The sequence below is a fragment of the Escherichia whittamii genome (genome assembly GCF_014836715.1).
GTDB lineage: Bacteria > Pseudomonadota > Gammaproteobacteria > Enterobacterales > Enterobacteriaceae > Escherichia > Escherichia whittamii.
On record NZ_JACSQI010000001.1, the window covers coordinates 1 to 57671 of the forward strand.

A 57671-nucleotide genomic window follows, 5' to 3' on the forward strand; every position below is an offset into this window, starting at 1 on the left:
TTTATCGTCTTGCGACGTTAAGAATCCGTATCTTCGAGTGCCCACACAGATTGTCTGATAAATTGTTAAAGAGCAGTTGCGACGCGCTTTAGCGCTCTGTCGCGAGGTGGCGTATATTACGCTTTCCTCTTTCAGAGTCAACCCTGAATTTCAGGATTTTTCTCTTCAACCGAACCAGCTAGTTGGTGTGAAGTGATTCACATCCGCCGTGTCGATGGAGGCGCATTATAGGGAGTCGATTCAGGAAGACAAGCGGAAAAATGCATTTTTGTTTCAACCGCTCACCTTTTAATCATTACGCCGGTTTTTGCTGCTTTTTTATCGCTTGCGGCAGGTCTGCCAGGCTATTTAGTACCCAATCCGCTGCGTTTTCTGCTTCAGGCGTAATAGATTTACCCGTACGTACCAATACTTTTGTTCCCACGTTCGCCGCAGCAGCTGCCTGCATATCTTCTAATTTATCGCCCACCATATAAGAAGCAGCCATATCAATATGCAAATAATCGCGTGCTGACAAAAGCATCCCCGGATGTGGTTTACGGCAATCGCAAACCTGCCGAAACTCTTCAACACTGCCCTGCGGATGATGCGGACAATAATAGATGCCATCCAGATCGACATCGCGGTCCGCCAGCGACCAGTCCATCCACTCGGTCAGCGTTTCAAACTGTGCTTCAGTAAATTTACCGCGTGCAATGCCAGACTGGTTGGTCACCACCACCAGCGCAAAGCCCATTTTTTTTAGCTCTCGCATGGCGTCAATGACGCCGTCGATAAATTCAAAGTTATCGATCTCATGAACATAGCCGTGATCGACATTAATAGTGCCGTCACGATCAAGAAAAATTGCGGGTACGCTCTTCGCCACCTTTTATAGCTCCTTAATAAGGCATGTGACGTTAGTATCGCATGTTTCGACCTGCAAGAAAGTGCTCTTCGCATAAACCTGATTGATTTAGACGTCTGGATGCCTTAACATCCATTTCATTGACGGCTTTGACCGTATCAGGCAGTCGAAATGCCACGACTAACTTAATGACGATAATAAATAATCAATGATAAAACTTTCCAATATCACCAAAGTGTTCCACCAGGGCACCCGCACCATCCAGGCGTTGAACAACGTCAGCCTGCATGTGCCAGCTGGACAAATTTATGGCGTTATCGGTGCCTCAGGCGCGGGTAAGAGTACGCTTATACGTTGTGTAAACCTGCTGGAGCGCCCAACCGAGGGTAGCGTGCTGGTCGATGGCCAGGAACTGACCACGCTGTCAGAATCTGAGCTGACCAAAGCACGCCGCCAGATTGGCATGATTTTCCAGCATTTTAACTTACTCTCTTCGCGTACTGTTTTTGGCAACGTGGCGCTGCCGCTGGAACTGGACAACACACCGAAAGATGAGATCAAACGTCGCGTAACAGAATTGCTGTCATTGGTTGGCCTTGGCGATAAGCATGATAGCTATCCGTCGAACCTTTCCGGTGGACAGAAACAGCGTGTGGCGATTGCCCGTGCCTTAGCCAGCAATCCTAAAGTGTTGCTGTGCGATGAAGCCACCAGTGCACTGGACCCGGCAACTACGCGTTCTATTCTCGAACTGTTGAAAGATATTAACCGCCGTCTGGGTTTGACTATTCTGTTGATCACCCACGAGATGGACGTTGTGAAGCGTATTTGTGATTGCGTGGCGGTCATCAGTAATGGTGAACTGATCGAGCAGGACAAGGTAAGTGAAGTGTTCTCGCATCCGAAAACACCGCTGGCGCAGAAATTTATTCAGTCGACTCTGCATCTGGATATCCCGGAAGATTATCAGGAACGTCTGCAAGCGGAGCCATTCGCAGACTGCGTGCCGATGCTGCGCCTGGAGTTTACCGGCCAGTCGGTCGATGCTCCGCTGCTTTCTGAAACCGCGCGTCGTTTCAACGTCAACAACAACATTATTAGCGCGCAGATGGATTACGCCGGTGGCGTTAAGTTCGGCATCATGCTGACCGAAATGCACGGTACACAACAAGATACGCAAGCCGCCATTACCTGGCTGCAAGAACACCATGTAAAAGTAGAGGTACTGGGTTATGTCTGAGCCGATGATGTGGCTGCTGGTTCGTGGCGTATGGGAAACGCTGGCAATGACCTTCGTATCCGGTTTTTTTGGGTTTGTGATTGGTCTGCCGGTTGGCGTCCTGCTTTATGTCACGCGTCCGGGGCAAATTATTGCTAACGCAAAGCTGTATCGTACCGTTTCTGCGATTGTGAACATTTTCCGTTCCATCCCGTTCATTATCTTGCTGGTATGGATGATTCCGTTTACTCGCGTTATTGTCGGTACATCAATTGGCTTGCAGGCAGCGATTGTTCCACTGACCGTTGGTGCAGCACCGTTTATTGCCCGTATGGTCGAGAACGCTCTGCTGGAGATCCCAACCGGGTTAATTGAAGCCTCCCGTGCAATGGGTGCCACGCCGATGCAAATCGTTCGTAAAGTGCTGTTGCCAGAAGCGCTGCCGGGTCTGGTGAATGCGGCAACAATCACCCTGATTACCCTGGTCGGTTATTCCGCGATGGGCGGCGCAGTCGGTGCCGGTGGGTTGGGTCAGATTGGCTATCAGTATGGCTACATCGGCTATAACGCGACGGTGATGAATACGGTACTGGTATTGCTGGTCATTCTGGTTTATTTAATTCAGTTCGCAGGCGACCGCATCGTCCGGGCTGTCACTCGCAAGTAACGTTCAACACAACATAAATAATTGAAGAAGGAATAAGCTATGGCGTTCAAATTCAAAACATTTGCGGCAGTGGGAGCCCTGATCGGATCACTGGCACTGGTAGGCTGCGGTCAGGATGAAAAAGATCCAAACCACATTAAAGTCGGCGTGATTGTTGGTGCCGAACAGCAGGTTGCAGAAGTCGCGCAGAAAGTTGCGAAAGACAAATATGGTCTGGACGTTGAGCTGGTTACCTTCAACGACTACGTTCTGCCGAACGAAGCATTAAGCAAAGGCGATATCGACGCCAACGCCTTCCAACACAAACCGTATCTTGATCAGCAACTGAAAGATCGTGGCTACAAGCTGGTAGCGATAGGCAATACTTTTGTTTATCCGATTGCTGGTTACTCCAAGAAGATCAAATCTCTGGATGAACTGCAGGATGGTTCGCAGGTTGCCGTTCCAAACGATCCAACTAACCTTGGCCGTTCGCTGCTGCTGCTGCAAAAAGTGGGCTTGATCAAACTGAAAGATGGTGTTGGTCTGTTACCAACCGTACTTGATGTTGTTGAAAACCCGAAGAATCTGAAAATTGTTGAGCTGGAAGCACCGCAGCTGCCGCGTTCTCTGGACGACGCGCAAATCGCTCTGGCAGTTATCAACACCACCTATGCCAGCCAGATTGGCCTGACTCCGGCGAAAGATGGCATCTTTGTAGAAGATAAAGATTCCCCGTACGTTAACCTGATCGTAACTCGTGAAGACAACAAAGACGCAGAGAACGTGAAGAAATTCGTCCAGGCTTATCAGTCTGATGAAGTCTACGAAGCGGCAAACAAAGTGTTTAACGGTGGCGCTGTTAAAGGCTGGTAATATTTAGGCTGTTTCCACAATTTGTAATATCATTCAGGACGGGCGCTTGCCCGTCTTGTCATTTTTACAAGCGCCTGATTCAATATTGACGTTTTGATCATACATTGAGGAAATACTATGCGTGCTTTACCGATCTGTTTAGTAGCACTCATGCTAAGCGGCTGTTCCATGTTAAGCAGATCCCCTGTCGAACCCGTTCAAAGCACTGCACCCCAGCCGAAAGCGGAGCCTGCAAAACCGAAAGCGCCGCGCGCCACGCCGGTCCGTATTTATACCAATGCAGAAGAATTAGTTGGCAAACCATTCCGCGATCTCGGTGAAGTCAGTGGCGACTCTTGCCAGGCCTCTAATCAGGACTCTCCGCCAAGTATCCCAACCGCACGTAAGCGGATGCAGATCAATGCCTCTAAAATGAAAGCCAATGCGGTATTACTGCATAGCTGCGAAGTCACCAGCGGTACGCCGGGCTGCTACCGTCAGGCTGTATGCATCGGTTCTGCGCTTAACATTACGGCGAAATGAGCAGTTTCCAGTTCGAGCAAATAGGCGTTATTCGCTCGCCCTATAAAGAAAAATTCGCCGTTCCACGCCAGCCAGGTCTGGTAAAAAGTGCTAACGGCGAACTGCATCTCATTGCTCCGTACAACCAGGCCGACGCCGTTCGCGGCCTGGAAGCATTCAGCCATTTATGGATACTTTTCGTCTTTCATCAAACGATGGAAGGCGGCTGGCGCCCAACTGTGCGTCCGCCTCGTCTTGGCGGTAATGCCAGAATGGGCGTTTTCGCCACACGCTCTACTTTCCGCCCTAACCCGATTGGTATGTCGCTGGTAGAGCTGAAAGAGGTTGTTTGCCATAAAGATAACGTGATTCTGAAGCTTGGCAGTCTGGATCTGGTAGATGGTACGCCGGTGGTGGATATCAAACCGTATCTCCCCTTTGCCGAATCGCTCCCCGATGCCAGCGCCAGCTATGCGCAAAGTGCGCCAGCAGCAGAGATGGCGGTGAGCTTTACCGCAGACGTCGAAAAGCAACTTTTGACGCTGGAGAAGCGTTATCCGCAGTTAACGCTGTTTATCCGCGAAGTACTGGCGCAGGATCCGCGTCCGGCCTATCGTAAAGGTGAGGAAACGGGCAAAACCTACGCCGTCTGGCTGCATGATTTTAATGTTCGCTGGCGAGTCACAGACGCTGGTTTTGAAGTCTTTGCGCTGGAACCGCGTTAAATTCGCGCCCTTCTCTTTTGACATTTCTTTTGCACTGGTAAACTAAATCACTTTTTTTGTCCCAGGCTCGCCTTGAGCCTGTTCTACCTTCCAACTGGAACCGTAACAACATGCGTACTAGCCAATACCTGCTCTCCACACTCAAGGAGACACCTGCCGACGCCGAGGTAATCAGCCATCAGCTGATGCTGCGCGCCGGGATGATCCGCAAGCTGGCCTCCGGGTTATACACCTGGCTGCCGACCGGCGTGCGCGTCCTGAAAAAAGTCGAAAACATCGTGCGTGAAGAGATGAACAACGCCGGTGCTATCGAGGTGTCGATGCCGGTGGTTCAGCCAGCCGATTTGTGGCAAGAGAGTGGTCGTTGGGAACAGTACGGTCCGGAACTGCTGCGTTTTGTTGACCGTGGCGAGCGTCCGTTCGTACTCGGCCCAACTCATGAAGAAGTGATTACCGACCTGATCCGTAACGAGCTGAGTTCTTACAAACAGCTACCGCTGAACTTCTATCAGATCCAGACCAAGTTCCGTGATGAAGTTCGTCCGCGTTTCGGCGTGATGCGTTCCCGCGAATTCCTGATGAAAGATGCTTACTCTTTCCACACTTCTCAGGAATCGCTGCAGGAAACCTACGATGCAATGTATGCGGCCTACAGCAAAATCTTCAGCCGTATGGGACTGGATTTCCGCGCCGTACAGGCCGACACCGGTTCTATCGGCGGCAGCGCCTCTCACGAATTCCAGGTGCTGGCACAGAGCGGTGAGGACGATGTGGTCTTCTCCGACACCTCAGACTACGCAGCAAACATTGAACTGGCAGAAGCTATAGCACCGAAAGAACCGCGCGCTGCTGCCACTCAGGAAATGACGCTGGTCGATACGCCGAACGCGAAAACCATCGCTGAACTGGTTGAACAGTTCAATCTGCCGATTGAGAAAACGGTTAAAACTCTGTTGGTTAAAGCCGTTGAAGGCAGCAGCTTCCCGCTGGTTGCGCTGCTGGTACGTGGCGACCACGAGCTGAACGAAGTTAAAGCAGAAAAACTGCCGCAGGTTGCAAGCCCGCTAACTTTCGCAACCGAAGAAGAAATTCGTGCTGTCGTTAAAGCAGGCCCTGGTTCGCTGGGTCCGGTAAACATGCCGATTCCGGTAGTGATTGACCGTACCGTTGCGGCGATGAGTGATTTTGCTGCTGGCGCTAACATCGACGGTAAACACTACTTCGGTATCAACTGGGACCGCGATGTCGCTACCCCGGAAGTTGCTGATATTCGTAACGTGGTCGCGGGCGATCCAAGCCCGGATGGTCAGGGTACGTTGCTTATCAAACGTGGTATCGAAGTCGGTCACATCTTCCAGTTGGGTACTAAATACTCCGAAGCACTGAAAGCCTCTGTTCAGGGTGAAGATGGCCGTAACCAAATCCTGACTATGGGTTGCTACGGTATCGGGGTAACGCGCGTAGTGGCTGCAGCGATTGAGCAGAACTACGACGAACGCGGCATTGTATGGCCTGACGCTATCGCACCGTTCCAGGTAGCGATTCTGCCAATGAATATGCACAAATCCTTCCGCGTACAGGAGCTGGCCGAGAAACTGTACAGCGAACTGCGTGCGCAGGGTATCGAAGTGCTGCTGGATGACCGTAAAGAGCGTCCGGGCGTGATGTTTGCTGATATGGAACTGATCGGTATTCCGCACACTATCGTGTTGGGCGACCGTAACCTCGACAACGACGATATCGAATACAAATACCGTCGTAACGGAGAGAAGCAGTTAATCAAGGTGGGTGACATCGTCGATTATCTGGTGAAACAGATTAAAGGCTGATGCCAAAAAGGGTCCTGATTTCAGGGCCCTTTTTTACATGGATTGTATAAAATGAATAAACCAAAGGCTCACTGCCGTCTGCTTCTCCCCTGCGTTCTTTTGCTTTCGGCCTGTACCGTTGATATCAGCCAGCCGGATTCATCAGCCACAGTGGTAGATGCCGAGGCGAAAACATGGGCTGTCAAATTCCAGCATCAAAGCTCTTTTACCGAACAAGCAATAATTGAAATAACCGAGCCTGACCTCAAACCAGGCGATTTGCTGTTCTCCTCAAGCCTTGGGGTAACCTCATTTGGTATCCGCGTCTTCAGCACTTCCTCTGTGAGCCACGTTGCAATCTATTTGGGTGATAATAACGTTACAGAAGCGACAGGAGATGGCGTCCAGATTGTTTCCCTTAAAAAAGCGATGAAGCATAGTGATAAGCTTTTCGCCTTACGAGTCCCGGACCTTACCCCTCAACAAGCCACAGATATCACCGCGTTCGCCAACAAAATCAAAGATAGCGGGTACAACTATCGCGGCATTGTCGAATTCATTCCATTTATGGTGACCCGCCAGATGTGCTCATTGAATCCGTTCTCCGCAGATTTTCGCCAACAGTGCGTCAGCGGCCTGGCGAAAGCGCAGTTAAGTAATGTTGGCGAAGGGGACAAAAAATCGTGGTTTTGTTCGGAATTTGTCACTGATGCATTTGCCAAAGCCGGGCATCCGCTTACGCTGGCGCAGTCAGGTTGGATTAGCCCTGCCGATCTGATGCATATGCGTACTGGTGATGTCTCTGCATTTAAGCCGGAAACACAGTTGCAGTATATTGGGCACCTGAAGCCAGGGATTTATATTAAAGCGAGCCGCTTAGTTGGGCTGACCCGGTGATAAAAGCCAGTCTCGAGCACAAAATGACAGATGCGGCGCGAACGCCTTATCCGACCTACAAAATCGTGCCAATTCAAAATGTTGCACTATATGCTGTAGGCCTGATAAGCGCAGCGCATCAGGAAATTTTTCGTTTATTTCTGTCTCATGACGAGTTACTGCCCCAGGCTACTGCAGTCCTGGTTCGGATAAAATTTACCCGCCGTATCGGGGACTAATACTTTGGTCGGCGTACCGGTGTCCGGGTTAGCCTCCAGCGTAAAGTGACCTTCTACTGACAATAACATGGGTTTTTCACTGCTGCCGCGAGCAGCCAGATAACCACGTTCCAGCTCTGCGTTATTTGCTACCACGAACCGCTTTCCTGTCGCGCAATCAGTAAAAGTCGCCGCATCAGCCATATAGAAATACATGCCACGCAGGGTCATCGGCGTCATTGGCATACTCGATTTTGCCGCTTCCAGCGTGTAATTGAACTGCGATTCAATCGGACTGCCTTCGCGATCGAGCATCTCCAGCGCATCCCCTTTCGCCCGATAATATGACTTTTCGCCTTTACTGTCGGTTAATACCAGCTTGTCGGCGGTTCGCGCCCATGTACCGTAGGATGCAAAGGATGAAGGTTCTTCACGAGCACCAAGATAGCGTTCGTTCATCACCCAGGTTCCGTCTTTTTCAAGAAACAGAGACGTTTCGATCCCTTCGCAATCGGCACACGGCAGTACGCCGCGCCAGCTTTGCGGCATCGGCTTCAGTTCAGCGGCCTGCGCCGGAGAAAGCGTATCGACTTCGGCCCGATTGTTACATCCCATCAGAGTAAAGAGGCTGATTACAGCCATCGCTGTCACTATCGCTTTTCTCACCATCCATTCCTTCTTTTTACTCCCGACCGCTGCGCACTTTTCCGCGCATCGCCTTCACGGTTGATTTTTGTGCCTTCGATGCCAGCCTGCGCTCTTTTGATGCGCGGGTGGGCCGCGTGGGTCGTCGGGCTTTTTGTTCTGTTGTTAATTCTTTAATCACTGCCACCAACCGGGCCAGCGCCGCTTCGCGGTTGAGCTCCTGGCTGCGGTATTCCTGCGCCTTAATGACAATCACTCCATCGCTGCTAATTAAATGATGGCTGGCGGCGAGCAGGCGCTCTTTGTAATAATCTGGCAGGCTGGACGCCCGAATGTCAAAACGCAGATGGATGGCCGTTGAGGTCTTATTGACATGCTGCCCGCCCGCGCCCTGCGCACGAATGGCGGTGATCTCAAGCTCGCCATCGGGGATAGCAACATGTCGGGAAATCACAATCATGAAGGTTGTTGCCAGCCGGTTAAGTTCACTTCCAGATTATTCTTATCATCCGATAACCAGATAACGCCATCCTGAATCGTTGCCTGCAGCGTCATGGTACGATCGGCAAAGGCGCTCACTTTTGCCAGTTGCTCGTCGTCCAGATACCAGACGGAAAGATTGGCAAACTGCGCACATTTACTCTGATTTTGCTGCCACCAGATTTGCGCCGCCCGACTATTATAGGTAAACAGAGCCACTTCTGCGGCCTGAGTGCAGGCTTTCTTAATCCGTCGCTCATCCGGCAGCCCCAGTTCAATCCACAAATCAATGCCCAGGTGATCGTTACGCAGCCACGCTTCCGGCTCATCATCGGCACACAAACCACGGGTAAATTGCAGACGTTCATCGGCATATTTCATCCACGCCAGCAAGCGCAGCATCATACGCTCCTGAGTTTCTGAAGGATGGCGAGCCAGCGTCAGAGATGCATCGAGAAACTGGTTACGGTCGAGATCGGCCACATTAACCGTCGCTTTATAAATTGTCGCTTTAAGCGCCATAAGAAAACTCCTTTCGAATCAGGAGGCCATTGTAACGGAATACGTGCAGTTGCGACGCTGATATTGCAGAAATGAGTGTGGTATAGTCACCTTGCGAAACAGGGTTTATCTTCGTAGGCTTAGACTTGCATCCACGGTTAAGTCAGAGTACTGACAGGAGGGCATGTGGAAAAATATTGTGAGTTAATACGCAAGCGGTACGCGGAAATCGCCAGCGGAGACTTAGGATACGTTCCGGACGCGCTGGGCTGCGTTTTGAAAGTGCTGAATGAAATGGCTGCCGACGACGCCCTTTCAGAAGCTGTCAGGGAAAAAGCGGCATACGCTGCTGCAAACTTACTGGTGAGCGATTATGTCAATGAATGAGACGTATCAACCAATCAATTGTGATGATTACGATAATCTTGAGCTCGCCTGCCAGCATCATTTATTGCTGACTCTTGAGCTGAAAGATGGCGAAAAATTGCAGGCGAAAGCCAGTGATTTAGTCTCTCGAAAAAATGTGGAATATCTGGTCGTCGAGGCCGCTGGCGAAACCCGCGAGCTACGTCTGGATAAAATTACCAGCTTTAGCCACCCGGAAATTGGTACGGTGGTGGTGAGCGAGTCCTGATTTACTTTTGCCGGATGCGACGTTTGATGCGTCTTATCCGGCTTTCACTTAACTAAACGTTTCTCTGCCAGACAAAACTTACACCGTTCTCATCTTCAGCCACACCTTCTTGCGTCACAAAAACCCCTGCCGCCGCAATTAGCGTTTCGCCATAAAACAGCAACGGCGTGGTGTCGCGCAACCACGGCGGCACGCCCAGTTCCTGCCAGATTTTCTTTAACTTACGCCCACCATTGCGCCCGACAATATGCAGCAATCCCGACGCTTTAAAACGCACGCTGACCGCTTCGTCTGCACGTGGCGGGCGAATTTCCCCGCCCGCAGTAAGCTGCACGCTACCCAGCCCCGCAGGTAATTCCAATGGCTGTTGCCACGCCTGCCACGGCACGATGGTTTCGCTTTGCCCTGTGACAGATTTAATCCACCACAGTTGCGACTGATAGCGGCGGATTTCAAACGCGCCAAATCGCAAGCAAGGAGAAGCGTCTTCCCGCGCCAGCGCCACTTCCTGCCAGATCCGCACCAGCGCGTCGCGGGAAGGCATTGGTGCATTCAGCCCTGCCAGCCAGCGGCGGATAATAGCCGCACGACGGGAGTCACTCATTGCCACCATTGGCGCAATCTTTAACGTTCCCTGTTGCGTTTGACAGTGCGTTAAATCATCCGCCAGCAGTTCATCCAGCAGGCACTCTTGTTCGGCGCAAAGTGCGGCGCTACGGGCCGTCGCTTCGGCAAAATGTGGCCAACGCTGCTGCAATAGCGGCACTACGCGCAGGCGCAGGAAGTTGCGATCATAGCTATCATCCTGGTTACTTTCGTCTTCAATCCAGCGTAAATCATGCTCACGCGCCCATTGCACCAGTTCTACCCGCGTGCGGGCGAGCAACGGGCGGATAAGCCGCGTTCCGGAAAATTTCGAGTCTTCCCCCATAGCCGAAAGCCCGGCAGGGCCGCTACCGCGCTTTAGCGCCAGCAGAAAAGTTTCACATTGATCGTTGAGATGTTGCGCAGTGACCAGTACTTCACCGGGCAACAAGGTGCGGGCAAATGCCTGATAACGCGCCTGCCGCGCCTGGGCCTCAATGCCTAACCCCTCTTGCGCAAGCTGCACACGCTCAACCACCAGCGGCACCTGCCACTGCTGACAGATATTTTCACAATGTTTCACCCAGGCATCAGCATTGGCACTTAAACCGTGATGCACATGGATAGCGCGCAAAGTGGCGTCCGGATTTTCAGCCCGCCACTGCACCAGTTGATGCAGCAAAACGGTGGAGTCAAGCCCGCCGCTAAAGGCCACCAGAATCTGGCGTGAGGTGAGAAGTTGAGTATTCAGTGTGAGTGTCATGATAGCGCGATTTTACAGTAGAGATGCCCGGCACGTTACCGGGCAAATGCGGTAATGGTAAGCCTTACTGCTCATACAGTTCCAGCGGCAGCCCATCCGGATCGTTAAAGAACGTGAAGCGTTTTTGCGTGTATGGGTCGACACGTATGGCTTCACATTTCACGTTGTTGCTTTTCAGGTGCGCCACTGCCGTATCGATATCATCAACGCTAAAAGCCAGATGGCGCAGGCCACAAGCTTCCGGTCGGCTGGGTCGTTCCGGCGGGAACGGAAATGAGAAAAGCTCAATCACGTACTGCCCGTTAAGTGCCAAATCCCCTTTCCACGAATCTCGCTCTTCGCGATAGACTTCGCTTTGCAGCGTGAAGCCGAGGATGTCGCAGTAAAACGCTTTGCTCACCGCATAATCCGTCGCAATAATCGCAATATGGTGAACCTGTTTTAAACCCAACATAGAATCTCCTGCATTGATATGATCCGCACGTGCATCGCTATATATTGATAATACGCACAAATTACAGGAAAGATGAATCAGACATTTATACTCGTCATACTTCAAGCTGCATGTGCTGCGTCTGCGGGTTACTCGGCCTGAGGCCTCGCCCTTTCAGGGCCAACGCAAGCGTTGTTCAAAACGCCCCTGCCGTTTTGTCCTGCAACTCGAATTATTTAGAGTATACTCTGATTTTAAAACAACATCTCAAACGCCTGTAATAGTGGTTGAGATGCGGTTTGGTGAGGCGCTTTGTGGGGGATTACTCTACGCTATTCTTGCTAACACTCTCGGCAATGCGGCGCAAATATTCGTTATTCTTAAACGCTATCATAATTAATTCGAAAGTCATACGACAGCTTATAAGACCAATGACGGTATAAGCTAACCCTAAGATAATGTTTCCGCTAAATATGGAGAAGACACCGCCTATCAGTGTCAGCACCATAGCCAGCCAGTAAAAAAACACCAGCACATGCGGCATAAGAAGACGATCAAATCCTAAAAGTGCTTTCATATTTTATCCTTAAAAATTCTATGAGCCTGATAAATTTATATTATTTTTAACCACTGTGTATATTGGTATATGCCTCCGAAATCGGAGTTATCAACATGAGTTCAAGAATTTTTGGGCTGGGGAAAATGAAAGTAAGATTATCTAAATGTATTTATAATATGACTAAATAAACTACATATAAAAAAAGGCCACCGAAGTGACCCTTTTCAGAACATTTGCTGATTACGCGTAACCGTAGCTCATCAGGCGCTGATAACGACGATTTTTTAAATCTTCAGGGCTTAACACGTCAAGATCGGCCAGATCCGCCAGCAGCTGTGCTTTCAGAGACGCAGCCATCGCTTCCGGATTACGGTGAGCGCCGCCCAGCGGTTCCGGGATAATGGAGTCAATCAGTTTCAGTTCTTTCAGACGCGGAGCGATGATACCCATCGCTTCAGCCGCCAGCGGCGCTTTATCGGCGCTCTTCCACAGAATGGACGCACAACCTTCCGGCGAGATAACGGAATAAGTGCTGTACTGCAGCATATTCACTTTATCGCCCACGCCAATCGCCAGTGCACCACCAGAACCACCTTCACCGATAACGGTACAAATAGTCGGTACGCTAAGGCGAGACATTTCACGCAGGTTGCGCGCGATGGCTTCAGACTGACCGCGTTCTTCTGCGCCCACGCCCGGATAAGCCCCAGGAGTATCGATAAAGGTGATGATAGGCATCTTAAAGCGTTCAGCCATTTGCATCAGACGCAGTGCTTTGCGGTAACCTTCTGGCGCTGGCATACCAAAGTTACGGCGAATTTTTTCTTTGGTTTCACGACCTTTTTGATGACCAATGATCATCACCGGACGACCATCGAGACGGGCGATACCACCGACGATAGCTTTATCGTCTGCATACGCGCGGTCGCCAGCCAGTTCGTCAAATTCATCAAATGCCAGGCGAACGTAATCCAGGGTATAAGGGCGCTGTGGATGGCGTGCCAGTTGCGCAATCTGCCATGCACCGAGATCGGCGAAGATTTTACGCGTCAGTTCTACGCTTTTTTCACGCAGACGATGCACTTCTTCATCGATGTTAATATCCAGTTTCTCATCCTGGCGGCTAACCGCAGTCAGAGAATCGATTTTCGCTTCCAGCTCTGCAATCGGCTGTTCAAAATCAAGGAAATTCAGACTCATAGTATTCCTGTATTAGTCAAACTCCAGTTCCACCTGCTCCGAACCAATGAGGCCACGGAGATCGTTTAGTAAACGATCGCTCGGAGAGACACGCCACGTCGCGCCAAAACGCAACCGCGCGCGTGCATCCGCCCTCTGATAGTAGAGATGTACTGGAATTGTCCCAGAGCGGTGGGGTTCCAGAGACTGACGGAGTCGGTTTAAAAGCTGGTCATCAATTTGCCTGTCCGTCAGCGAGATAGCAAGCCCGCGAGCATATTTTTCCCGAGCTTCGTCAATATCCATCACTTCGCGAGCGGTCATTTTAAGCCCACCGCTGAAGTCATCAAAGCTGACCTGTCCGCTGACGATAAGTATGCGGTCTTTTTCCAGCAATTGCTGGTATTTATCCAGGGCGTCAGTAAACAACATGACTTCCAGACGCCCGGAACGGTCATCCAGCGTGCAGATACCGATACGATTGCCGCGCTTGGTGACCATAACCCGCGCAGCAACAACGAGCCCCGCAGCCGTGGTGACTTTACCACGTTCTGTCGGGTGCATGTCTTTCAGCCTTACGCCTCCGACATAACGCTCAATCTCTTTTAAATACTGGTTGATAGGGTGTCCCGTCAGGTACAGACCTAACGTTTCGCGCTCCCCATCTAACACCACCTGCTCCGGCCACGGCTGGCAGCTGGCGTAGGATTGTTCAATTTGCTCAGGCTCTTCGGCCAGCACGCCGAACATATCGGCCTGACCGATGGCTTCTGCTTTCGCGTGTTGATCAGCCGCTTTTAACGCATCGCCCAGCGAGTTCATCAGCGCCGCGCGGTGTGGCCCAAGACGGTCAAACGCCCCGGACATGATCAGTTTTTCCAGCACTCGCCGGTTTAACTTTTTGGTGTCGGTACGGGCGCAGAGATCAAACAGTTCGCGGAAGTAGCCGCCTTTATTACGGGCTTCGATGATGGCCTCAATCGGACCTTCCCCTACCCCTTTGATAGCGCCAATACCATACACGATTTCGCCGTCATCGTTGACATGGAAATGATAAAGGCCGGAGTTTATATCTGGCGGCAGGATTTTCAGCCCCATCCGCCAGCACTCATCCACCAGGCCAACCACCTTCTCGGTATTATCCATATCGGCGGTCATTACGGCCGCCATAAACTCTGCCGGATAGTGTGCTTTCAGCCACAACGTTTGATATGACACCAAAGCATAGGCCGCGGAGTGCGATTTGTTAAATCCATAACCGGCGAACTTCTCCACCAGGTCGAAGATTTTCATCGCCAGTTCGGCGTTGATCCCGTTTTTTTCTGCACCTTCGGCAAACACCGAACGCTGCTTGGCCATCTCTTCCGGCTTTTTCTTACCCATCGCACGACGCAACATATCCGCACCGCCGAGGGTATAACCAGAAAGCACCTGGGCAATCTGCATGACCTGTTCCTGATACAGGATAATGCCGTAAGTCGGCTCCAGCACCGGTTTCAGGCTTTCATGCTGCCACTGCACGTCCGGGTAGGAGATCTCTTCACGGCCATGTTTGCGGTCGATAAAGTTATCCACCATCCCCGATTGCAGCGGCCCCGGGCGGAACAGCGCCACCAGGGCTATCATATCTTCGAAGCAGTCAGGTTGCAGACGCTTGATCAGGTCTTTCATGCCGCGCGATTCAAGCTGGAATACCGCCGTGGTTTCCGAGCGTTGCAGCATGTCGAAACTTTTCTTGTCATCCAGCGGGATCGCGGCGATATCCAGTGGCGGCTCGCCATTCTTTGCTCGCCGCTTGTTGATCATCTCCAGCGCCCAGTTGATGATGGTGAGCGTACGCAGGCCAAGGAAGTCGAACTTCACCAGCCCGGCGTATTCAACGTCGCTTTTATCAAACTGGGTGACCGGATGTTTGCCCTCTTCATCGCAATAAAGCGGCGCAAAATCGGTAATTTTAGTCGGCGCGATAACCACCCCACCGGCGTGTTTACCGGCGTTACGGGTGACCCCTTCCAGTTTGCGCGCCATGTCGATCAGCGCCTTAACTTCTTCGTCCGCTTCGTAGATCTCCGGCAGCTGCGGCTCTGCTTCAAACGCTTTCGCCAGCGTCATTCCCGGATCGGGCGGGATCAATTTCGAGATACGGTCGACAAAGCCGTACGGATGCCCCAGCACGCGGCCTACGTCGCGGATCACCGCTTTCGCTGCCATCGTACCGAAGGTGATGATCTGCGATACCGCATCGCGACCGTACATGTCCGCCACGTGTTCGATAACCTGGTCGCGTTTCTCCATGCAGAAGTCGACGTCGAAGTCAGGCATAGAGACACGTTCCGGGTTAAGGAAGCGTTCGAACAGCAGGTCAAACTCCAGCGGATCGAGGTCAGTGATTTTCAGCGCGTAGGCCACCAGTGACCCCGCACCGGAACCACGGCCTGGCCCTACCGGTACGCCGTTATCCTTCGACCACTGAATAAACTCCATAACGATAAGGAAGTAGCCGGGGAAGCCCATCTGGTTGATAACCTGAAGTTCAGTCTCCAGACGTTCATCATATTCCGGGCGGCGCTTGAGACGTTCTTCCTCGTCAGGGAATAAAAATGCCAGACGCTCTTCCAGCCCCTCTTTCGCCCGCTTGACCAGATAATCTTCGGTACTCATATCCCCGGTAGGGAACTGCGGCAGGAAGTATTCACCCAGACGCACAGTCACGTTACAACGTTTGGCGATCTCAACGGTGTTGGCAAGGGCTTCCGGGATGTCGGCAAACAGCTCGCACATCTCCTCTTCGCTACGCATATATTGCTGCGGCGAATAGTTACGCGGGCGTTTGGGATCGTCGAGAGTAAAGCCATCATGAATGGCGACGCGGATTTCATGCGCGTCAAAGTCGCTACTGTCGATAAAGCGCACGTCGTTGGTCGCCACGACGGGCAAACCGCGTGCTTCCGCCAGTTCCACCGCCGCGTGCAGATAGCTTTCTTCGTCCGGTCTACCGGTGCGGATCAGTTCGAGGAAATAGCGATCCGGGAAGTGCTCTTCATAAAACGCTACGCACTCGTCCACCAGTGCGCCGTTACCACGCAAAAGGCTGCGCCCAACGTCGCCCATGCGCCCGCCGGAAAGGAGGATCAGCCCTTCGTTTAATTCGATAAGCCAGTTGCGATCGATGATCGGCCCGGCAGCACCGTAACCGCGCTGATACGCTTTTGAGATCAGCAACGTCAGATTCTGATAGCCGGTATTGTTCGCCGCCAGTACCGTCAGGTGGGTTAATTCATCCCCCAGCAGTTCGCTCTGGACATTAAAATCCGCCCCGACGATGGGCTTAATCCCTGCGCCATGTCCCGCTCCGTAGAACTTCACCAGACCGCAAAGGTTGGTGAAATCGGTGATCGCCAGTGCAGGCATACCCAACGCCGCCGCCTTTTTTACCAGCGGCGCGGTTTTGGCCAGGCCATCGATCATCGAGTAGTCGCTGTGCACCCGCAGGTGTACGAAACGTGGTTCAGACATCTTCAGATTCCGGTTTACTTAATCTCGACACAAGAATCAGGACGCAAGTCCCAGTGCGCGTTTGACAGGGCCAAAGCTGCGCCGATGGTGTTCGGTCGCGCCGTGTTCGGCCAGTTTTTCCAGATGAAAAGCGGTTGGATACCCTTTGTGTTGGGCAAAACCATATTGTGGATAAACGATGTCCAGCGCCGCCAATTCAGCGTCGCGCGTCACTTTCGCCAGGATAGACGCAGCGCTGATCTCTGGCACACGGCTGTCGCCTTTCACCACTGCCATCGACGGCATCGGCAATTTCGGACAGCGGTTGCCATCAACCAACACATATTCCGGCGCAATATGCAGCCCCGCAACCGCACGCTGCATCGCCAGCATGGTCGCGTGTAGAATATTTAGTTTGTCGATTTCATGAGGTTCCGCGCGGCCCAGACTCCAGCTTAACGCCTTCTCTTTGATCTCTTCGTAGAGCGCCAGACGGCGTTTTTCACTCAGCTTTTTAGAATCATTTAGCCCGACTATCGGGCGCGCCGGGTCGAGGATCACGGCAGCGGTAACGACCGCGCCAACCAACGGCCCGCGCCCAACTTCATCCACACCCGCAACCAGGTTCGTGTGCGGATAGACAAATTCGATCATTGTGCTAACTCCAGAACGGCTTGTGCCGCCTGCTCATCGGCATTGCAGCGGATCTGCTGATGCAGTTCGCGGAAAGTGTCGTGCATCGCATGGCTGGTTTTTCCGTTCGCCAACAGCGGTAACAGCGCCGCAGCCAGTTTTTGCGGCTCACACTCTTCCTGCAATAACTCTTTGACTAACTCTCTGCCCGCCAGCAAATTTGGCAGAGAGACATAATCAGTTTTCACCAGCCGTTTCGCCAGCCAGAAAGTAAAAGGCTTCATGCGATATCCCACTACCATCGGGCATTTCGCCAGCATGCACTCCAGTGCTGCCGTACCCGACGCCAGTAACGCCGCATCGCTGGCGACCATCGCCTCACAGCCCATTCCATCCAGCAGATGAACCGAAAGGTCTGGCGCGACTTCAGCTTTGATGCGTTCAAACTGCTCGCGGCGTTTGGCATTCACCAACGGCACCACGATCTCGAGATCCGGATATGTCTGGCGCAAAAGCAGCGCCGTTTTCAGGAAATCGGCACTAAGCATCTCCACTTCCGCGCCACGACTGCCAGGCAACAACGCCAGACAGTGGGCATCGTGAGAGATCCCCAGCACATCACGGGCGGTGTTTTTATCTGGATCTAACGGCATGGCATCAGCCATGGTGTGGCCGATAAAACGGCACGGCACGTTATATTTGTCGTAAAACGCTTTTTCGAAAGGCAGAAATGCGAGCACCAGATCGGTGGCTCTGCCTATTTTGAAAACGCGTTTCTGTCGCCACGCCCAGACGGACGGACTGACATAATGAATGGTTTTGATACCCTGCTTTTTAAGGTTACCTTCGAGGGTAATATTGAAGTCAGGCGCATCAATGCCAACAAAAACATCTGGCTTCAGTTCGCCAAAACGCTTTGTCAGATCGGCACGAATATGCAGTAAGCGACGCAGACGACCGAGCACTTCCACAATGCCCATCACCGCCAGCTCTTCCATTTCGTACCAGGCTTCGCAGCCTTCGGCCTGCATCCGTGGCCCGGCAACACCAACAAAGCGGGCATTGGGCACACGTTCTTTCAGAGCGCGGATTAAACCGGCCCCCAGGATATCGCCGGAGGTTTCTCCGGCGACCAGGGCAATCGTTAATGGACGCTGTTCAGTCATTAACGAATCAGACCGCGCGTTGAGCGTGCAAAGAAATCGGTAAAAGCTTTCACTTCCGGATACGTTTCCGCAAGTTCAGCAATTTCCGGTTTCACTTCATCGAGCGTTTTACCGCTGCGATAAATCAGCTTATACGCATTGCGGATAGCGGTAATCGCCTCGCGGCTGAATCCGCGGCGCTTCAGCCCTTCGATGTTGACACCGAATGGCGTTGCGTGGTTACCCTGCGCAATGACATAAGGAGGGACGTCCTGCGCCACACCGGAGCAGCCGCCAACCATCACGTGCGCACCAATGATGCAGAACTGATGGACTGCGGTCATGCCGCCGATGATCGCGAAGTCGTCTACCGATACGTGCCCCGCCAGCGTTGCGTTGTTGGCGAGAATACAGCGGTTACCTACCGTACAATCGTGCGCAATGTGCGCGTTGATCATCAGTAAGTTGTCGCTGCCCACCTTCGTCAATCCACCGCCCTGGACTGTGCCACGATGAATGGTGACGCTTTCGCGAATGCGGTTACGATCGCCGATTTCCACGCGGGTCGGTTCGCCAGCATATTTCAGATCCTGGTTAACTTCACCGATGGAGGCGAACTGATAAATCTCATTGTCGCGGCCAATTTTAGTATGACCATTCACGACAACGTGAGATTTCAGTACGGTACCCTCACCAATTTCGACATGGGGTCCAACGATACAAAAAGGACCAATGTGGGCGTTGGCGCCAATCGACGCACCTTCTTCCACAATGGCGGTTGGATGCACAAAGGCGGATTTATCAATCACGTATCAGGCCTCCCGGCTACGAGCACACATCATCGTTGCTTCGCAAACTACTTTACCGTCGACCAGAGCAACCCCTTTAAAACGGGTCAGGCCGCGGCGCGTTTTTTCGAAAGTGACTTCCATGATCATTTGATCGCCAGGCACAACCGGGCGCTTGAAGCGCGCTTCGTCAATACCAGCGAAATAGTACAGCTCGCCCGGTTCCAGTTTTCCTACGCTTTTAAACGCCAGAATACCTGTTGCCTGTGCCATAGCTTCCAGAATCAGCACACCCGGGAAAATCGGTTTTCCAGGAAAATGCCCCTGGAAGAATGGCTCATTGACAGAGACATTTTTTACTGCGCGCAGAAAACGACCTTCTTCAAAATCCAGCACGCGATCCACCAGTAAGAACGGGAAACGGTGCGGCAGAAGTTCTAAAATCTCTTCAATCTGCAGAGTATGAGTGTTAGTAGTCAAGATACTCTTCCTGTCAAAATATAAGAAACGACAATAATAACACGGCCTGCCGCAATCGTAAGAATGAGACAGGCCGTAAAGTTTGGCGAACAAAAGATGGAACGTTAGTCTTGTTGATTAACCTTGCGCTCAAGCGATTTCAGACGCTTGCTCATATCATCAATGTTCATCACCAGTGCAGCGGTTTTGCGCCAGACTTTGTTGGGTTGCAGCGGAATGCCTGAGGAATAGACGCCTGGTTCAGTGATGGGACGCATCACCATACCCATGCCCGTAACCGTCACTTTGTCGCATATTTCCATATGCCCGTTGATTACGCTGGCTCCGCCGATCATGCAGTAACGACCAATTTTCAGGCTGCCCGCCATAATGACGCCACCGGCAACCGCCGTATTGTCGCCAATCACGACGTTATGTGCAATCTGGCACTGGTTATCAATGATCACACCATTGCCGATCACAGTGTCATCCAGCGCGCCGCGATCGATGGTGGTACACGCGCCGATCTCCACGCGATCGCCAATAATTACGCGACCAATCTGCGGGATCTTCACCCAGTTACCACGATCGTTGGCATAGCCAAAGCCGTCTGCGCCTACCACGGTTCCGGATTGGATCAGGCAATTCTGACCAATCTGGATCTCATGGTAAATCGTCACGTTCGCCCAAAGACGCGAACCTGCACCGATTTTGCTGTTTTTACCAACGAAGCAACCGGCGCCGATAACCACGTTATCGCCCAATTCAACGCCGGACTCAATCACCGCGTTCGCGCCAATCGATACGTTGTTACCCAGCTTCGCCGTTGCGTCGATCACTGCACTCGGTGCAATGTTTTGCGCAGGCTGTGGCGTGGTATCTAAAATTTGCGCCATGCGCGCGTAAGTCAGGTAGGGATTCTTCACTACCAGCGCGGCACTTTTCGCGAAAGGGAGATCGTCCTGGGTCATTACAACCGCAGACGCCTGGCACAAGCCTAAATGTTCACGGTATTTAGGATTAACCATGAACGTGATGTGACCTGTTTGTGCAGATTGCATGGACGCAACGCCGGTGATGACGATATCGCCATCACCGTGTAGTTCTGCATCCAACTGCTGCGCTAAATCAGCCAGTCGAATTGAAGGCATTACTTATTTAACCTGTTTCAGTACGTCAGCAGTGATGTCTTTTACATCGCTGCTGTTGTAAGCAACGGCGTTTGCATCAACAACCAGATCGATGCTCTGGCTGCTGGCAACGGATTTCACAGCAGTCTGGATACGAGTAACCAGTTTACCGCGTTCTTCGTTGGAACGACGCGCGCGATCCTGCTCAAAAGCCTGCGCTTTCTGAGCAAAAGTCTGGCGTTGAGCCATCACGTCTTTTTCCAGCTTAGTGCGATCGCTGCCGGCTTTCATGGACTGCAGCTTTTTCATTTTAGCTTGCAGATCAGTTTCCATACGCTGCAGTTCGCTGGCACGGCCTTTGAACTCATTTTCCAGCGTGTTAGAAACACCGGTTTTCTGTGCTACCTGCTGAAACAGGCTGCCCATATTGACGATTGCAATTTTGTCAGCCGCCTGAGCAGAAGTTGCCAGTGCTAAACCCAGACCTGCCGCTAATAACCACTTTTTCACAATAAACTCCTTACCATCCCATTTGCACCGGAAGGTGCAGTTCTTTGCGTGGCCCGGCGATCTTATCGAGATCGCCTAAAGTCATCGCTACACTACCACTACATTCCTTTGTGGAGAACACTTACCAGGTTTTACCAATGTTAAACTGGAACTGTTCAGCCTTGTCTCCATCGTACTTTTTGAACGGCTGGGCGTAGGAGAACACCAACGGCCCCAATGGGGACATCCATTGTAATGCGATACCCGCAGACATACGGATATTGCCTGGATCACTATAGTCTGGATAATCAGGATATCTACTTGCTTGCCAGTTGGTATCCCAAACCGTACCCATATCCCAGAACAAGGAAGTACGAACTGAGTTAGCATATTTTTCACTAATAAACGGTGTCGGTGTGATCAGCTCAAAGCTGGCAACCGCCATTGCGTTACCACCCACGGCGTCATCAGACTGGCAACCATTACTCTCAGTACACTCTTCGTAATCATCGTACTCATCATTAGAAGAGTGAGCACCCTTTTTATAGACCGCTTTCGGACCAATAGTGTTGGACTGGAAGCCACGCACGGTACTGGAACCACCGGCATAGAAGTTCTCATAGAACGGCATTTCTTTGCCGCCAATACCATCACCATAACCCCAGCGAGTACGCCCCAAGACAACCCATTTATGATCGTCATCGATCGGTACATAAGTCGCAGTGTCTAACGATAATTTGTAGTATTCGTTATCTGAACCAGGAATAGTTACTTTACCAGTCAGGTTTACGCGTGAACCATCTGTCGGGAAATAACCTCGGTCAAGTTTGTTGTATGTCCAGCCGTAGTTAAAGGTGAAATCGTCAGCAGCAAAGCTGTCTTTACCATATTCACCCATTGATTCCAGATAACGATCCATTGCAACCTGTGGCTGCATATTGGACAGTTTGTTATGTACATAACCCAGACCTGCACGCAGCGAGTTGTATTCGTTAACCGGGAAGCCCAACGTTACGTCTGTACCATAACTCTTGTTGGTATAGTCGGACAGGTCGGCGTCATCTGCCTGGAAGTCATTATAGAAGACACGACCGCCAAGGCTTACACCATCTACAGTGAAGTACGGGTTGGTTACCGACAATTCAGCATAGGTCTGGTAATCGTTTTTGGTACCGTTGATACCAACAGCATAACCGGTACCTAACCAGTTATCCTGCTGTACGCCAGCCTGGAAGCTCACACCACTTTCAGTACCGTAACCAATACCAAAGTTGAAGCTACCGGTGTTACGTTCTTTCACCTTGTAGACCACGTCAACCTGGTCCGGGCTACCCGGAACACGTTGGGTATCGGTATCAACCGTTTCAAAGAAGCCCAGACGATTCAGACGTTCTTTACCCTGATCGACCAGATCGCTGCCCAGCCAGGCACCTTCCATCTGGCGCATTTCGCGGCGCAGGACGGCATCTTTCGAGGTGTCGTTACCTTCAAAACGGATCTTACGTACGTAGAAACGGTTACCCGCATCAACGTTCACACGTAATTTAACGGTTTTGTCGGCGTCGTTGATTTCAGGCATCGACTGCACGCGCGGATAGGCATAACCATAGCGACCAAGAAGCTTTTTAATGTCATCTTCCATTTTGGTCACTTTAGTGCCGTTATACAGCTCGCCCGGCTCGATCTTAGTCAACTGCTCAATTTCAGCAGAGTGTCCGGCAAGGTTACCGCTCACTTCAACGCCAGAGAGTTTGTACTGATCGCCTTCGGTAATGTTTACCGTGACGTAGATACCTTTTTTATCTGGAGTCAGACTGACCTGGGTAGAGTCGATGTTGAAACGGGCATAACCGCGATCCAGATAGTAACTGCGCAAGGTTTCAAGGTCGCCCGCCAGTTTCTGTTTCTGATATTTACGATCGCCTACCACGTTCCACCACGGCACTTCGTCACGCAGCTGGAAATGAGAGATCAGTTCGTCGGTGGTGAAAGCATGGTTACCAACAATGTTGATTTGCTGGATTTCAGCTGACACACCTTCCTGGAACACCAGTTTTAGGTCAACACGGTTACGCGGCAGTGGGGTCACGACAGCTTTTACGCTGGCGCTGTATTTACCGACGCTGTAGTAGAAGTCTTCCAGACCTTTCTCGATATCGGCAATGGTAGTGCGATCAAGGGATTCCCCCACTCGCACGCCAGAGGCCTCAAGGTTTTGCTTCAGCATGTCATCTTTCACCGATTTGTTACCGGAGAAAGTGATGCTGGCAATGGTCGGACGTTCTTTTACCTGAACCAGAAGGGTATCACCATCACGAAGGACGCGAACATCCTCAAAGTTGCCGGTAGCAAACAGAGCGCGAATGGTATTACTGATATCTTCATCATTAACCGTGTCGCCTGTGCGCACCGGCATACTGAGGAGGGCCGCACCAACGGCGACACGCTGAAGGCCTTCGAAATGAATGTCTTTCACTACGAACCCTTCAGCACCGTATACGGTGGCGCTGCTAAACAGCAGCGACGCTATGAGCAACTTTTTCATCGCCATCGTTATTATGCGTTCTTCCTAACTAACTCTCATAACCGAGAGAAATCATTGAAAAGTGCAAGCCCCATTAACAGCACCAGCAGAATCGAGCCAATGCGATAACAAAAGTCTTGAACTCGCTCGGATACCGGTCCGCCCTTGATCTTTTCGATCGCAAGGAACAGCAGATGCCCCCCGTCAAGTACGGGCAACGGAAACAGGTTAATTATCCCTAAGTTCACGCTAATAAGCGCAAGGAACGGCAGGTAATAAACAACCCCGAGTTCCGCTGTCATCCCAGCCCCCTTGGCGATAGAGATCGGCCCACTGAGGTTGTTCAGTTTCACATCACCGGTGATCAATTTTCCCAGCATACTGACCGTCAGCTTCATCAATTGCCACGTTTTGTCCGTGGCTTCAACGATGGCGTTGAACGGTCCATACTGGCGTACAACTTTATACTCGTCTGGCAAAGGAATGACTTTCGGCTCAATGCCGGCAAAACCAATCGCTTTACCCTTACCCGGTTTGCTCTCCGGGATTAATGTCAAAGACAAGGGACTCCCCTGCCTTTCGATATCTAACGCTAACGGTTTATCCGGGTTATCCCGGACAAGCATCACAAACGTCAGCCATTGCGTTAATGGCTGACCATCGACTTTAACGATCCTGTCGCCTGCTTGCAAACCTGCCTTACTTGCCGCTGAGTTTGGTGACACATTTTCCAGTACAGGTTCAATTTGCGGCCCTCGAGGGCGAATCCCCAAAGAAGATACCGGATCTTCCTTGTCAGGCTCAAACGCCCAGTTTCGCAAATCAAGCTTTACATCTCGTCGTTGATCGCTGCCAAAAGGTGCCACCGTAAGGATGGTGCTTTCGTCGCCGATTTTGTCAACCAGTTGTAAGCGCACGGCATCCCAATCAGGCGTTTCGATACCATCTACAGCTTTTAGTTCCGTGCCAGGTACAATTTGTGCTTCTGCGGCAATCGAGTTGGCTGATATTTCACCAACAACGGGGCGAACGCCGGGAACACCAATGATAAAAACCAGCCAGTAAGCAAAGATAGCAAAAATGAAGTTTGCAACCGGACCTGCGGCGATTATCGCTGCACGCTGGCCAACAGTTTTATTATTGAAGGCATGGTGGCGAAGTTCCGGAACAACCGGTTCTGCGCGTTCATCCAGCATTTTGACATAACCGCCCAGGGGGATCAGGGCGATGACATATTCGGTGCCGAGTTTGTCAGTGCGGCGCCAGAGCGCCTTACCAAAGCCTATCGAGAAGCGCTCAACGCGAACACCACAGCGCCGGGCAACCCAGAAATGACCAAATTCATGCACGGTGATAAGCACCCCCAGTGCAACGATGAACGAAGCCAAATCCCAGAGAAAACTCAGCATAATACCTTCCGTTAAAGCGTCCTGAATACCAGCAACAACAGGCAAGCAAAGACCGGCACCGCAGCCGTCAGGCTATCAATACGATCTAAAATACCACCGTGTCCTGGAATTAAATGACCGCTGTCCTTAATTCCTGCTTCGCGCTTAAACATGCTCTCAGTTAAGTCGCCGAGCACAGAGGCTAACGCTGCGACAATGGAGCAAATGAGTAAGGTGACGGGTGCGACGTCGAGATTTGCCCACATACTGTAACCCCATGAGATTACCGCTGCGGTCGCGAGTCCGCCAATAAAACCTTGCCAGGTTTTACCCGGAGAAACCTTCGGCGCAAGCTTATGTTTGCCAAATAATTTGCCAAACATATATGCCCCTGAGTCAGCTCCCCAGACCAGGATCATGACATAGAGCAGCCATATCGCGCCACTGTAATGATTCTCGTCATAGTGCCACGCACGTAACGTCAGCATGCCCCAAAAGAAAGGCACAATGGTTAATACACCGAAAATAATGCGTAACGTTTTAGAGTTGCGCCAGATTGCCGCCGAACCGGGGTAAAATAACACCAATAATAACGCAGCCCCCCACCAACCAAGCGAAGCCCAAAGTGAGACTTCAACCAGTGGTTGATGAATATTCCGATGATATTCCGGCAATAGAAAAAGCATCAGCGCCAGCAATAACCCGCACAGCACCGCCAGCCATACCCGCTGCGAGCGAGTGGTAAAACCGCTAAGCTGTCCCCATTCCCACGCCGCCAGCATACAAACTACCAGCGTAACAATGGCGAACCCCACCGGCGGCAGCAAAAACAGTGCCGCGATGACGACGGGTATTAAAACAAAAGCAGATATCAGGCGATACTTCAGCAAAAGCGACCCCCATCAGGCTGTTTCATCACCGGGCTCGGTGCCGCCGAAACGACGCTCTCGATTAGCAAAGGCATTTAGCGCCCCTTCAAAGTCTTGTTCATCGAAATCGGGCCAAAGAACATCTGTAAAGTAAAGTTCGGCATAGGCAATTTGCCAAAGCAAAAAGTTACTAATGCGATGCTCCCCCCCAGTCCTAATTACTAAATCTACAGGGGCCAGTTCATGCATACAGACATGCTGGTTAAGCATCTCTTCATCTATCTGATCCGGTTGCAGGTTTCCTTGCTGCACCTTTTCAGCCAGTTGCCTGACTCCCTGGACAATATCCCAACGTCCACCGTAGTTCGCCGCAATATTCAGCGTCAGACCGGTATTCCCGGCAGTTAACGCTTCAGATTTACGAATACGTTCTTGCAAACGCGAGTTAAAGCGACTGGTATCGCCAATAATACGCAGACGCACGTTATGTCGGTGCAGGCTTTTTACTTCGCTATCAAGCGCCCACACAAACAGTTCCATTAACGCACTGACTTCCTGCGCTGGTCGGTTCCAGTTTTCACTACTAAAGGCATACAGCGTTAACGCCTCAATACCGTTGTTGGCCGCAAAAGAGACAGCCCGGCGGACGGATTTTGCCCCGGCTTTATGCCCAAAGGCACGAATCTTCCCTTGCTTTTTTGCCCAGCGACCATTGCCGTCCATAATGATCGCAACATGGCGACAGCCATGCGCTGGCAATTTTTCGCTAAGTGGTTGAGTAGCAGACAACATCACGCGTTTTTTATTCCCTGACAGGGTTTACGGTACTCAGGAATACTGAAGCCTATACAAAAAAAAGCCGTGTGAAACCACGGCATATCTGACCTTATAAAGCCAACTACTTACGATCAGATGGCGCAGACTATATCACTGAAGCCCTACGCTAACAAATAGCACGACTCTCTGTAGCTGGATTATCCTCAGCTTGCGAGACGCATCACCTCTTTTCTGGCGACCTCACGCGCATTGGCATCGACAGACAACACATCGTCCACACATTGTGGTTCGCGCATATCCATTTTTTCCAGCACGGATAAATTCAACGCGGCGATATCCGTAAAGCGGATTTGTTGCGCAAGAAAGGCTGCAACGGTGATTTCGTTTGCAGCGTTCAATGCGGTCGTCGCTGCCTGGCCTTGTTCGAATGCCTCCATCGCCAGTTTAAGGCATGGATAGCGATCATAATCCGGTGCAGCAAATGTCAACGCGCTCAGTTTGCAAAAATCGAGCGGCTTCACGCCAGAGTTCACGCGATTCGGCCATGCCATGGTGTGGGCAATTGGCGTACGCATGTCGGGTTCCCCCAGTTGCGCCAGAACGCTGCCATCCTGATAACGCACCATCGAGTGAATCACTGACTGCGGGTGAATCAGCACTTCCATCTGGCTGGCGCTGGCGTTAAACAACCAGCGCGCTTCAATGTATTCCAGACCTTTGTTCATCATGGTAGCCGAATCGACGGAAATTTTACGTCCCATCGACCAGTTCGGATGACGGCATGCTTGATCGGGCGTCATTGCTGCCAAATCACGCAGGGGCGTCTCACGGAACGGACCACCAGACCCGGTAAGTAAAATGGACACCACACCATTTTGCTCAAGGTCAGCGTATCCCAGATTATGCTGGATAGGTTGCGGTAAACTCTGAAAAATGGCGTTGTGTTCGCTATCGACCGGTAATAACTGTGCTTTGCTCTGCTTTACAGCGTCCATAAACAGACGTCCGCAGGTGACCAGTGATTCTTTGTTTGCCAGCAGGATGGTTTTACCGGCTCGGATCGCGGCAAGGGTCGGTAACAGGCCAGCAGCGCCGACAATCGCCGCCATCACCTGATCAACTTCTTCAAGCGCAGCCATATCGCTGGCAGCTTGTTGCCCGCTTAAGACTTCGGTGCGGCTACCCTGTTGCTGTAGCATCGTTTTAAGAAGTTTCGCACTCGCTTCATCGTCCATAACGGCATAACGGGGAGAGAACTCCAGGCACTGTTCTACCATGCGAGTGACATTTTTGCCTGCCACCAGCGCAACTACGCGGAAGTGTTCGGGATTATGGCGCACCACGTCCAGCGTGCTGCAACCAATCGAGCCGGTCGAGCCCAGAATGGTGAGTTGCTTCATGAAACATCCAGAGTTGAGACAAAATAAAAAGCAAAACGCCGCCAGCCGATCCGCAAGGATCTACTGAGCGGCGTTTTTTGTCGTTCAAGAAATCAGAACTGCATCAGTTCTGCTTCTTTATCTGCCAGCGCCGCTTCAATTTTCTTGATTGCAGCATCAGTCAGTTTCTGTACATCGTCCTGAGAACGGCGATCGTCGTCTTCGCTGATCTCTTTTTCTTTCAACAGTGCTTTCACTTTGTCGTTCGCGTCACGACGCACGTTACGTACTGCAACACGCGCCTGTTCAGCTTCACCACGAACGATTTTGGTCAGATCTTTACGACGTTCTTCCGTCAACGGCGGCAGCGGAACACGGATGTCGCTACCTGCTGAGTTCGGGTTCAGGCCGAGATCGGACGCCATAATCGCTTTTTCAACGGCCGGAGACATTGAACGGTCAAACACGTTGATTTTCAGAGTACGGGAATCTTCTACCGTTACGCTTGCCAGCTGACGCAGCGGCGTTGGCGTGCCGTAATATTCCACGACAATGCCATCCAGCAGGCTGGGAGAAGCACGACCCGTGCGTATTTTGCTGATTTGGGTTTTGAACGCTTCAACGCATTTGTCCATGCGTACTTCAGCATCTTTTCTGATATCGCTAATCACGTTACGAATCCTTGAAAACTTGTCTCAGTCAGACCAGACAGTTACACACAGTGGAAGTGTGCTAAGTATAGCCCTGATTAAACATATTACGGGTAATCGTCTGGATTATTAGGCTATTTTATTTGCCATTTTGGCCCCGGGCAGTGCTCGCCATCCTCACGTACTTATGTACGCTCCGGTTGCTGCGCGCTGGCCGTGACCAAACTGCCTGCAACAATAACGCCTTATAACCAGACTTACGCCCCCGCGATACTTATGCGGAATCTTACCCTTATTTATCCATCACGGGAATTATTCCGTGATTAAAGTCCCTTCTTTTTCACCCATTACCACACGGCGCAGCGCCCCCGGTTTATTCATGTTGAAAACACGAATCGGTAATTTGTGGTCACGAGCCAGCGTGAAGGCCGCCAGGTCCATTACTTTCAGCTCTTTTTCCAGAACTTCACTGTAGGTCAGCTGCTCGTACATAGTTGCAGTTGGATCTTTCGCCGGGTCAGCGGTAAACACGCCGTCAACTTTGGTCGCTTTCAGCACCACATCGGCTTCAATTTCGATACCACGCAGGCAAGCTGCGGAGTCAGTGGTAAAGAATGGATTACCAGTACCGGCGGAGAGGATCACCACACGGTTGTTGCGCAACAGACTGATAGCTTCTGCCCAGCTGTAGCTGTCGCACACGCCATTCAATGGAATAGCGGACATCAGACGAGCGTTCACATAGGCGCGGTGCAGTGCATCACGCATTGCCAGACCGTTCATTACGGTAGCCAGCATCCCCATGTGGTCGCCCACAACGCGGTTCATACCCGCTTTCGCCAGACCAGCGCCACGGAACAGGTTACCCCCACCAATCACCACACCAACCTGAATACCCAGTTCAACCAGTTCTTTGATTTCCTGAGCCATGCGATCCAGTATGCTTGCATCAATACCGAAGCCTTCAGTGCCCTGCAGAGCTTCGCCACTCAACTTAAGCAGAATGCGTTTATAGACGGGTTTTGCATTGGTAGCCATGTTTCTTTCCTGAGACTGTCAACGATTGAAATGAATTAATACCAGCGACATTGTACGTCGCTTTTCAGCGCAGCCCCATAAGGGTTAGCTGAATTTACAAGATGGGCGCAAAAAGAAGCCGCCCTCAGGCGGCTCCTTTTCGATAATTAAGACTGCTTGGACATCGCAGCAACTTCTGCTGCAAAGTCAGTCTCAACTTTCTCGATGCCTTCACCCACTTCGAAGCGGATGAAGCCAGTCACTTCAGCGTTATGCTCTTTCAGCAGCTGACCAACAGTTTTTGCTGGTTCCATAACGAACGGTTGACCGGTCAGAGAAACTTCGCCGGTGAATTTCTTCATGCGGCCTTCAACCATTTTCTCTGCGATTTCTTTCGGCTTACCAGACTGCATCGCGATGTCCAGCTGTACCTGGTATTCTTTCTCTACCACTTCAGCGGATACGTCTTCTGGTTTGATGAATTCTGGTTTGCTTGCAGCAACGTGCATAGCGATGTGTTTAACCAGCTCTTCGTCAGCGCCTTTAGCAGCAACCAGAACGCCGATACGCGCACCGTGCTGATAAGAACCCAGAACGTCGCCTTCCAGCGCAGCAACGCGGCGAATGTTGATGTTTTCACCAATTTTCGCTACCAGCGCTACACGTTCTTCTTCGAACTGTGCTTTCAGAACTTCAACGTCAGTGATTTTGCCAGCTACAGCTGCGTCCAGAACTTTGTCTGCAAACGCCTGGAAACCAGCGTCTTTCGCTACGAAGTCAGTCTGGCAGTTAACTTCCAGAATGATGCCGTAGTTGCCGTCGATTTTGGTTTTGATCACGCCGTCAGCAGCAACGTTGCCTGCTTTTTTCGCTGCTTTAATAGCACCGGACTTACGCATGTTTTCGATTGCCAGCTCGATGTCGCCGTTAGCTTCAGTCAGTGCTTTTTTGCAATCCATCATGCCTGCGCCAGTACGCTCACGCAGCTCTTTTACCAGGGATGCGGTAATTTCAGCCATTCTAAAATCCTCGGAGATGTGATCTGCCCGGCATTAAACCGCACAGATATAAAAGTGAAAAAGGGGGCCATATGCAGGCCCCCTAACCAAACGTGTACTACCTGGTCTATAAGGGCTCTCCCCCCTTCATATTTCGCGCCGCAGATGCGTTATCTTCGCTCGCTCATCCCGGCCACTTACTGATGTAAGCTCCCGGGAATTCTCGAGCTTGCCGCCTTTCTGCAACTCGAACTATTTTGGGGGAGTTATCAAGCCTTATTACTCAGCTTCTACGAAGCTTTCTTCCGCCTGGGAAGCCAGATCCTGAGAACGGCCTTCACGTACGGTTGCAGCAACAGCGCCCAGGTACAGGGTCACAGCACGGATTGCGTCGTCGTTACCCGGGATAACGAAGTCAACACCGTCCGGATCAGAGTTGGTATCAACGATAGCAAATACCGGAATACCCAGGTTGTTTGCTTCTTTGATAGCAATGTGTTCGTGGTCAGCATCGATTACAAACAGAGCGTCCGGCAGACCGCCCATGTCTTTGATACCGCCCAGGCTGTTTTCCAGTTTCTCCAGCTCACGAGTGCGCATCAGCGCTTCTTTCTTGGTCAGCTTTTCGAAAGTACCGTCCTGAGACTGAGTTTCCAGGTCTTTCAGACGTTTGATGGACTGACGAACGGTTTTCCAGTTAGTCAGCATACCGCCCAGCCAGCGATGGTTCACGAAGAACTGGTCGCAGCTCAGAGCAGCGTCTTTCACCGCTTCGCTTGCAGCGCGTTTAGTACCAACGAAAAGGATTTTACCTTTGCGAGAAGCAATCTTGTTCAGTTCAGCCAGAGCTTCGTTGAACATCGGTACAGTTTTCTCAAGGTTGATGATGTGAACTTTGTTACGCGCACCGAAGATGAACGGCTTCATTTTCGGGTTCCAGTAACGGGTCTGGTGACCAAAGTGAACACCAGCCTTGAGCATGTCGCGCATGGAAACAGTTGCCATGATTAAAACCTCTATATAAAAGTTGGGGTTATGCCTCCACGTATCCCATATTACCGACCCCAAAGGGCACCCCGGAATATGTGCCGATACGTGTGTGTTGTTACACAAAGTGAGATTGTCGCTTCCGTCCAGTCTGTGTATACGAAATGGATCGGAAGTCCGGCGCGCTTTATACCACAAATACGCCGTGGACTCCAATAATTGTTGGCGCTGTGTACAGCATCAGACGATGAATTTTCTATTATAGAAAACGTTCAGTGGCACGTTTGGCGAAATTCAGAATGATTCTCAATTTGCCCGGGTGTGATACCATTGACAGCACTTACATATATATTGTCGGTATCACCGACGCTGATGGACAGAATTAATGGCTATCTCAATCAAGACCCCTGAAGATATCGAAAAAATGCGCGTCGCTGGCCGCCTGGCTGCCGAAGTGCTGGAGATGATCGAACCGTATGTTAAACCGGGCGTCAGCACCGGCGAGCTGGATCGCATCTGTAATGATTACATTGTTAATCAACAACACGCGGTTTCTGCCTGCCTCGGCTATCACGGTTACCCGAAATCCGTTTGCATCTCTATTAATGAAGTGGTGTGCCACGGTATTCCGGACGACGCCAAACTGCTGAAAGACGGCGATATCGTTAACATTGACGTCACCGTAATTAAAGACGGTTTCCACGGCGACACCTCGAAAATGTTTATCGTCGGTAAGCCAACCATCATGGGCGAACGCCTGTGCCGCATTACGCAAGAGAGCCTGTACCTGGCGCTGCGTATGGTGAAACCAGGCATCAATCTGCGCGAAATCGGTGCAGCGATTCAGAAATTTGTCGAGGCAGAAGGCTTCTCTGTCGTTCGCGAATATTGCGGACATGGTATTGGTCGCGGCTTCCATGAAGAACCGCAAGTACTGCACTATGACTCCCCTGAAACCAACGTCGTGCTGAAACCAGGGATGACCTTCACTATCGAGCCAATGGTCAACGCGGGTAAAAAAGAGATCCGCACCATGAAAGATGGCTGGACGGTAAAAACCAAAGATCGCAGCTTGTCTGCGCAATACGAGCATACTATTGTGGTGACTGATAACGGCTGCGAAATTCTGACGTTACGCAAGGATGACACCATCCCGGCGATAATCTCGCACGACGAATAAGATTAAGACAAACGCAAAAATGCCTGATGCGCTACGCTTTTCAGACCAACCTCTCCATTTGCAAGGAGTTGTAGGCCGGATAAGGTGTTCACGCCGCATCCGGCATGAATAAAGCGCACTTAGTCAACAATCTGGAGCCGGCGAATGCCGGCTTTTTTTATGTGATAATTTAATCTTATGGGTGGCGCACGATGAATACCCTTCCAGAACAGTACGCAAACACCGCTCTCCCCACCCTTCCCGGTCAACCGCAAAACCCGGGCGTCTGGCCCCGTGACGAATTAACCGTGTGCGGGATAAAAGCCCATATCGATACCTTCCAGCGTTGGCTGGGCGATGCCTTTGATAGCGGGATCTCCGCAGAGCAATTAATTGAAGCGCGCACTGAGTTTATCGACCAACTCCTGCAACGGTTATGGATTGAAGCGGGATTCAGCCAGATTGCCGATCTGGCACTGGTCGCCGTCGGTGGCTATGGTCGCGGCGAGCTGCATCCGCTTTCAGACGTCGATTTACTGATCTTAAGTCGCAAGAAACTTCCGGACGAGCAGGCGCAAAAAGTGGGCGAGTTGTTAACGTTACTCTGGGATGTGAAGCTGGAAGTCGGCCATAGCGTGCGCACGCTTGAAGAGTGCATGCTGGAAGGGTTATCAGATTTAACCGTCGCCACCAACCTGATCGAGTCCCGCTTGTTAATTGGCGATGTTGCGCTATTTCTCGAACTGCAAAAGCATATTTTCAGCGAAGGATTCTGGCCGTCAGATAAATTTTACGCGGCGAAAGTTGAAGAACAAAACCAGCGCCACCAGCGTTATCACGGCACCAGCTACAATCTTGAACCAGACATCAAAAGTAGCCCCGGCGGCTTGCGTGATATCCACACCTTGCAGTGGGTTGCCCGCCGCCATTTTGGCGCAACATCACTGGATGAAATGGTCGGATTTGGCTTCTTAACGTCTGCGGAACGTGCAGAATTAAATGAGTGTTTGCATATTCTCTGGCGAATTCGCTTTGCCCTGCATTTGGTGGTCAACCGTTACGATAATCGCCTGTTATTTGATCGCCAGCTTAGTGTTGCCCAACGCCTGAATTACGGTGGCGAAGGTAACGAGCCAGTTGAACAGATGATGAAGGATTATTTTCGCGTTACGCGCCGCGTTAGCGAACTTAACCATATGTTATTGCAACTGTTCGACGAGGCTATCCTCGCCCTCCCTGCCGACGAAAAACCGCGACCAATCGACGATGAATTTCAGCTACGCGGCACGCTTATCGATCTGCGCGATGAAACGCTGTTTATGCGCCAGCCAGAAGCGATATTACGCATGTTCTATACGATGGTGCGCAATAGCACGATCACCGGTATATACTCCACCACGCTGCGCCAGTTACGTCATGCCCGTCGCCATCTGCAACAACCACTGTGCAATATTCCGCAAGCGCGAAAGCTATTTTTGAGCATTCTGCGCCACCCAGGTTCGGTGCGTCGTGGACTGTTACCGATGCATCGCCATAGCGTGCTCGGTGCCTATATGCCGCAATGGTCGCATATCGTCGGGCAGATGCAGTTTGACCTGTTCCACGCCTACACGGTGGATGAACATACTATTCGCGTGATGTTGAAACTGGAGAGTTTTGCCAGTGAAGAAACGCGCCAGCGCCATCCGTTGTGCGTGGATGTCTGGCCGCGATTGCCGTCACCTGAGCTTATCTTTATCGCCGCACTGTTTCACGATATCGCCAAAGGGCGCGGCGGCGACCACTCTATACTCGGCGCACAAGACGTGGTGCATTTTGCTGAACTCCACGAGCTGAACTCGCGCGAAACGCAACTCGTAGCCTGGCTGGTTCGCCAGCACTTGTTGATGTCGGTCACCGCCCAGCGCCGCGATATTCAGGACCCGGAAGTCATCAAACAATTTGCCGAAGAAGTGCAAACGGAAACCCGGCTGCGTTATCTGGTATGCCTGACAGTGGCCGATATTTGCGCCACCAACGAAACGCTGTGGAATAGCTGGAAGCAAAGTCTGTTGCGCGAACTCTATTTCGCCACCGAAAAACAGCTACGACGCGGGATGCAAAACACACCGGATATGCGCGAACGGGTTCGCCATCACCAGCTTCAGGCACTGGCGCTACTGCGTATGGACAATATCGACGAAGAGGCGCTGCATCAGATTTGGTCACGCTGCCGCGCTAACTATTTTGTCCGCCATAGCCCAAATCAACTGGCCTGGCATGCGCGCCATTTATTACAGCATGATTTAAGCAAGCCGCTGGTATTGCTTAGTCCGCAAGCTACACGCGGCGGAACGGAGATATTTATCTGGAGCCCTGACCGCCCCTATCTGTTTGCTGCCGTGTGTGCCGAATTAGACCGCCGCAATTTAAGCGTTCATGACGCGCAAATTTTCACGACCCGCGACGGTATGGCGATGGATACCTTCATTGTGCTGGAGCCGGATGGCAGCCCGCTATCCGCAGATCGTCATGAAGTCATTCGTTTTGGGCTGGAGCAGGTGCTGACACAAAGCAGCTGGCAGCCACCGCAGCCGCGTCGTCAACCGGCCAAACTACGTCACTTTACTGTTGAAACCGAAGTGACATTTTTGCCGACCCATACCGACCGAAAATCATTCCTCGAATTGATTGCGCTTGATCAGCCAGGCTTACTGGCGAGAGTGGGGAAAATTTTTGCCGATCTGGGAATTTCGCTTCATGGCGCCCGAATTACAACCATTGGCGAGCGAGTAGAAGATTTATTCATAATCGCCACCGCCGACCGACGTGCACTTAATAACGAGTTGCAGCAGGAAGTGCATCAGCGGTTGACAGAGGCCCTCAATCCAAACGATAAAGGGTGATGTGTTTACTGATATGAAAAGAGTTTAACAATGCAGCAGTTACAGAACATTATTGAAACCGCTTTTGAACGCCGTGCCGAGATCACGCCAGCTAATGCAGACACCGTTACCCGCGAAGCGGTAAATCAGGTGATCGCCCTGCTTGATTCCGGTGCACTGCGTGTTGCGGAAAAAATCAACGGTCAATGGGTGACGCATCAGTGGTTGAAAAAAGCGGTGCTGCTCTCTTTCCGTATTAATGATAATCAGGTGATCGAAGGGGCAGAAAGCCGCTACTTCGATAAAGTGCCGATGAAATTCGCTAACTACGATGAAGCGCGTTTCCAGAAAGAAGGTTTCCGCGTTGTACCACCAGCAGCAGTGCGTCAGGGTGCATTTATCGCCCGTAACACCGTGCTGATGCCGTCTTACGTCAACATTGGCGCATACGTTGATGAAGGTACAATGGTTGATACTTGGGCGACTGTTGGTTCCTGTGCGCAGATTGGTAAAAACGTCCACCTGTCTGGTGGTGTAGGCATTGGTGGCGTGCTGGAACCGCTGCAGGCTAACCCGACCATTATTGAAGATAACTGCTTCATCGGCGCACGTTCTGAAGTCGTTGAGGGCGTGATTGTCGAAGAAGGTTCCGTCATTTCCATGGGCGTATACATTGGTCAGAGCACCCGTATTTACGACCGTGAAACCGGCGAAATCCACTACGGTCGCGTACCGGCAGGTTCTGTGGTTGTTTCCGGCAACCTGCCGTCGAAAGATGGCAAATACAGCCTTTATTGTGCAGTTATCGTTAAGAAAGTTGACGCGAAAACTCGCGGCAAAGTCGGTATTAACGAACTGCTGCGTACCATCGACTAAAAGTATGCAAACGGGCAGCACGATGCTGCCCAGTTTTTTTGCAGGGATGGATGATGATCACACGCAGGCGTTTTTTACAGGCTGCCGCCGCAACGTTAGCCGTCGGATCATGCTTTAGCTATATACATTATTGGGAACCCGGCTGGCTTGAATTAACCCGGCAACGCATCTCCTTTTTTAAGGATAAAGACCGCCCCTTCAAAATTCTTTTTCTTGCCGATCTCCATTACTCTCGTTTCGTGCCACTCACCTTAATTTCTGAAGCCATTACTCTTGGCATAGCGCAAAAGCCTGATTTGATTTTGCTGGGTGGCGATTACGTCTTATTTGATATGCCGCTGAATTTTTCGGCGTTCAGTGACGTACTCTCCCCCCTCGCCGAATGTGCGCCGACGTTTGCCTGTTTCGGCAACCACGATCGGCCCGTCGGCACGCAGAAGAATCGCTTCATTGGCGAGGCGCTGAAATCGGCGGGGATCACGGTGTTGTTTAACGAAGCCACGGTAATTACCACTCGAAAGCGGCGATTTGAACTGGTAGGCACCGGTGATTTATGGGCCGGACAATGTAAACCACCGCGCGCAAATGAAGCCAACATGCCCAGGCTGGTGCTGGCGCATAATCCCGACAGTAAAGAAGTCATGCGTGATGAAACGTGGGATTTGATGCTGTGTGGTCACACTCACGGCGGTCAGTTGCGTATTCCGTTGGTTGGCGAACCTTTTGCACCGGTTGAAGATAAACGCTACGTCGCCGGGTTAAACGCGTTTGGCGAGCGACAAATCTACACAACCCGCGGCGTGGGAAGTTTGTATGGCTTGCGGCTCAACTGCCGCCCGGAAGTGACGCTACTGGAGCTTGTGTAAAATTCTATCGCCAGAATAAAGCAGGTAATTTTTTAAATTTTACGCCATGATAGAAGTCTGGAAGAAAAAGGCTTTCTGCGATCACAGTCGAGCCGGGCGGGCCAGGCCAAATGCTAAGATAAGCACAATTTACTGACTCATTTTGAGGTAACGCTATGTACGACAATCTGAAAAGTCTGGGTATTACCAATCCTGAAGAAATTGATCGTTACAGCCTCCGGCAGGAAGCCAACAACGATATTCTGAAAATCTATTTTCAGAAAGACAAAGGCGAGTTTTTCGCTAAGAGCGTGAAGTTTAAATATCCGCGTCAGCGTAAAACAGTGGTCGCCGATGGTGTGGGTCAGGGTTATAAAGAAGTGCAGGAGATCAGCCCGAATCTGCGTTATATCATTGATGAGCTTGATCAAATCTGCCAGCGTGACCGCAGCGAAGTTGATCTTAAACGCAAGATCCTCGACGATTTACGTCATCTGGAGTCAGTAGTGACCAATAAGATCAGCGAGATTGAAGCGGATCTGGAAAAACTGACGCGTAAATAATCCCGAATTGACGGTTAGCTCGGGCAGTCCCCTCTCCCCTTCGGGAAGAGGGTGAGGGGACCAAGCCAGCGCCGCTTCGACCTTAACGCATAACCTACCGCTCTTCATCCAGTTGCAGCGCCACATACAGCAGCAACCTGTCATCAAAATTGCCCAAATCCAGCCCGGTCAGTTCTGATATACGATTAAGCCTATACTCCAGCGTATTACGATGGATAAACAGCGCCTTTGACGTTGCCAGCGGTTGCACATTATGGCGAAACCACGCTGCCAGCGTCCGTCGCAACAAGCCATTATTATCCATCGCTTTTAGCCGTGCCAGAGGACGAGCCAGTTCGTTGGCTTGCCAGTCGCCACGTAAGCTGTCGAGTAATACTGGCAGCATCAGATCCTGATAAAAATAGCAGCGATTTTCTGGCATCCGCTGCTTGCCTACCATCATCGTTGTTTTCGCCGTACGATAAGAACGCGCAATACTGCCAGCACCAGTAAAATAATTGCCCAGTGACACGCGAAAACGCAGCTGGCCATACTCCTTCATACGAGTAATAAGTTGCTCTACTCGCTTACGATGGTCTTCCGCATCCCAGCGCCCAAACGTATTCAACGCCGGTTTCAGCACCACCATTTCAGTTAGCGAGACTATCGCCACCAGATTATTGCGTTCCGGCGTGGTGAGTGCATTTTGCAGTTGCTGTAGTTCTGCCATCGCGCTGTCCACGCCAAGCTGGCCGCTGTCGACCTCAACAATGGCCACCACGCGGGGTTGATTGAGATCGATGCCCAGTCGTTGCGCCCATTCGGTTAACGCTGGCGTATTTTCTTCAGCCTGAATCAGATGCATGACTAACTCTTCACGCAGTCGGCTATCCTGCGCCAGCAGGTGCATCAACCGCGACTGTTCCAGCATCATCTCCGCCGTCATACAGACCAGTTCGCCATATTTGCGCAAATGCTCCGGTTCACCGGTCAGGCCAATAACGCCGACAATCTCGCCTTCCAGCCGTAACGGCAGGTTAATCCCCTGACGTACACCATGCAGATGGCGCGCCACCGCATCATCGATATCGACCACCCGCCCCTGCGATAGTACCAGTAGTGCACCTTCGTGCAATTCACCAATACGCTCACGATCGCCGCTGCCGATAATTCGCCCGCGAGCATCCATTACGTTGATATTGGTATCGATGATGCGCATGGTGCGCGCCACGATATCCTGCGCCATTTTGGTATCAAGATGCCAGCCAGCCATAAGCCCTCCGTTATGCACGGTTTAGCATAAGGAAGTAAGCAACGCACGGCATTGTGCAAATGCACAAAGGACGACGGAGAAATATGGAGTTGTGGAGGGGGTCACAAATTGAAAAGAGAACCCCTTCCCGTTTGCAGGAAGGGGTTGAGGGAGATTACTGCATTAACAGGTAGATGGTGCTATCACCGCGCTGAATGTTCAGCGCCAGCACTGACGGCTTGCTGTCGAGAACTTTACGCAGTTCAGCGATGTTTTTCACTGCCTGCTGGTTCGCGCCAATAATCACATCACCTTTTTTCAGGCCAATCTGCGCAGCCGGAGTGCCGGTTTTCACGTTGTTCACGACCACGCCCTGATCTTTGCCTTTATTGCTCATTTCAGCGCCTTCAATGCCGTTGAAGATAGAGCTGGAATCAACTTGATTCTGGCTGCTCTGCTGCAGTTCCAGATTCACGTTGACCTGCTTACCATCGCGCAGCAAGCCCAGGGTCAGTTTGCTGCCCACTGGCATAGTACCCACCTGAGCACGCAACGCGGCAAAGCTGCTGATCGGCTTACCGTTCAGTGAGGTGATCACATCACCCGCTTTAATGCCCGCTTTTGCAGCGGAGGAATTCGGCAGAACCTGGCTTACGAAAGCGCCACGCTGGGCGTCAACTTTCATCGCTTTCGCCAGTTCAGAGTTCAGCTCGGTCCCCATAATGCCCAGCTCACCGCGTTTCACCTGGCCGTATTCCACCATCTGCGAGGTCAGGTTTTTCACCATGTTGCTCGGGATAGCAAAACCGATACCGATGTTACCGCCGTCTGGTGCAAGGATCGCGGTGTTAATACCGATCAGTTCACCGTTCAGGTTAACCAGCGCACCACCAGAGTTACCCCGGTTGATTGCTGCATCCGTCTGGATGAAGTTTTCGTAGTTTTCGGCGTTCAGACCGCTACGGCCCAGTGCAGAGACGATACCGGAAGTTACCGTCTCGCCCAGACCAAACGGGTTACCGATAGCGACGGTGTAATCACCCACGCGCAGCGCATCGGAATCCGCCATCTTAATCGCAGTCAGGTTTTTCGGATTCTGGATCTGGATCAGCGCGATATCAGAGCGCGGATCTTTGCCGACCATCTTCGCGTCGAACTTACGGCCATCGCTCAGTTGAACTTTAATGACCGTCGCGTTATCGACAACGTGGTTGTTAGTCACGACATAGCCTTTATCGGCATCAATGATGACGCCAGAACCCAGCGCCATGAATTTTTGTTGCTGGCCACCGCCGTTACCACCTTGTCCACCGCCCTGACAGAACGGAGAGCTCAGGAACGGAGAACCTTCCTGGCAGAACGGGGAATCATCACCAAAGAACTGCTGGAAATTACGCGGCATACGCGGCGTATTAACGGTTGTGCTACCTTCTACGTTAATGCTGACCACTGAAGGCATCACCTTTTCGAGCATCGGTGCAAGGCTTGGCATCTGCTGGGCTGTCGTTGCCGAAGAAGTCTCAGCCGCCGTTGCAGAGAGCGGAGATAACGCCAAACCTAAACTCAGAGCCAGTGCACTCAGTGCTAATGTGGTTTTTTTCATGTATTTCAGTCTCGATTAACAGATAACGCAAAATTGCTGTGTTCTTCAGATTCGTTTTATAGCGCGAAGTTCCGAACTAAAGTTTCTGCAAAAAGTAAAAATTTATTGTCCGTCTTTACAAAAGCCTGGTTATTGTTCTACGGCCATCAGACGTCGGTATTCGTCCCACGCATAAAGGTCTGTCATACCGCTGATATAATCCTGTAACAGCCGGCAGCGGTAATAATATTCCCATAGCGGAAACTCAGGAGAATCTGACGGTAATTTACTGACAGCCTCAACATAGGCCAACCGATGGCGCGTTGAGAGCTTATGGAATAAACGCGTTTCAATGGGGAAACGTTTCACACGTTCTTTTTCAACAAGTTCGATGAAGTCTGATAACGACATGTTTAACAACGGTCGATAAATCTCTAATAAACCGCTAATCACTCGGTAGCCCTGCAATTCAAGCTGCTCGACATCTGGATGGCTAAACACATGTTTTACAGCGACATTTTTATATAATTTCAGCAACTGGCTACATTCACTGGCATCTTCTAACAGTGCATGATTAAAGGTTCCGGCAAAAATTTCAGGTAAGTTATCAATAAATCGTTGTGCCGCATACGGCACCAGTTTATTTAAGGTATTTACGCGTAAATACATAAAAAACTGATCTTCCGTACTACGACTTAAGCTATTTGAGCGCGATTTTTCCCAGGCATTTTCTACCACCTGCGCAAACAGCGAACCGTTCTCGTGCTGGCCCCACGCTTCATGCAGATGATGATAAAGTTGTTCAACGGTAAATATTCTTTTTTCCACCGCATCTTCAAGGTCGGCCACACAATAAGATATATCGTCGGCAGCTTCCATAATCCACGTTAATGGAAAGCGACTGTAAAGCGCTAAATTAAGTTCTTTACGTAAACGCGCAATATAGAATTCTTCAGAAAGGTAGTAGCCCGGCTTTTTCATTAAATAGTCGTGAGTCTCAGGCGTTTCACCACGCCACCACGCCGGACGGGTATATTTTAAAATACCGCCAACCTGAGCCCAGGTAAGATTCATCCGCATCAATGTATGCACCAGACGAATACCTTGTGCATTACCCTCAAAATGACATAAGTCCTGACGAATTTTTCGCCGCAGATCGTTGAGCGACTCCTCCCCCTCCCTCAATCGCAACACTGCCACGCTACAGCGATCGTCGGTCAGAGGCTGGCTTTCGGCATCTGCCGGGTATAAACGCTGGCGAAACCAGTCATTAATCGCCGCTTCGCCAAAATGACCAAACGGCGGATTTCCTATGTCATGCATCAGACACGACATTTCGACAATGCTTTCAAACGGCCCGGTCAACTCGTCCAGACCGTAAACCACCAGCAATTTAAGCTCTTTCAGGCGGCTCAAAATCTCTTTAGCGATATAACGCCCCACCTGCTGAACTTCCATAGAATGGGTAAGACGCGTGCGCACGGCGGCATTGCGCTCAAGTGGGAAGACCTGGGTTTTTTGTTGCAGACGGCGAATCGCCGGGGAGTTGATAATACGCCCGCGGTCGCTCTCGAAGATCCGCAGGATCTCATGTTCAGTTTTAACGCCCTGCGGTGAACGATAACGACGATGCCAGTTTATTTTATTTCGGAAATCAATCTGTGCCATGTCCTCTCCCGCGTGAGAAATACGCTTCCCCTCAAGCGCATGATAAACTATGCCTTCAAATCGAGCTTATCGCGAGTAAATCTATGAAAATCGGCATCATTGGTGCAATGGAAGAAGAAGTTACGCTGCTGCGTGACAAAATCGAAAACCGTCAAACTATCAGCCTGGGCGGTTGCGAAATCTATACCGGCCAACTGAATGGAACCGAGGTTGCGCTTCTGAAATCAGGCATTGGTAAAGTCGCAGTGGCGCTGGGCGCAACTCTGCTGCTGGAACACTGCAAGCCAGATGTGATCATTAACACCGGTTCCGCGGGTGGCCTGGCGCCAACGCTGAAAGTGGGCGATATCGTTGTCTCGGACGAAGCACGTTATCACGATGCGGATGTCACGGCGTTTGGCTATGAATACGGTCAACTGCCTGGCTGCCCGGCAGGCTTCAAAGCAGACGATAAACTGATCGCTGCCGCCGAGTCCTGCATTGCCGAACTGAATCTTAACGCTGTACGTGGCCTGATTGTTAGCGGCGACGCTTTCATCAACGGCTCTGTTGGTCTGGCGAAAATCCGCCACAATTTCCCGCAGGCCATTGCAGTAGAAATGGAAGCGACGGCTATCGCTCACGTTTGCCACAATTTTAACGTCCCGTTTGTGGTGGTGCGCGCTATCTCTGATGTCGCCGATCAACAGTCTCACCTTAGCTTTGACGAGTTCCTGGCCGTTGCAGCCAAACAGTCCAGCCTGATGGTTGAGTCACTGGTGCAGAAACTGGCTCATGGCTAAGTCACTATTCAGGGCGCTGGTCGCCCTGTCTTTTCTTGCGCCACTGTGGCTCAACGCCGCGCCGCGTGTAATCACACTCTCCCCCGCTAACACCGAACTCGCGTTTGCCGCAGGGATCACGCCGGTAGGAGTCAGCAGTTATTCCGACTATCCGCCAGAAGCACAGAAAATTGAGCAGGTTTCCACCTGGCAAGGGATGAATCTGGAGCGCATTGTGGCTCTAAAGCCCGATCTTGTCGTAGCCTGGCGAGGGGGTAACGCCGAACGGCAGGTTGACCAGCTTGCTTCGCTGGGAATAAAAGTCATGTGGGTCGATGCGACAAGCATTGAACAAATTGCCGATACGTTACGTCAACTGGCCCCGTGGAGCCCGCAACCTGACAAGGCCGAGAAAGCCGCGCAAACCTTGCTGGAACAGTATGCGCAACTCAAAGCTAAATTCGCCGATAAACCTAAAAAACGTGTTTTCTTACAATTCGGCATTAATCCGCCGTTCACCAGCGGAAAAGAGTCGATTCAGAACCAGGTACTGGAAGTTTGCGGTGGAGAAAACATCTTTAAAGACAGTCAAGTTCCCTGGCCGCAGGTTAGCCGTGAACAGGTATTAGCACGCGCGCCACAGGCCATTGTCATCACTGGCGGAGCGGATAAAATTCCTAAAATAAAGCAATACTGGGGCGAACAACTCAAAATTCCCGTTATTCCCCTCACGAGTGACTGGTTTGAACGCGCAAGCCCACGTATTATCCTCGCTGCACAACAACTCTGTAATGCGCTTTCGCAGGTGGATTAGCGCCTGACCTTTCAGGTGCTCAGTGGGGATTGAACAATGCTCGTCTATTGGCTGGATATAGTCGGTACAGCGGTATTTGCCATCTCCGGCGTTTTGCTGGCCGGAAAATTGCGTATGGACCCTTTTGGCGTCCTGGTTCTGGGCGTGGTTACCGCAGTAGGTGGCGGGACAATTCGCGACATGGCGCTGGATCACGGCCCGGTATTTTGGGTGAAAGATCCCACCGATCTGGTCGTCGCAATGGTGACCAGTATGCTGACTATCGTTCTGGTACGCCAGCCAAGACGCTTACCCAAATGGATGCTGCCGGTGCTGGATGCCGTTGGTCTGGCAGTGTTCGTTGGCATTGGCGTCAACAAAGCCTTTAATGCGGATGCGGGTCCATTGATTGCAGTATGTATGGGCGTTATTACGGGCGTTGGCGGCGGGATCATTCGCGATGTGCTGGCGCGCGAAATCCCGATGATTTTACGTACAGAAATCTACGCAACAGCCTGTATTATCGGCGGTATTGTCCACGCTACGGCTTATTATACGTTTTCCGTCCCGTTAGAAACGGCCAGTATGATGGGGATGGTGGTAACGCTATTGATTCGTCTGGCGGCTATCCGTTGGCATCTTAAACTGCCGACGTTTGCGCTGGATGAGAATGGGCGTTAAAGAGAGAAGATGTGCCGGATAGTTTATCCGGCACATTAACAGCAGATTAGATGCTGAAGGAAGAACCGCAACCGCAGGTGCTTTTCGCGTTCGGGTTGGTCACGATGAAACGCGAACCTTCCAGTCCTTCAGTATAATCAACGGAGCCACCAACCAGATATTGCAGGCTCATCGGGTCAACCACCAGGCCAACGCCCTGTTTTTCAATGGTCATATCGCCTTCGTTCACCTGATCATCAAAGGTGAAACCATACTGGAAGCCGCTGCAACCGCCACCGGTGATATACACGCGTAATTTCAGATTCGGGTTATCTTCGTCAGCGATCAGGCTCTTAACTTTGTTGGCTGCTGCGTCGGTAAACTCCAGCGGCAGTGCTACGTCATCACTCATATTTTGCTCCAAACGACATCGGCAATTGGGCAAATTCTAACCCAATAATAACTGCCATTATCTAATACCCTGGTATTTCGTTCAAGTATTCTCGCTGGCAGCCACGGCCTTGCTTCGCGCCAGCTGCTCCGCTTCCTGTTTTGCCAGCGTGCGGGCAAGAATCGCCGAGTATAACGGTTTTCCACCAGTAAATTGTGCTAATAGTGTTGCGCCAAGACCGGTAATAATCATTGGCAAAATGAGCTGATAGTTATCTGTCATCTCCAGTACCAGGACGATCCCGGTCAGCGGCGCACGAACAGAGGCTGCCAGTAACGCCCCCATTCCAGCAATAGCAAATGTCCCTGCTTCAAGGTGGTATTGCGGAAATATCTCCGTAGCGACCATGCCAAACGCCGTTCCCAAAACCGTACCGAGCGCCAGCATCGGGGCGAAAATACCGCCCGGCGCACCGGAAGAGAAGCAGAGCAGCGTAGTGATCACTCGAGCGACAAAAATAAAAATCAGCATTCCCATGCTGAAATTCCCCGCAGTGGCGATAGGAATCAGGTTAAAACCGCCGCCCGACGTTTCTGGCGCAACGAAACCCAGCAAGCCGCACAGGCCGCCAATTGCACCGCCCATCAGCACCCATTTAGTGATATTGCCACCGTGCACACGGTGCAGTAAATCCTGCATCCCCAGCACCCATTTATTAAAAATGGGGCCGAAGATACCAAAAATAATGCCGAGGATCAGATAAAGCCAAAGCGTATTTAGAGGCGCGTCAGAAAGCTTACCCACGTCAATCAACGCGACTTCGTGATTAAATATTCGGTACATAATGGTCGACATAATGACGCCAATAAATACCGCTTTAATCGAAATTAGCGTATAGCGAAATTGCGGACGCATCTCTTCGATAATAAAAAGAATGCCCGCGAGCGGTGCGTTAAAGGCCGCCGCCAGACCTGCCGCTGCACCAGTTGCCAGCAACGTATGGCGAGCTTCATCACCTTTCATGCGGAAAATATCAAGCACCATACGGCCAATGTTACCGCCGATCTGCACGGTTGGCCCTTCGCGCCCCAGCACCATGCCTCCGCCCAGCGTCCCCAGACCACCAAAGAATTTCACCGGCAATACACGCCACCAGCGGACAGGACGCTGATCTTCCAGCGCCCCTTCAATTTCCGGGATCCCCGAACCACCTGCTTCTGGCGCGTATTTACGCACCAGAAAGTAGCCGAACATTGCCAGCACCGCCGAACAGAGAAAAGCGACGGTTAACAGAAGTGGGTAATTATCAGCGGTATGTACCAGCGCGCCCATTCGTTGGTTGTGTAACCAGGCGACGCCTTTGTCAAAAGCAACTGCAGCCAGCCCGACAAGGGTGCCAACGACAGCAGCCATAAACAAAATGGCTAATGGCGTTTTGTCGCGCTCAAGAAGTTGACGAATCAGTTGTCTGCGTCGCAGACGCGCGGCCTGCGGTATTTCATAAGAAGGAGTTTCAGTTTTCATCCAATGATCACATATTGGTCATACAAATAAGATGACGGCATTTTACTCGCACACTCCATGAAAATCCTTTGCAAAGCGTAATGTTTCGAATACACAAAACTTTTATACTCTACGAAGTCAACGTTGCAGCAGTAAAAGCAACTTAGTGTTGACCAGTATTTAACTTGTTATGAATAACCTAGAATAGCAGCCATTCACTTTTTCTACGAATCAGGAACCCTCCATGAGTAAGTCTGAAAACCTTTACAGCGCAGCGCGCGAGCTGATCCCTGGCGGTGTGAACTCCCCTGTTCGCGCCTTTACCGGTGTGGGCGGCACTCCACTGTTTATCGAAAAAGCGGACGGCGCTTATCTGTATGATGTTGATGGAAAAGCGTATATCGATTATGTCGGTTCCTGGGGGCCGATGGTGCTGGGCCATAACCATCCAGCAATCCGCAATGCCGTCATTGAAGCCGCCGAGCGCGGTTTAAGCTTTGGTGCGCCGACCGAAATGGAAGTGAAAATGGCGGAGCTGGTGACCGAACTCGTGCCAACGATGGATATGGTACGCATGGTGAACTCCGGCACCGAAGCGACAATGAGCGCCATCCGCCTGGCCCGTGGTTTTACTGGCCGTGACAAGATCATTAAATTCGAAGGGTGCTACCACGGTCACGCCGACTGCCTGCTGGTGAAAGCCGGTTCTGGCGCGCTCACTTTAGGTCAGCCAAACTCACCGGGTGTTCCGGCAGATTTCGCCAAACATACATTAACCTGTACTTATAACGATCTGGCGTCTGTACGCGCCGCGTTCGAACAGTACCCGCAAGAGATTGCCTGTATTATCGTCGAACCGGTAGCGGGCAATATGAACTGTGTTCCGCCGCTGCCAGAGTTCCTGCCGGGGCTGCGCGCGCTGTGTGACGAATTTGGCGCGTTGCTAATCATTGATGAAGTGATGACGGGCTTCCGCGTTGCTCTGGCGGGGGCGCAGGATTATTACGGCGTAGTGCCAGATCTCACCTGCCTTGGCAAAATCATCGGCGGTGGAATGCCGGTAGGTGCCTTCGGCGGTCGTCGTGATGTGATGAATGCGCTGGCCCCGACCGGTCCGGTGTACCAGGCGGGTACGCTTTCCGGTAACCCAATTGCGATGGCCGCCGGTTACGCCTGTCTGAATGAAGTCGCGCAGCCGGGCGTTCACGAGACGCTGGATGAGCTGACGACGCGTCTGGCAGAAGGCTTGCTGGAAGCTGCAGAAGAAGCGGGAATTCCGCTGGTCGTTAACCACGTTGGCGGCATGTTCGGTATTTTCTTTACCGACGCCGAGTCCGTGACGTGCTATCAGGATGTGATGGCCTGTGACGTGGAACGCTTTAAGCGCTTCTTCCATATGATGCTGGATGAGGGTGTTTACCTGGCACCATCGGCGTTTGAAGCAGGCTTTATGTCTGTGGCGCACAGCATGGAAGATATCAATAACACCATCGATGCGGCGCGTCGGGTATTTGCGAAGTTGTGATCCAACCTTGTTTGTCGGATGCGGCGTAAACGCCGTATCCGACCTACGGTTAAGGGCCGTTTGTAGGCCCGATAAGACGCGCCAGCGTCGCATCGGGCATTGTTTGTCGGATGCGGCGTAAACACCTTATCCGACCTACGGTTAAGGGCCGTTTGTAGGCCCGATAAGGCGCGCCAGCGTCGCATCGGGCGTTGTTTGTCGTATGCGGCGTAAACGCCGTATCCGACCTACGGTTAAGAGCCGTTTGTAGGCCCGATAAGACGCGCCAGCGTCGCATCGGGCATTGTTTGTCGGATGCGGCGTGAACGCCGTATCCGACCTACGGTTCAGGGCCGTTTGTAGGCCCGATAAGACGCGCCAGCGTCGCATCGGGCATTGTTTTTCGGATGCGGCGTAAACGCCGTATCCGACCTACGGTTCAGGGCTGTTATATGGGTAAATCAACGGCTCTGCTTTCTCAGCAAATAGATAAAATACGGCGCGCCGATAAACGTCGACAGCAGCCCCGCCGGGATCTGGAATGGAAACAGCACCATCCGCCCACACCAGTCAGCGAACACCAGCAACAATCCCCCCACCAGCGCCGAAATCACAATGTGCGGCATCGTCCGTCGAAAGCCCATCATCCGCGCAATATGCGGTGCCATTAAACCAACAAAACTCAACGGTCCAATGGTCATCGTCGCGGTCGCTGTCAGACAGGCTGCCAACAACAGCAACGCAATTCGCGTCGGCGTCAGCGCCATTCCCACGGCTCGTGCGGTATCACCACCCAACGGTAAAATGGTCAGCCAGCGGCGGCACAGCGGGGTAATCGCCAGCAGAATCACCATCACAATCCCCGTGCGCCAGACCTGCGCGTCGGTTGCGTTATAGGTCGAACCGGAAATCCAGGTCAGCACCGTCGCCATTCGCGGATCGCCGCTTGCCTGCAACATCATCAGCAGCATGGTGAAAGCAGTGCTTAACGCCATCCCTGCCAGCAGCATCCGGTGCGGAGAAAATCCACCGCGTCCGGCGGCGATCATAATGATTAACAAGGTCACCGCCGCACCGAGGCTTCCCGCAGGCAGCAGCCAACCAAAGGCATTACCCGGCACCAGAAACAGCATCAACACCACGCCAAACGCCGCGCCGGAGCTAATCCCCAACACTTCCGGGCTTGCCATCGGGTTTCCGGTCAGCCGCTGAATAATGCAGCCCGCTACCGCCAGCATTACGCCCGCAAACAGCGCCGCCATAATTCGCGGCCAGCGCCAGGGCATTAAATCCTCGAGCAACGCCCCACTCGCCCACGTCCAGCCATGTGCATCGCGACCAAACGACAACGCCACCACCACAGCAATCAACAGCAGCACGCCGCCCGCGAGGGCGAATGCCAGCACATGTTGCCGTTCAATCGCCACCCGATCATTGACTTTCATATCCGGCGCGCTAATGCTGCGTAAACGCGGCAGCAGCCACAGCAGCAGCGGCGCACCAATCAACGCTGTGACCGAACCGGTGGAAACTTCCATCCACACACGGGTTAGCCAGAGGATAATCTGATCGGAAAGCCAGAGGATCAGCGCGCCAATCAGCGACGCCAGCAGCAGTCGTGGCAGCAGACGCCGTGCGCCCAGCATTTTCGCCAGCAGTGGCGCGAACAACCCGATAAAGCCGATAATCCCTACCGCATTCACCAGCAGCGCACTGATGACAATCGCCAGCGACAGCGCCGCCAGACGTGCCAGCGACAAGGCCAGCCCCAGATTGCGCGCCACGCCATCATCAAGCCCCAACAAGGTTAATGGGCGAAGTAGCAGCAACGTCAGCATCACGCCACCCAGCAGTTGCGGCCATAAACGCTCAACGTCGCCCCAGTCGGTTTGCGTCAGCGTTCCGGTGCTCCACAGGAACATGCTTTGCAACTGGTCATGATGGAAGATAACCAGTAACTGATTGATTGCCCCGCAATAAAGGCTCACCACCAGACCCGCGAGGATCAGCGTCACCGGCGAAAGCCGCTTGCCCCACGCGACGCCAAAGACGATTAAGCCAACGACACAAGCCCCCGCCAGTGCAGCAAACTGGCTCGCCATCGCGCCGGGGATCGCCCAAAGCGTAGTGACGGTAATCCCCAGTTGCGCACCTGTTGCGACGCCCAGCGTGGTCGGCTCCGCCAGCGGGTTACGCAGCACTTGCTGAAACAGCACGCCCACCAGCCCCAGACCCGCGCCCACCAGCAGCGAAATCGCCAGACGCGGCAGCAAGCTGTAGTGAAAAATCATCTGCTCGATGACATCGATATCCGGCGACCAGATGGCCTGCGCCCACTGGCTACGCGGCAGCGCCTGCGAGAAGTTCATCCAGGTGAGCGCCGCAGCAGCAATCACCAGCAGCGCCAGCAATAACGCTGGAAAAAGCGCAATTCGTTTACTCACGCTTTACCTCCGATGGCGTTATCCAGAATACGCACAAAGTGCATTGCCGAAAGCGTCGCGCCATAAAACCAGACCGCCGGAACACGTTGAAAACGTCCTGCACGGACAAACGGCATGGCCTGCCACAGCGGCGTTGCCATTAGCGCGTTCATCTCCTTGCTGTTGTCGTGATCAAAACAGAGCACATCAACGTCTTTATACGCTGCCAGACGATCGATACTAACGGCGGTACTGCCCCAGAAATTGGTTTCTCCCTGCCAGGCATTTGGAATGCCGTATTCATCGAGAATTTCCTGGAACAGGCTGTTTGGACCGAAGACCAGCATATGGCGCGGATCGATAAGCGTCGTCAGTAATAACGGACGCGCCCCACGCTTCACAAAGCGGGGTTTCATGCTGCGGATAAAGTCTTCATAGTGCGCTAAATGCGTTTCTGCCGCGTTTTGCAGGTTAAGTAAATCTGCCATTTCCGTCAGCGACTTACGCGCTACCACCAGCGGCTGTTTGCCGTCGCTGAAATTAAACCCGCGCCCCGGCGCAATGCGTGCCAGCATTTCTGGCGAAGGGCCATATCCCGCCGACCAGACCATAAACGACGGTTTCATTTCGGTCAGCAGTTCGAGATTAGGTTCTGTGCGCAAACCAACGTCAATCACCGAATCCGGCAATGGTGGTTCGCTGACCCACAGGCGATAGTTAATGGTGTCTGCCACACCGTAAGGTACGATGCCGAGCGCCAGTAGTAATTCCACCGGCAACCACTCGAGCGCCACAATACGATTTGGATCAATAGCCGCCGCGCGGGCGGTATTCATCTGCCATAACAACGGAGAAAGCGCCATCGCCGTTAACAGTCGGCGGCGCGAAATAAGAGGTAAGCCGCTCATCAATAAACAAAACTCACAGGTGCAGCACCCGCCGGATGCGGCAAAATACCCATCGGGATGCCATAAATCATTTCGAGGGTTTCGCCGCGCATAATTTCCGCTGGCGTTCCCTGAGCAATCATTTCACCGCCGCGCAGGGCGACCAGATAATCACAGTAGCGCGCTGCCATATTGATATCGTGCAGTACGGCAACGACCGTCAGACCACGTTCCTGACTTAAACGATGCACCAGCGCCAGCACGTCAACCTGGTGCGCGATATCCAGCGCCGAGGTCGGTTCGTCCAGCAGCAGGCAACGGCTATCCTGCGCCACCAGCATGGCGATCCACGCCCGCTGACGTTCGCCGCCAGAGAGACTATCAACCAGACGATGTGCCAGCGGTTTTAAGCCTACCAGCGAAATCGCCTCTTCAACCTTTTCGCGATCTGCCGAGCCAAAGCGCCCCAGCGCGCCGTGCCACGGGTAACGACCAATCGCCACCAGTTCACGCACGGTCATCCCTTCTGCCGGAGGAAGCTGCTGCGGCAAATAAGCCACTTTGCGGGCAAACGCTTTGCTGCTCCAGCTTTCCAGCGGCTGGGCATCAAGAAGAATTTCGCCTTCCGACGGTGGCTGATGACGGCCAAGCATTTTGAGCAGAGTGGATTTACCAGAACCGTTGTGACCAATCAGACCGGTCACTTTCCCGGCAGGAAAGGTTAACGACAGCGGATGCAAAAGCGTGCGCCCTGGCACACGAAAGGAGATATTACGCAGTGCAAAAGTGGTATCGGAATGATTCGTGTATTCCTGCATAACAGCCAACTTGTGAAGCGGGCACGGAAATCCGTGCCCAAAGAGAAAATTAGAAACGGAAGGTTGCGGTTGCAACGACCTGACGTTCTGCGCCCCAGAAGCAGCCATAGGTGTTAAAGCAGCTGGCGACGTATTCACGATCGAACAGGTTGTTAACATGCAGCGCCACGTTGGAGCCAGCCATACCGACTCGCGCCAGATCATAACGCACTAACGCATCCACGACCGTATAACTTCCCACTTTAAAGGAGTTCGCCGGATCGCCGTAGCTGGAGCCCGTATAACGACCGCCAGTACCCAACGTCAGACCAGAAAGTGGACCGTCAAAGAAGGTGTAGTCAGCCCACAGAGAAGCCATGTGTTTTGGCACCTGCGCAGGCGTATTGCCTTTGTAGGTAGTATCGGTAGTGTATTCCGCGTCGGTATAGGTATAAGAACCGACCACGTTTACACTCGCCGACAGCGCCGCTTTTGCTTCGATTTCTACGCCACGCGCGCGGATCTCACCACCTTCAACCGAGAAGAAAGAACCCTCAGGATCCGCCATCAGATTGTTGGTTTTGGTGAGATTATACAGCGCGCCAGTCACCACAATTGGGCGATCTTCCGGTACGTATTTCACGCCGACTTCATACTGCTTACCTTTAGACGGTGCGAAAATATTACCATCCTTCCCGACCTGTGAAGAAGGTTCAAACGATTCGCTATAGCTGAAGTACGGTGTTACGCCGTTATCAAATAGGTAGTTAACACCACCACGCCATGTGAACTGTTTGTCATCACGTTTGTCTGTCGTTCCCGCTACGCGGTTAAGAGATTCTTGATCCGCCCAGTCGTAACGACCGCCCAGGGTGACCAGCACTTTATCCCACTGCGCCTGATCCTGAACGTAAATGCCCGTTTGCTTCTGCTTATTCAGAATGCGGTAAGGGCCGGAGTTTGCCGGATCTTTCGCGTTGAAATCGAAATCGGTATTCACCGGATTGTACAGATCGAGCAGTGGTACGGAGTCGTCGTAACCAAACCAGGCGTTGATGTCATTACGCATACGCATAAAGTCGACACCGGTCAGCAGAGTGTGGTCGATATCGCCAGTGGCAAACTTGCTCTGCAGTTGGGTATCAACGGAGAAGTTTTGCAGTTTCTCATCATCAACGACGTATTTACGCGCCAGATAATGGCCTTTATCCGCTGGCGCTAAAGCTGCACACTGCTGGCTATAAGCATTCGCCGGATCGGAGCATACACCGTAACCATAAACGCTGTTTTGCGAGGTTTTGTTTTCAGCAAAGCGCAGGTTCTGACGTACGGTAAAGGTATCGTTAAATTCGTGGTCAAAGCTGTACCCCACCATCTTCTCATTACGAGAATAGGTGTTGTTCTTCGCCCCTTCGTTAAAGTCAGTCGGCAGACGCTTACCGTTCGGCAACTTATCTACCGTACCCTCTTTCGGCAACCAGCCGTAATAACCGGTTTCCGGCTCGTTCTGGAAGTAAGAAAGGAAGGTGAAATTGGTTTTATCATCCGGACGCCAGGTGAACGCTGGAGCAATGGCATAACGCTGTTCTTCTGCGCCCTTCTGCTGGGCATTGGCGGAACGCGCAAGACCGGTCAGGCGATAAGAGTAAACGCCGTCATCATCCAGCGCATCGCTGAAGTCAAAACCAGTCTGGAACAGACTGTCAGTACCGGCTTTAAACTGAACTTCTTTCAGCGGTTCAGTGGTCGGGCGCTTGCTGACCATGTTCAACAGGCCGCCAGGGCTGCTTTTCCCGTACAGCACGGATACCGGACCACGCATAATTTCAGCGCGCTCCAGCATATACGGGTCGATAACCGCATCGTTATAGAAGTTGCCCTGCATCTTCAGGCCATTCAGATAGTTGTTCTGGCTTTGGCCTTCTGCGGCAAAACCGCGAATGATCAGGTGGTCATAGGTGTTGGATGCGCCACGCGTACCAACAGAAACACCTGGCGTGTAACTGAGCGCCTCTTTTACTGACTTCGGCTGATGCAGCGCCATCTCTTCGGCGGTCACAACAGAAATAGACTGTGGTACTTTTTGAATCGGCGTATCTGTTTTGGTGCCGGTGGCGGACTGTCGCGCCGCGATAGTGGCAGCCGGACCCCATGCGCTTTCTTGTGGCGCAGGTGCAGCGGTAACGGTGATAGTGTCTTCTTTCGGTTCAACCGCTGCCTGTGCATAAACAGACATGCCGCTAACCGCTGTGGCTACTACGACTGCGATTTTACGCAGCGAGTGTTTTGGCTGAGCAGTTTTGGAACGCGCCATTGGTATATCTCTGATGTAAAGTGAATGATAACGTAAACGAGAATGATTATTATAAAGATAAGATAATATTCGAAACGCTGGCGGGTTCGCAAGCGGTACGCAATCTGAGCGATCCTGAAGGGTCAATAAACAACCAGATGAAAAGAAAGGGTTAATACTTTGGGTGGGATGTTATTTTACCGGATGGCAACTCGCCATCCGGTATGTCACGCTTAGACGTTAATTACTACCAAACATATCCTTGATCCAACCTGCCACACCGTCGCTGTCTTTCTGCTCCTGTTGAGCAGGTTGCTGTTGCGGCTGTGAAGACTGATCAAATGGATTGCCTGACGGTTGCTGCGGCATCTCACTCTGCTGGCACAACGATTGCGGATCGCTGGTCCAGACCGGCAAGGTACGCATGCCACCGCTGCAAACAAAGTTACCGTCGTAATCCACGCCCATATCCACGATATCTTCTGGCGGTACAAGATTAAGCGGCGTTGGTGTCTGATTAGCCAGATAACGCTGGTAAATCGACATCGCCCCGCTGGCACCGTACAACTTAGTCGGCTGGTTGTTATCGCGGCCTACCCAGGTGATGGTCACCGTGCTGCCGTCAATGCCCGCAAACCAGGTATCAACGTTGTTGTTGGTAGTACCCGTTTTCCCTGCCAGATGCAGATTTGGATATTTCGCCCCAAGCTGACGCCCTGTACCACGTTGCACCACTTGCTGCATGGTCCACAGCGTCAGATACGCCGCCTGCGCCGGAACTGCGCGCTCCGCCTGCGGGAAACTCTGATACAGCACTTTACCATCTTCAGCAATTACAGAACGCAACGCGGAGAGCTGTGCGCGGTTACCACCGCTGGCGATAGTCTGGAAAGCCTGCGCCACTTCGATTGGTGTTAAGTTCAGCGCCCCCAGCAACATTGCCGGAACTGGATTCAGCTGGTCTTTCGGCACGCCCAGTTTGATCCAGGTATCCGTAACCGCAGGCAGCCCCAGTGCCATCCCCAGATTCACCGTCGGCACGTTCATCGAACGGGTCAACGCATCCACCAGCATTACTCTGCCGCTTTCGCTATAGCGACGATCATCGTTCTGCGGTGACCAGACCTGGCCGTTCGGCTGGCGCAGCGCGATTGGCGCATCGGCAATCCACGTGTTCAGACGATAGATTTTCGGCTGACTTAACGCCGTAAGGTAAGTCGCTGGTTTCGCCAGTGAACCAATCGAACGACGCGCCTGCATCGCACGGTTGTAGCCCGCGAACTGCGGTTCAGCCCCCCCGACCATCGCACGAACTTCGCCACTAAAGCGGTCGACGACCACAATCGCGGTTTCCAGATCGCTCAACTTACGCTGTTTCTTCAGTGCCGGAATACCTTCCACGGCGGCTTTTTCTGCCGCGTCCTGGGCCACCGAGTCAAAGGTAGTGAAGATCTTCACGCCGGAGAGATCTTTTACCTTATCGCCCAATTTCGCCTGCAGCTCCTGACGCACCAGTTGCATAAAGGCTGGCTGCGGAGAGATTACTCCGCCGCGTGGCTGTACACCCAGCGGACGTGCACTCAGCATGTCATAGAGTTCTTGATCAATAATCTGCTGTTGTTGCAGCAGACGCAGCACCAGGTTACGTCGCTCCAGCGCCAGTTTCGGGTTACGCCACGGGTTGTAGATCGACGCACCTTTCACCATGCCAACCAACAGCGCCTGTTGGTCAAGGCTCAACTCTTCTACCGGGCGACCAAAGTAGTACAGGCTCGCCAGCGGGAAGCCGCGGATTTCGTTATCGCCGCTCTGACCGAGATACACCTCGTTCATATACAGCTCAAGAATGCGGTCTTTGCTGTAACGCGCGTCCATGATCAGCGCCATGTAGGCTTCGTTCGCTTTACGCCAGTAAGAACGTTCGCTGGAGAGGAACAGGTTTTTCACCAACTGTTGCGTCAGCGTGCTCGCCCCCTGCACCGTGCGACCGGCGGTCAGGTTCGCCAGCACCGCACGTCCGATAGAGTAGAGGCTGATGCCATCATGCTCGTAGAAATGACGGTCTTCTGTCGCCAGCAAAGTATCTACCAGCAGGTCCGGGAAACCACTGCGCGGCACAAACAGACGCTGCTCGCCGTTTGGCGAGGAGATCATGGTGATCAGGCGCGGATCAAGACGGAAGAAACCGAACTGACGGTTGTTCTCCATATTGACGATCGTCGCCAGATGATCGCCATCAAAAGTCAGACGCGCACGCACCTGCCCTTCTTTACTGTCCGGGAAATCAAACGGACGGCGGATCATTTCAATGCTGTTGGCCTGCACGGTAAATTCGCCAGGACGGGTCATCTTCGACACCTGACGATACTGGGTCGCCTCCAGCAGTTTCACCATCTCGTTTTTGCTGATGGTCATATCTGGCTCAAGGTTAACCATTCGGCCATAGACCGCCGCGGGCAACTGCCAGACTTTGCCATCAATACGGCTACGGATTTTTTGATCCAGATAGACGCCGTAAATGGCGATCAGCACGGCAAAAACAATAGCCAGTTTTAGCAGCAGCCATAACCAGCCGCGTTTGCCACGAGGCTTACGCCCTTTTCCTTTGCCCTTTCCTTTGCGCGGCATCGGTTCTTCGTCCTCATAGT

The 57671-nt window shown here is 52.1% G+C and carries 54 protein-coding genes (1 of these 54 running past the window's edge); 18 read left to right on the top strand and 36 right to left on the bottom strand.

Features of this window, described 5'->3' with window-relative positions:
* Positions 1 to 295 precede the first annotated feature (295 nt).
* Positions 296 to 868, bottom strand: a complete 573-nt coding sequence (gene gmhB / locus H9644_RS00005; RefSeq protein ID WP_064524942.1) for a D-glycero-beta-D-manno-heptose 1,7-bisphosphate 7-phosphatase — start codon at positions 866 to 868, stop codon at positions 296 to 298.
* A 187-nt stretch (positions 869 to 1055) separates the two neighbouring features.
* Between gmhB and metN the strand changes: the two genes are divergently transcribed.
* The 7 genes from metN (at position 1056) to H9644_RS00040 (ending at position 7519) form a co-directional block, all read left to right on the top strand.
* A complete protein-coding gene (gene metN / locus H9644_RS00010) occupies positions 1056 to 2087 on the top strand; it encodes a methionine ABC transporter ATP-binding protein MetN (protein WP_191772593.1) in 1032 nt (343 codons plus the stop codon).
* Entirely contained in the window at positions 2080 to 2733 is a 654-nt protein-coding gene (locus H9644_RS00015; RefSeq protein ID WP_001294600.1) for a methionine ABC transporter permease MetI, read from the top strand. Before metN ends, H9644_RS00015 begins: the two co-directional genes overlap by 8 nt.
* 39 nt (positions 2734 to 2772) lie before the next feature.
* Positions 2773 to 3588: a methionine ABC transporter substrate-binding lipoprotein MetQ gene (metQ, locus tag H9644_RS00020; protein ID WP_064524949.1), complete on the top strand. Its 816-nt coding sequence runs from the start codon at positions 2773 to 2775 to the stop codon at positions 3586 to 3588.
* A 117-nt stretch (positions 3589 to 3705) separates the two neighbouring features.
* Positions 3706 to 4110, top strand: coding sequence for an Rcs stress response system protein RcsF (gene rcsF, locus H9644_RS00025; protein WP_001202329.1), 405 nt, complete (start codon positions 3706 to 3708; stop codon positions 4108 to 4110).
* The gene (gene tsaA / locus H9644_RS00030; protein WP_191772595.1) at positions 4107 to 4814 is read left to right on the top strand and encodes a tRNA (N6-threonylcarbamoyladenosine(37)-N6)-methyltransferase TrmO; all 708 of its coding nucleotides are present in this window, start codon (positions 4107 to 4109) and stop codon (positions 4812 to 4814) included. Before rcsF ends, tsaA begins: the two co-directional genes overlap by 4 nt.
* 110 nt (positions 4815 to 4924) lie before the next feature.
* Positions 4925 to 6643, top strand: a complete 1719-nt coding sequence (gene proS / locus H9644_RS00035) for a proline--tRNA ligase (RefSeq protein WP_064524955.1) — start codon at positions 4925 to 4927, stop codon at positions 6641 to 6643.
* A 51-nt stretch (positions 6644 to 6694) separates the two neighbouring features.
* Positions 6695 to 7519, top strand: a complete 825-nt coding sequence (locus tag H9644_RS00040) for a YaeF family permuted papain-like enzyme (protein ID WP_191772597.1) — start codon at positions 6695 to 6697, stop codon at positions 7517 to 7519.
* A 155-nt stretch (positions 7520 to 7674) separates the two neighbouring features.
* On the opposite strand, the gene nlpE is transcribed toward H9644_RS00040, so the two are convergent.
* Genes nlpE through H9644_RS00055 form a run of 3 tightly spaced genes read right to left on the bottom strand, consistent with a single transcriptional unit; the run spans position 7675 to position 9363 of the window.
* The gene (nlpE, locus tag H9644_RS00045; RefSeq protein WP_191772599.1) at positions 7675 to 8385 is read right to left on the bottom strand and encodes an envelope stress response activation lipoprotein NlpE; all 711 of its coding nucleotides are present in this window, start codon (positions 8383 to 8385) and stop codon (positions 7675 to 7677) included.
* Between the two features lie 13 nt (positions 8386 to 8398).
* On the bottom strand, positions 8399 to 8821 hold the full coding sequence (arfB, locus tag H9644_RS00050; RefSeq protein ID WP_064524963.1) for an alternative ribosome rescue aminoacyl-tRNA hydrolase ArfB: 423 nt from the start codon (positions 8819 to 8821) through the stop codon (positions 8399 to 8401).
* Positions 8818 to 9363, bottom strand: coding sequence for a YaeQ family protein (locus H9644_RS00055; RefSeq protein ID WP_064524966.1), 546 nt, complete (start codon positions 9361 to 9363; stop codon positions 8818 to 8820). Before H9644_RS00055 ends, arfB begins: the two co-directional genes overlap by 4 nt.
* 165 nt (positions 9364 to 9528) lie before the next feature.
* On the opposite strand from H9644_RS00055, the gene H9644_RS00060 reads away from it, so the two are divergent.
* Complete coding sequence (locus tag H9644_RS00060) at positions 9529 to 9729, top strand: YaeP family protein (protein WP_000417058.1); 201 nt, start codon at positions 9529 to 9531, stop codon at positions 9727 to 9729.
* On the top strand, positions 9716 to 9976 hold the full coding sequence (gene rof / locus H9644_RS00065; RefSeq protein ID WP_064524969.1) for a Rho-binding antiterminator: 261 nt from the start codon (positions 9716 to 9718) through the stop codon (positions 9974 to 9976). Before H9644_RS00060 ends, rof begins: the two co-directional genes overlap by 14 nt.
* 52 nt (positions 9977 to 10028) lie before the next feature.
* On the opposite strand, the gene tilS is transcribed toward rof, so the two are convergent.
* From tilS to rpsB, 20 genes are all read right to left on the bottom strand, one after another.
* Positions 10029 to 11324, bottom strand: a complete 1296-nt coding sequence (gene tilS, locus H9644_RS00070; protein ID WP_064524971.1) for a tRNA lysidine(34) synthetase TilS — start codon at positions 11322 to 11324, stop codon at positions 10029 to 10031.
* A 64-nt stretch (positions 11325 to 11388) separates the two neighbouring features.
* Positions 11389 to 11778, bottom strand: coding sequence for a VOC family protein (locus tag H9644_RS00075; RefSeq protein WP_064524975.1), 390 nt, complete (start codon positions 11776 to 11778; stop codon positions 11389 to 11391).
* Between the two features lie 301 nt (positions 11779 to 12079).
* Positions 12080 to 12334, bottom strand: a complete 255-nt coding sequence (locus tag H9644_RS00080; protein ID WP_064524978.1) for a DUF4282 domain-containing protein — start codon at positions 12332 to 12334, stop codon at positions 12080 to 12082.
* A 222-nt stretch (positions 12335 to 12556) separates the two neighbouring features.
* A complete protein-coding gene (accA, locus tag H9644_RS00085; protein WP_064524979.1) occupies positions 12557 to 13516 on the bottom strand; it encodes an acetyl-CoA carboxylase carboxyl transferase subunit alpha in 960 nt (319 codons plus the stop codon).
* A gap of 12 nt (positions 13517 to 13528) precedes the next feature.
* Positions 13529 to 17011, bottom strand: a complete 3483-nt coding sequence (dnaE, locus tag H9644_RS00090; protein WP_064524982.1) for a DNA polymerase III subunit alpha — start codon at positions 17009 to 17011, stop codon at positions 13529 to 13531.
* 36 nt (positions 17012 to 17047) lie between these two features.
* The gene (rnhB, locus tag H9644_RS00095) at positions 17048 to 17644 is read right to left on the bottom strand and encodes a ribonuclease HII (protein WP_064524984.1); all 597 of its coding nucleotides are present in this window, start codon (positions 17642 to 17644) and stop codon (positions 17048 to 17050) included.
* The gene (gene lpxB / locus H9644_RS00100) at positions 17641 to 18789 is read right to left on the bottom strand and encodes a lipid-A-disaccharide synthase (RefSeq protein ID WP_191772601.1); all 1149 of its coding nucleotides are present in this window, start codon (positions 18787 to 18789) and stop codon (positions 17641 to 17643) included. Before lpxB ends, rnhB begins: the two co-directional genes overlap by 4 nt.
* Positions 18789 to 19577 (bottom strand): acyl-ACP--UDP-N-acetylglucosamine O-acyltransferase, encoded by a 789-nt coding sequence (lpxA, locus tag H9644_RS00105; protein ID WP_000565966.1) that lies wholly within the window; start codon positions 19575 to 19577, stop codon positions 18789 to 18791. The genes lpxB and lpxA overlap by 1 nt, the downstream gene beginning before the upstream one ends.
* 3 nt (positions 19578 to 19580) lie before the next feature.
* The gene (fabZ, locus tag H9644_RS00110) at positions 19581 to 20036 is read right to left on the bottom strand and encodes a 3-hydroxyacyl-ACP dehydratase FabZ (protein WP_000210739.1); all 456 of its coding nucleotides are present in this window, start codon (positions 20034 to 20036) and stop codon (positions 19581 to 19583) included.
* 104 nt (positions 20037 to 20140) lie between these two features.
* The gene (gene lpxD, locus H9644_RS00115) at positions 20141 to 21166 is read right to left on the bottom strand and encodes a UDP-3-O-(3-hydroxymyristoyl)glucosamine N-acyltransferase (protein WP_064524990.1); all 1026 of its coding nucleotides are present in this window, start codon (positions 21164 to 21166) and stop codon (positions 20141 to 20143) included.
* Positions 21167 to 21169: 3 nt separating this feature from the next.
* Positions 21170 to 21655 (bottom strand): molecular chaperone Skp, encoded by a 486-nt coding sequence (skp, locus tag H9644_RS00120; RefSeq protein WP_000758958.1) that lies wholly within the window; start codon positions 21653 to 21655, stop codon positions 21170 to 21172.
* Between the two features lie 121 nt (positions 21656 to 21776).
* Positions 21777 to 24185: an outer membrane protein assembly factor BamA gene (bamA, locus tag H9644_RS00125; RefSeq protein WP_064524992.1), complete on the bottom strand. Its 2409-nt coding sequence runs from the start codon at positions 24183 to 24185 to the stop codon at positions 21777 to 21779.
* A 29-nt stretch (positions 24186 to 24214) separates the two neighbouring features.
* Positions 24215 to 25567, bottom strand: a complete 1353-nt coding sequence (rseP, locus tag H9644_RS00130) for a sigma E protease regulator RseP (protein WP_064524996.1) — start codon at positions 25565 to 25567, stop codon at positions 24215 to 24217.
* A gap of 11 nt (positions 25568 to 25578) precedes the next feature.
* Complete coding sequence (cdsA, locus tag H9644_RS00135) at positions 25579 to 26436, bottom strand: phosphatidate cytidylyltransferase (protein WP_064524999.1); 858 nt, start codon at positions 26434 to 26436, stop codon at positions 25579 to 25581.
* Positions 26437 to 26448: 12 nt separating this feature from the next.
* The gene (gene ispU, locus H9644_RS00140) at positions 26449 to 27207 is read right to left on the bottom strand and encodes a (2E,6E)-farnesyl-diphosphate-specific ditrans,polycis-undecaprenyl-diphosphate synthase (protein WP_001295562.1); all 759 of its coding nucleotides are present in this window, start codon (positions 27205 to 27207) and stop codon (positions 26449 to 26451) included.
* 188 nt (positions 27208 to 27395) lie between these two features.
* Positions 27396 to 28592 (bottom strand): 1-deoxy-D-xylulose-5-phosphate reductoisomerase, encoded by a 1197-nt coding sequence (ispC, locus tag H9644_RS00145; RefSeq protein WP_064525002.1) that lies wholly within the window; start codon positions 28590 to 28592, stop codon positions 27396 to 27398.
* A gap of 92 nt (positions 28593 to 28684) precedes the next feature.
* Positions 28685 to 29242: a ribosome recycling factor gene (frr, locus tag H9644_RS00150; protein ID WP_000622419.1), complete on the bottom strand. Its 558-nt coding sequence runs from the start codon at positions 29240 to 29242 to the stop codon at positions 28685 to 28687.
* Between the two features lie 291 nt (positions 29243 to 29533).
* Complete coding sequence (gene pyrH / locus H9644_RS00155) at positions 29534 to 30259, bottom strand: UMP kinase (protein WP_000224573.1); 726 nt, start codon at positions 30257 to 30259, stop codon at positions 29534 to 29536.
* Positions 30260 to 30405: 146 nt separating this feature from the next.
* Positions 30406 to 31257, bottom strand: a complete 852-nt coding sequence (tsf, locus tag H9644_RS00160) for a translation elongation factor Ts (RefSeq protein ID WP_000818112.1) — start codon at positions 31255 to 31257, stop codon at positions 30406 to 30408.
* A 258-nt stretch (positions 31258 to 31515) separates the two neighbouring features.
* Positions 31516 to 32241, bottom strand: coding sequence for a 30S ribosomal protein S2 (gene rpsB, locus H9644_RS00165; RefSeq protein ID WP_000246884.1), 726 nt, complete (start codon positions 32239 to 32241; stop codon positions 31516 to 31518).
* Between the two features lie 367 nt (positions 32242 to 32608).
* Here rpsB and map point away from each other — a divergent pair, with 367 nt between their 5' ends.
* The 5 genes from map to H9644_RS00190 all read left to right on the top strand — a co-directional run bounded on the left by map (position 32609) and on the right by H9644_RS00190 (position 38530).
* Positions 32609 to 33403 (top strand): type I methionyl aminopeptidase, encoded by a 795-nt coding sequence (gene map / locus H9644_RS00170; RefSeq protein ID WP_001018205.1) that lies wholly within the window; start codon positions 32609 to 32611, stop codon positions 33401 to 33403.
* Between the two features lie 191 nt (positions 33404 to 33594).
* A complete protein-coding gene (gene glnD, locus H9644_RS00175; RefSeq protein WP_191772603.1) occupies positions 33595 to 36267 on the top strand; it encodes a bifunctional uridylyltransferase/uridylyl-removing protein GlnD in 2673 nt (890 codons plus the stop codon).
* A gap of 30 nt (positions 36268 to 36297) precedes the next feature.
* Entirely contained in the window at positions 36298 to 37122 is an 825-nt protein-coding gene (gene dapD, locus H9644_RS00180) for a 2,3,4,5-tetrahydropyridine-2,6-dicarboxylate N-succinyltransferase (RefSeq protein ID WP_064525011.1), read from the top strand.
* 53 nt (positions 37123 to 37175) lie between these two features.
* Positions 37176 to 37988 (top strand): phosphodiesterase YaeI, encoded by an 813-nt coding sequence (yaeI, locus tag H9644_RS00185; protein ID WP_064525014.1) that lies wholly within the window; start codon positions 37176 to 37178, stop codon positions 37986 to 37988.
* A 155-nt stretch (positions 37989 to 38143) separates the two neighbouring features.
* Positions 38144 to 38530 (top strand): DUF3461 family protein, encoded by a 387-nt coding sequence (locus tag H9644_RS00190; RefSeq protein WP_000272188.1) that lies wholly within the window; start codon positions 38144 to 38146, stop codon positions 38528 to 38530.
* A 94-nt stretch (positions 38531 to 38624) separates the two neighbouring features.
* Here the strand turns inward: H9644_RS00190 and cdaR are convergent, their stop codons facing one another.
* From cdaR to dgt, 3 genes are all read right to left on the bottom strand, one after another.
* Positions 38625 to 39782, bottom strand: a complete 1158-nt coding sequence (gene cdaR, locus H9644_RS00195; protein ID WP_064525018.1) for a DNA-binding transcriptional regulator CdaR — start codon at positions 39780 to 39782, stop codon at positions 38625 to 38627.
* 154 nt (positions 39783 to 39936) lie between these two features.
* On the bottom strand, positions 39937 to 41364 hold the full coding sequence (gene degP / locus H9644_RS00200) for a serine endoprotease DegP (protein WP_064525021.1): 1428 nt from the start codon (positions 41362 to 41364) through the stop codon (positions 39937 to 39939).
* Between the two features lie 129 nt (positions 41365 to 41493).
* Positions 41494 to 43011 (bottom strand): dGTPase, encoded by a 1518-nt coding sequence (dgt, locus tag H9644_RS00205; RefSeq protein WP_191772605.1) that lies wholly within the window; start codon positions 43009 to 43011, stop codon positions 41494 to 41496.
* A gap of 83 nt (positions 43012 to 43094) precedes the next feature.
* Here dgt and mtnN point away from each other — a divergent pair, with 83 nt between their 5' ends.
* The 3 genes from mtnN to H9644_RS00220 are packed head-to-tail and all read left to right on the top strand — an operon-like array spanning position 43095 to position 45246.
* Positions 43095 to 43793: a 5'-methylthioadenosine/S-adenosylhomocysteine nucleosidase gene (mtnN, locus tag H9644_RS00210; protein ID WP_191772607.1), complete on the top strand. Its 699-nt coding sequence runs from the start codon at positions 43095 to 43097 to the stop codon at positions 43791 to 43793.
* Positions 43786 to 44586 (top strand): vitamin B12 ABC transporter substrate-binding protein BtuF, encoded by an 801-nt coding sequence (gene btuF, locus H9644_RS00215; protein WP_191772608.1) that lies wholly within the window; start codon positions 43786 to 43788, stop codon positions 44584 to 44586. Before mtnN ends, btuF begins: the two co-directional genes overlap by 8 nt.
* A 36-nt stretch (positions 44587 to 44622) precedes the next feature.
* Positions 44623 to 45246, top strand: a complete 624-nt coding sequence (locus H9644_RS00220; protein WP_064525034.1) for a TRIC cation channel family protein — start codon at positions 44623 to 44625, stop codon at positions 45244 to 45246.
* A gap of 46 nt (positions 45247 to 45292) precedes the next feature.
* Here the strand turns inward: H9644_RS00220 and erpA are convergent, their stop codons facing one another.
* From erpA to H9644_RS21455, 4 genes are read right to left on the bottom strand one after another with little or no spacing between them, the layout of a single operon-like run.
* Complete coding sequence (gene erpA / locus H9644_RS00225; protein ID WP_001295564.1) at positions 45293 to 45637, bottom strand: iron-sulfur cluster insertion protein ErpA; 345 nt, start codon at positions 45635 to 45637, stop codon at positions 45293 to 45295.
* The gene (gene yadW / locus H9644_RS00230; RefSeq protein WP_122998795.1) at positions 45630 to 45695 is read right to left on the bottom strand and encodes a small protein YadW; all 66 of its coding nucleotides are present in this window, start codon (positions 45693 to 45695) and stop codon (positions 45630 to 45632) included. Before yadW ends, erpA begins: the two co-directional genes overlap by 8 nt.
* 23 nt (positions 45696 to 45718) lie before the next feature.
* A complete protein-coding gene (clcA, locus tag H9644_RS00235; RefSeq protein WP_064525036.1) occupies positions 45719 to 47140 on the bottom strand; it encodes a H(+)/Cl(-) exchange transporter ClcA in 1422 nt (473 codons plus the stop codon).
* On the bottom strand, positions 47137 to 47199 hold the full coding sequence (locus H9644_RS21455; protein WP_214251109.1) for a hypothetical protein: 63 nt from the start codon (positions 47197 to 47199) through the stop codon (positions 47137 to 47139). Before H9644_RS21455 ends, clcA begins: the two co-directional genes overlap by 4 nt.
* Before the next feature lie 164 nt (positions 47200 to 47363).
* Here H9644_RS21455 and hemL point away from each other — a divergent pair, with 164 nt between their 5' ends.
* Complete coding sequence (gene hemL, locus H9644_RS00240) at positions 47364 to 48644, top strand: glutamate-1-semialdehyde 2,1-aminomutase (protein WP_105289227.1); 1281 nt, start codon at positions 47364 to 47366, stop codon at positions 48642 to 48644.
* A 440-nt stretch (positions 48645 to 49084) separates the two neighbouring features.
* On the opposite strand, the gene fhuB is transcribed toward hemL, so the two are convergent.
* The 5 genes from fhuB to mrcB form a co-directional block, all read right to left on the bottom strand.
* Positions 49085 to 51067, bottom strand: a complete 1983-nt coding sequence (gene fhuB, locus H9644_RS00245; protein WP_191772610.1) for a Fe(3+)-hydroxamate ABC transporter permease FhuB — start codon at positions 51065 to 51067, stop codon at positions 49085 to 49087.
* Entirely contained in the window at positions 51064 to 51954 is an 891-nt protein-coding gene (gene fhuD, locus H9644_RS00250) for a Fe(3+)-hydroxamate ABC transporter substrate-binding protein FhuD (RefSeq protein ID WP_191772612.1), read from the bottom strand. The genes fhuB and fhuD overlap by 4 nt, the downstream gene beginning before the upstream one ends.
* Complete coding sequence (gene fhuC / locus H9644_RS00255) at positions 51954 to 52751, bottom strand: Fe3+-hydroxamate ABC transporter ATP-binding protein FhuC (RefSeq protein ID WP_191772614.1); 798 nt, start codon at positions 52749 to 52751, stop codon at positions 51954 to 51956. The genes fhuD and fhuC overlap by 1 nt, the downstream gene beginning before the upstream one ends.
* Positions 52752 to 52800: 49 nt before the next feature.
* On the bottom strand, positions 52801 to 55044 hold the full coding sequence (gene fhuA, locus H9644_RS00260) for a ferrichrome porin FhuA (protein WP_105289224.1): 2244 nt from the start codon (positions 55042 to 55044) through the stop codon (positions 52801 to 52803).
* 219 nt (positions 55045 to 55263) lie between these two features.
* Positions 55264 to 57671: the 3' portion of a bifunctional glycosyl transferase/transpeptidase gene (mrcB, locus tag H9644_RS00265; RefSeq protein ID WP_064525054.1), read on the bottom strand. It continues 115 nt past the right edge of the window; the window shows 2408 of its 2523 coding nt (coding positions 116-2523); the start codon falls outside the window, past its right edge; its stop codon occupies positions 55264 to 55266.

Excerpts from the sequence above, each read along its gene's own strand:
- metN (WP_191772593.1), top strand. The coding sequence starts at position 1,056 with ATGATAAAACTTTCCAATATCACCAAAGTGTTCCACCAGGGCACCCGC.
- H9644_RS00015 (WP_001294600.1), top strand. The coding sequence starts at position 2,080 with ATGTCTGAGCCGATGATGTGGCTGCTGGTTCGTGGCGTATGGGAAACG.
- metQ (WP_064524949.1), top strand. The coding sequence starts at position 2,773 with ATGGCGTTCAAATTCAAAACATTTGCGGCAGTGGGAGCCCTGATCGGA.
- rcsF (WP_001202329.1), top strand. The coding sequence starts at position 3,706 with ATGCGTGCTTTACCGATCTGTTTAGTAGCACTCATGCTAAGCGGCTGT.
- tsaA (WP_191772595.1), top strand. The coding sequence starts at position 4,107 with ATGAGCAGTTTCCAGTTCGAGCAAATAGGCGTTATTCGCTCGCCCTAT.
- proS (WP_064524955.1), top strand. The coding sequence starts at position 4,925 with ATGCGTACTAGCCAATACCTGCTCTCCACACTCAAGGAGACACCTGCC.
- H9644_RS00040 (WP_191772597.1), top strand. The coding sequence starts at position 6,695 with ATGAATAAACCAAAGGCTCACTGCCGTCTGCTTCTCCCCTGCGTTCTT.
- nlpE (WP_191772599.1), bottom strand. The coding sequence starts at position 8,385 with ATGGTGAGAAAAGCGATAGTGACAGCGATGGCTGTAATCAGCCTCTTT.
- arfB (WP_064524963.1), bottom strand. The coding sequence starts at position 8,821 with ATGATTGTGATTTCCCGACATGTTGCTATCCCCGATGGCGAGCTTGAG.
- H9644_RS00055 (WP_064524966.1), bottom strand. The coding sequence starts at position 9,363 with ATGGCGCTTAAAGCGACAATTTATAAAGCGACGGTTAATGTGGCCGAT.
- rof (WP_064524969.1), top strand. The coding sequence starts at position 9,716 with ATGTCAATGAATGAGACGTATCAACCAATCAATTGTGATGATTACGAT.
- tilS (WP_064524971.1), bottom strand. The coding sequence starts at position 11,324 with ATGACACTCACACTGAATACTCAACTTCTCACCTCACGCCAGATTCTG.
- H9644_RS00075 (WP_064524975.1), bottom strand. The coding sequence starts at position 11,778 with ATGTTGGGTTTAAAACAGGTTCACCATATTGCGATTATTGCGACGGAT.
- H9644_RS00080 (WP_064524978.1), bottom strand. The coding sequence starts at position 12,334 with ATGAAAGCACTTTTAGGATTTGATCGTCTTCTTATGCCGCATGTGCTG.
- accA (WP_064524979.1), bottom strand. The coding sequence starts at position 13,516 with ATGAGTCTGAATTTCCTTGATTTTGAACAGCCGATTGCAGAGCTGGAA.
- dnaE (WP_064524982.1), bottom strand. The coding sequence starts at position 17,011 with ATGTCTGAACCACGTTTCGTACACCTGCGGGTGCACAGCGACTACTCG.
- rnhB (WP_064524984.1), bottom strand. The coding sequence starts at position 17,644 with ATGATCGAATTTGTCTATCCGCACACGAACCTGGTTGCGGGTGTGGAT.
- lpxB (WP_191772601.1), bottom strand. The coding sequence starts at position 18,789 with ATGACTGAACAGCGTCCATTAACGATTGCCCTGGTCGCCGGAGAAACC.
- lpxD (WP_064524990.1), bottom strand. The coding sequence starts at position 21,166 with ATGCCTTCAATTCGACTGGCTGATTTAGCGCAGCAGTTGGATGCAGAA.
- bamA (WP_064524992.1), bottom strand. The coding sequence starts at position 24,185 with ATGGCGATGAAAAAGTTGCTCATAGCGTCGCTGCTGTTTAGCAGCGCC.
- rseP (WP_064524996.1), bottom strand. The coding sequence starts at position 25,567 with ATGCTGAGTTTTCTCTGGGATTTGGCTTCGTTCATCGTTGCACTGGGG.
- ispU (WP_001295562.1), bottom strand. The coding sequence starts at position 27,207 with ATGTTGTCTGCTACTCAACCACTTAGCGAAAAATTGCCAGCGCATGGC.
- ispC (WP_064525002.1), bottom strand. The coding sequence starts at position 28,592 with ATGAAGCAACTCACCATTCTGGGCTCGACCGGCTCGATTGGTTGCAGC.
- pyrH (WP_000224573.1), bottom strand. The coding sequence starts at position 30,259 with ATGGCTACCAATGCAAAACCCGTCTATAAACGCATTCTGCTTAAGTTG.
- tsf (WP_000818112.1), bottom strand. The coding sequence starts at position 31,257 with ATGGCTGAAATTACCGCATCCCTGGTAAAAGAGCTGCGTGAGCGTACT.
- rpsB (WP_000246884.1), bottom strand. The coding sequence starts at position 32,241 with ATGGCAACTGTTTCCATGCGCGACATGCTCAAGGCTGGTGTTCACTTT.
- map (WP_001018205.1), top strand. The coding sequence starts at position 32,609 with ATGGCTATCTCAATCAAGACCCCTGAAGATATCGAAAAAATGCGCGTC.
- glnD (WP_191772603.1), top strand. The coding sequence starts at position 33,595 with ATGAATACCCTTCCAGAACAGTACGCAAACACCGCTCTCCCCACCCTT.
- dapD (WP_064525011.1), top strand. The coding sequence starts at position 36,298 with ATGCAGCAGTTACAGAACATTATTGAAACCGCTTTTGAACGCCGTGCC.
- yaeI (WP_064525014.1), top strand. The coding sequence starts at position 37,176 with ATGATCACACGCAGGCGTTTTTTACAGGCTGCCGCCGCAACGTTAGCC.
- H9644_RS00190 (WP_000272188.1), top strand. The coding sequence starts at position 38,144 with ATGTACGACAATCTGAAAAGTCTGGGTATTACCAATCCTGAAGAAATT.
- cdaR (WP_064525018.1), bottom strand. The coding sequence starts at position 39,782 with ATGGCTGGCTGGCATCTTGATACCAAAATGGCGCAGGATATCGTGGCG.
- degP (WP_064525021.1), bottom strand. The coding sequence starts at position 41,364 with ATGAAAAAAACCACATTAGCACTGAGTGCACTGGCTCTGAGTTTAGGT.
- dgt (WP_191772605.1), bottom strand. The coding sequence starts at position 43,011 with ATGGCACAGATTGATTTCCGAAATAAAATAAACTGGCATCGTCGTTAT.
- mtnN (WP_191772607.1), top strand. The coding sequence starts at position 43,095 with ATGAAAATCGGCATCATTGGTGCAATGGAAGAAGAAGTTACGCTGCTG.
- btuF (WP_191772608.1), top strand. The coding sequence starts at position 43,786 with ATGGCTAAGTCACTATTCAGGGCGCTGGTCGCCCTGTCTTTTCTTGCG.
- H9644_RS00220 (WP_064525034.1), top strand. The coding sequence starts at position 44,623 with ATGCTCGTCTATTGGCTGGATATAGTCGGTACAGCGGTATTTGCCATC.
- erpA (WP_001295564.1), bottom strand. The coding sequence starts at position 45,637 with ATGAGTGATGACGTAGCACTGCCGCTGGAGTTTACCGACGCAGCAGCC.
- clcA (WP_064525036.1), bottom strand. The coding sequence starts at position 47,140 with ATGAAAACTGAAACTCCTTCTTATGAAATACCGCAGGCCGCGCGTCTG.
- hemL (WP_105289227.1), top strand. The coding sequence starts at position 47,364 with ATGAGTAAGTCTGAAAACCTTTACAGCGCAGCGCGCGAGCTGATCCCT.
- fhuD (WP_191772612.1), bottom strand. The coding sequence starts at position 51,954 with ATGAGCGGCTTACCTCTTATTTCGCGCCGCCGACTGTTAACGGCGATG.
- fhuC (WP_191772614.1), bottom strand. The coding sequence starts at position 52,751 with ATGCAGGAATACACGAATCATTCCGATACCACTTTTGCACTGCGTAAT.
- fhuA (WP_105289224.1), bottom strand. The coding sequence starts at position 55,044 with ATGGCGCGTTCCAAAACTGCTCAGCCAAAACACTCGCTGCGTAAAATC.